This is a genomic window from Vibrio sp. LB10LO1 (genome assembly GCF_010092875.1).
GTDB classification, from domain to species: domain Bacteria; phylum Pseudomonadota; class Gammaproteobacteria; order Enterobacterales; family Vibrionaceae; genus Vibrio; species Vibrio campbellii.
Window position 1 is genome coordinate 1 of record NZ_JAADJW010000005.1, and the last position, 56,849, is coordinate 56,849.

Genomic DNA, 56,849 nt, shown 5'->3' on the forward strand with positions numbered 1-56,849 from the left:
TATGAGTAAGACTCGCTATCCAGTTCGCTCCAAACACGTTAAGTGATAGGAGTTAGCCACTTCGGCGGGTTTTATTTTATTAAGCTACCGAATGAGAGGTGAGTTAAATATTGGGTAGGTCATTGCCCGATAATATTCATTATTGAGTAAATTGACACCTCAATTGAATAGTACTTGCGTACGGTTTGCATTTACTTTCTAAATTATTAATAGAATAAGGAAGTTGTACGTGACGTCAAAAATCGTATCGGTGGTATTAACCGATAGAGGTTGGAATGGGCTAGTTCCACTCACTCAAACCTGCTGTAAATCCATCATACCTTTCATAGGTTCTCATCGTTTAATTGATTTTTCGCTAACCAACCTCATTCAAGCAGGGATAAAACGTAATCTCATATTGAGTCGGTTCCACTGCTCGTCTTTAATGGATCATCTAAAGCATGCATGGGGAGACTACAAATCAAGAATCGAAGTGCTTGAGCCAATTTATTCTCAGGCTAAGCAATTACCGGTTTTACGACAAAATTGGACAGATGTTTTGTTGCAGCATTTGGATGCCTTTAATCGACCCACTGATGAGCACGTTTTATTGGTTGGTGGCGAGCAAATCCATCGTCATTACATCACTTCTTTACTTCAGTATCATCAAATCCAACGAGCCGAACTTACGTTAGTCGTAGCTCAAGTCCCTGTAGAGCAAGCCTCTCAATATCATGTGGTTGAGCTCGATGAGCAGCGCCAAGTCATTAGTATTCAACACCAACCGCAAACTCCTACAGAAATTCCGAATAAACCGGGCTTTGCAATGGTGCTAACGGAAAATTACCTCTTTCAGCGGCCCGTGTTGGTCAAAGGTCTGTTTAATAATGCCAAGAAGCTTGATGGTAAGCATGACTTGACCAAGGACATCGTCTCTTTGCTTGCTCGTAGAGTGAAAACGGCATTGTTTGACCTTGGCGAGATTGACGAAAAACAAGCACCTACGTACTGGCATAACGTTAATAATCTTGATGATTACTGGCGACTGCAGATGATGATGCTGGTGGAACAGAGTGTTGTGGGTAAGAGTGGTACTGATGCACTGTTGAGTCAAAGGGTTGAATCTAAAAGACCAATAGAATATTGCAACATCGAAGAAATCAAAGTTCGCATTAAAGACAGTTACATTGCCTCAGGTTGTCAGATAGAAGGAGCATGCGCGATTCGCTCCGTGATTGGTGAGGAGTGTGAGTTAGGCAGAAACAGCATTGTGCATGAATCCATATTAATGGGGCGCTGTAAAATTGGAGCAAATAGCCGGATTACGCGAACCATCATTGAAGAAGATGTTGAGATCGCCCCAGGCACAGTGATTGGTGAGAAACCAAAAAGAGACAAAGCGCGCTTTGAGATGACTGACGGTGGCTTAATTGTCATTCCAAAGGGCAGCCGCGTTGGTTTTGAGGAAGAAGCCACCCCACTGCATGAAAATTACCCCGAAGGCATTACAGATAACGTCGTGTAATGCAGGTATCTTGAGTTGAAGTGTTATTGACTCACACAATCACAATTTGGTGTCTATTCTAATTATAACTACACATATTTTTCGCAATTATTGGCGCTTGGCCAGGAGAAAAAATGCAGTTCGACCGACTTCAATTTGCCGATGCATTGAAGCATTTCAGGAAAAAATATAAATATTCACAAGACAGTTTAGCGGAGCTGCTTTCTTCTTCGCATCGTGTATTCTCGAGCTTGAATCAAGCAACATTGAGCCAGTGGGAAAGGCAAAAAATCGAGCCAACGCTACTAAGGCGTCTTGGTATCGCACATTTCTTTCAGCAGCCTTACCACTATGATTCTCAGGAGTTAAAGATCGTTAAGAAAGCCCTGCAACATCCGGTCAATTTTCAAAATTTAAGCACGGTATACGACTATGAAATCACTCATACCGGTCACGTGCCTTTTGATAAGTTGGAAGAGGAGGATAGGGCTTTAGTGATCGATTCTCATCTGAGAATGAACGGGGGAGATATCATCGATACTCTTAATGAGCTTGAGCTTCATCAGCCCAAAATCTATTGTTTTTACTATAGAAAAATGTTGGTAGGGCACGTGGTCTATGAGCAGAAAAACAACTCAATTTATTTGGTGAGTGTGGTCTTTCTTACCAAGTCGATTCGAACTCAAATATTGAATCACATTGCTGGGATCAGCAAAGGTCTTATGGTTTATTTTCCGATCCGAGATCATAGCTTGAATCAGTTTATGGAAGATTGCTTCTTAGAAAGGTGTTGCTCTAGTCACAGCATTACTTTCTATACAGGCACCAGTCGTCAGTTTTTTGAGAATCCGATGATCAAAAGTGTTATGCAGGGGTTCCAAGATTTTCGATTGGTTCGATACGAGCAAATGTTGAAAAGTAAAGCTTTTAAGCCTGCCCACTCGATCCTGTAACCTGCGTTGATATCAGTGCTTTGACACTAACCCACAAGGCAGAGACTCAAATGCGTGAGGCTGGTTTTGTATTGTTGGGGCTTGGTGTACACCTTGCCAATCCAGCAGCATGATGGCCAACACATTGCGGTGTTCACCATATTTCAAGTCGTAGTCCCCTTCCACGGAAGGGATCATCCCTTGCTGCGTATTAATAGCACTTTGGATTGCTTGACGAGTTTTTTCGACGACTGGGTCATTATCCAGCCCCGCAAGGAGAAATGAAATCCCGACCTCGGCAATCACATCCTCTTTGGAACGCAAAATGATGGTGTCGATATTGTCGCGGAAGTAGTCATAAATCCACTGATGGTCAGCTTCATTCACCTGTTTTTGGTAATACTGCGAATCACCCAAAATAATGTGAGTCATACCGTAGATCTTATTACTGTATTGCTGCGGTGACAGTTTTTTATCTTGGTTGTCTGGGTAGGTCGTGCGAAATGCATCGGTAAATGCATTGACCACATCTTGTTCGCCGAGCTGACGTAGCCAGTAGACCTGGTTCGCCAATTGCGCCGCCCAAGCTTCTATCATCTCTGGATCAGTGGCGTAGCGTGCGAAATCGTATCGACGTAAGACACCCCTTAGCGTTTTGTCTTGTTTGTGTTTTAAGCCGTACTCGTCAGCTCTTGCCATTGCTCCAATCAGATCGATGCCTAAGTAGAGGTATTCTGGTTGGTGCTTGGTAACGGTGTAGCGACGTTGGCTTCGCTCGTCTTCTTTATCGTGGTAAGTCGCTAAACGTGCTTCTGAGTAGAGAAAAATTTGCTCGGGTGCAGTGACTTCATTGGCAAAATGATTGAGACGGTTCGCGACTTGTGCCATGTCTGTCCATACGGCGGGTAGATACTTGTCATTTAACGTTTGGCGATACATACGAAGGCCGAAATGCCCCTCTCGAAACGCAGGCAAGGTATATAGCTGCGATTCGTACGTATCTTTGATCAACTGTGCGGACTGTGAATAGGTTAAAACCGGTGCCTCTTGAGAGGCTTGCGCCTGAAAAGCCAGTGAACAGGAGAGCAACACGGCTAAGCTGAGAGGTCTGATACGCATAAACACATTCCGATTGAGAGCCAAGATTCAAGCCTAGCATTAATGCATTTTTGATATGTAATGACTCAGTCAATAGTTGGTTACGATATGGCGGAAAGTCAGATTAATACGCTCGCCTTTTGGTTTTGCCGTTTTAGGAACGGCATGCTTCCAGTGATGTTGTAACTCTCCGGCCATAATGAGCAGAGAACCATGGCTAAGCTCATATTCTAATTGGGTTTTACAATGTAAATTCCTTAGAACAAATCGGCGAGTTTCCCCCAAGTTGATAGAAGCGATTACAGGGTTTCTTCCTAGCTCAGGCTCATTGTCTTGATGCCATCCCATAGAGTCTTGGCCATGACGATAGAGATTCGCTAAGACAGAGTTAAATTTCACCTCAGCAATGGCTTCACTGCGTGTTTTCAGTTCAATCAGTTCCGGTGTCCAAGAGTGAGGAGTCATGGTTAGTCCTGAATAAGTGTAAGCGGCGTCACCATGCCACGCTTGTAGTCGAGGCTGTAATACCGATCGTCCAAACATCATGATGCTTTCTTGTTGCCAAGGTAAGGTTGCGCGAAGCTGCGAAAAGCAGCGATCAGCATCCAAGTGACCGAGAAAGTGAGGATCATAGTAGATCTTCCCTTGTGCTACTTCTTGCCAAAATGAGCTTTTGAATAAATCGCCTTGTACTTGCATCTCACTTTGCCTTTTTGATAGATAAGATTTTTAGATATTTATTACCTTTAAGATAGCTATTGGTTATCCTTAAGGTAAATAAGTATTTTAACAATAATTAAAGAAAACTCTTGGAACGCCGAGAGTTAGTGAGGAACAGATGCAGTACTCATCGAAGAAGCAAGGCTACTTTGCATTGTTCTTCCTCACTTTTTTTGCCCTATGCGTTGGAGTCATTGAGTTGTTGCACCACAACCAGCTCAACCTTCACCGAGAGCGACTTCAAGTTGAGGCCAAAGAACAACTTTCTATGCTCCGCTCCAATTTAGAAGCGGACCTGATGGCTGACATATACAAAGCTAGCACGCTTGCGACTCTTATTACATTGCTACCGAACCATGAAAACCGCAAGTTAAACATGGCTGCGAATCGTATCATCAATAAAAGCAATCATATTACGGTAATCGGCATCGCGGAAAATGATGTGGTAAGCCATATCTATCCACGTCGAGGGAACGAGCGTGTTATTGGGCTGGATTACCGAACGGTGCCAGCGCAGTGGGTTCAAATCCAAAAAGCCAAAGACATTCAAGAGATATTCATCGCAGGTCCAGTCGAGCTCGTTCAAGGTGGGCGAGGATTGATTGTTCGTGTGCCTGTATTTCGTGATCCCCCAATAAACAAGGATTACTGGGGTGTGATCAGTGCTGTGATCGACTTTAATGGTTTGCTCCGAGAAACCGGGGTGATGGACTTCTCTTCTCATTACCCGATGACCATTCGTGGTTATGACAGCAGTGGCGAGCTTGGCGATATATTTTTCGGTGAGCCGAAGCCTAGTGGGAAGGTTTATGCCAAAGAGCAAGTGCATTTTCCCTACGGAGGCTGGAGCTTGGCGGTGTATTCCGGTGCGGATTTAGACCAGCAATTACCATGGTACACATTGCAGCTAACGAGATTAGTCGGCTATCCGATTGTTCTTGGATTAAGTATTGCCCTGATTGTGATTTACCGATTGTATATTGTGGCCGATAACCGAGCACTGCATGATGAACTTACCCAATTGCCCAATCGTCGTTACTTTATGCAATCTTACAAGCATCAATTTCAGATCGCGAAACGCTATAAAAAGCGCTACAGCTTTGCGCTTGTGAACATCGATCTTGATCGCTTTAAGCATATTAACGATACCTATGGTCATGATGCAGGCGATAAAGTGCTGATCGCCTGTGCTGAGCGGATCAGAAGCAGTTTACGACGTTCGGATATTGTGGCTCGCATGGGAGGAGATGAATTTCTCGTGATTGTCCACAATCCGAAAACGGAAGACAGCATTCATGCTCTAGTGAAAAAGCTTCGTTTTGCCCTGTGCTCGAATCCAGTCATTTATGAACAAGACTTGATTTATCTTAGAACTAGCATTGGGTATGCGATGTTTGATCCTGAAATGACATCACCTCAACAGATGATGAAAATCGCCGATGAACGCATGTATCAGCAAAAACACTACGGTGGATAATCAGTAAAACCATGAATCTAGAGCCCCGCACACTGCGGGGCTTTTTAATTTTGAATTTCTTTCTTATTAAAACGCCATTTTGCTGACAAAGGGATTAGTAGCAATGCGCATGGTGGCATATTTGCATTGGTTTGCATTTTGCAAATGCGATTTGCAAAATGTGTGCTCAATAAAGCACCAATATGCATCAGGATCGAAGAAAAAAGGCGTTTTTAAAAGTTGGCACGCATCGTGCTTTATACAGATTGACCCTTATTAAGCCGAGGGTCACCTAGCCAACTGACGTTGTTAGTGAATACACATTGTTCACAAGTATATACCGCCAATCACCTTTATTGTGATTGGCGTTTTTTCTTTCTAGAGCTCGATAATTTGCGGCTCGTCACCTGAATCCGCTGATTCACCGCACTTGTTATAACAACTTGGTTGTCTTGGACACACGGCTCCTCGTGAACAAATCAATCTTGCTTGGGTCTGAATTCCCCTTTCTATCCAGTTGATGTTGAGAATCTTGGCTATCGTGGTGAGATCTTTCTTGATGTGCTGAGGTATGACAGTACTTCCCCCTGAAGAGACACACAGCGATTTCAGCTCTTCTGCAATGGCAATCGCATCCCCGCCCTGAGCTGAGATAGCAGGGTTGAGGTCAATACCTGCGCATAGAACGCGGTTGTTGCCCGCTGGGTCGAAGACATTGACTGACTCACAGCAATAGATACGTGGCTCGTTACCGACATTAAGAATCGAAATTTGTGCTGAACTGGTGTCCAGAGGTTGTGATAAGCGACGGAACACTGCCCAGTGCTGACATGGGTCGTTGACCTTGCGCATATTCCCCCAAGGAAGCGGGATACCATTACCACGATATACGGCTTTGAGTTTACCCGGGCCATAGGCATCAAAGTAATGCCAATGCGGATAAGGTGATACGACCGTCATTCGGCGCATCGCAACAGAAGGGGAGACGCCCGCTTTTTTGTGTACATCGATTTCATAACCAGAGCGGTCGAGCAATTGGCGAAACGGTACTTTTGGACACAGCAGGGCTCCAGCAAAGAAGCTTGATTCAAAATCACGCCACGCTTGTAAAATGTCTTGTGAGTTAAGCTCAGAGTTCGATACTTGCGAGCCGCTTTGCTCCCAGTTGTTCTGATGCCCAATCGACAATACATTACTCATGCCGTCGCTGCTGTGCAGTACACGATGGCCAATGTATACGGCTAAGTCGTATTTCAGGCGTGTTGGGTAGTCGCGCATGCGCTTGTTGAGGTAAATCGTCCCTGGCGCCTCCATAAAAGAGGTGATCAGCTGCTTCGCACTTACGCCAAGCTCATCAATCACATCCTGTGGCGCTCGGTCTACCCAACGAATGTCCAACCCCATGCTTTTAGCAATGTCGATCAGATCTTCCACTGACAAGTTCAGGCGCTTTAGTCCGACTTCTTCAGCGGCTCGCTCTAGATCTGGGAAGTGGTTTTGATGGTTCTCTTGGTGGGCCCGTATCAACAGATGAGCAAACTGACGCCCAGTGATACCAGTTTGGGAGAGCATTTCTGGTATCGCGATTTGCAGGATGTCATTGGAGAACAAGAAACTCGGTTCAAGGGCCATACCATTGATGCCACCACGATTACCTTTATTCGGTGTGATCGCTTCCAGCTCTGGCTCATCATCTAAAAACCATGCAGGCTCTTTTTGGAAAACTTCGGCGATCACTTCCAACATATCGATACTTGGAACGCGTTTTCCACGCTCGATCATCGATAGGTAAGAAACCGACGGCGCGTACTCAGGATTGACCCTAACGCAACGTGCAGACAAATCTTCCATCGTTAAATGGTTGTTCTTCCTCAGGTTACGAATTTTCGTCCCGAGAAAATGAGATTGGCGGATAAGACTTTTTGACACAGACATTTTGTAAAATTCACATTGTAAAATTTTTGTTGTGAAATTGTAGTCAATAATTCGCTAGTCTACATAATGAGCAGGCAAGGAAATTAACCATCCACTTCACAGAATTGCCTGAAACTTAAACAAGGGTTTTAAGTTTTTACTCTAGGAAGAGTGTTTAAGTGCGAGGAAACGACGATGAATATGCTGAATTTCGATAAAAAAGACATCCAACAACAAGAACGCCCATTTATCGCTGAAGCCGTATTTGCCGTCGAGGCGGTAAGTGCTGAGCAGCAAAGCGAGAAGCAAGTTAAGGCGAAGCAACTACTGGACCGTATGTTCCCACTGGAGAATGGCTCACACCAAGACGTGTCAAGTTATGTGATTGATTACCGTCATGTAATGGCCTACTTCAAAGACGGTACACACAGCGGTCTGAAAAGCCCAAAACATTTTGTAGCGTACACTGGTGAGAAAGAAGATCCGAAATCGATCCTATTTAAAGATGAGTCAGGCAGCCACGTAGAAGTGATGTTTGGCTGTCATAAAGGCACGGGTTGTGTGGAGTTGATGGACATTGATGACATTCAACTGGAAACACGTACTACCTTCAGCCCTGAGCTAATTGGTAATGCACCGACCGCAATGCGTCATTGGATCAGCCTAATTAAAGGTGATAAGAAAGGAAAACCGATGGCGTGTAGTGAAGACAAAGAGTACACCGCGAAAAACGGCGACGACTACTTCCTTAGCTACTGCTACAGCATTGATTAAATGGTTTAGAAAGCACCATTAATAACGATCCAGCCCAAGAAAGACAAAACCCCAAGTACATGCTTGGGGTTTTGTCTTTTAACAGGGGCGGTATGAGCTGGCGAGCAAGCTCTACAGCGGCATTACTCGGTTTCGGCCCAGTTGTTTTGCTTCATACAACTGTTTATCAGCCTTATTAACCAAGCTTTCCAACGTATCGCCAACTTCATACTCTGCGACACCAAAAGAAGCGGTAATACTTTGCACTTGGCTGCCCGAACGTTTGTCACGGACACGCAGCTTTTCGATCATTCGGCGTAACGTATCGGCATATTGACGACCGATGCGCAAAGATTTATTCGGTATGATCAAAGCAAACTCTTCGCCACCAAAGCGGTAAGCGCTGATGCCATCACGACAGCTTTGTTGCAGACGACGTGCGATGGCTTTGATAACGGTATCGCCAAACAAGTGGCCGTAATTGTCGTTAAATGCTTTGAAGTGATCAATATCCAGCATAACCAAGGTCATTGCTTGATTGCTGTCGATCAGCATTTGGAGGTCACTGTCGAAAGCACGGCGGTTATACAGATTGGAAAGACCATCGAAAAGAGCGTCTTTTTGTACTTCAGCCAATTGGTTTTTTAGACGAGAAATTTCTTCACTAGCCGTCGTTAGTTGGCTATTTAGAAACTGAGTCGAGTGACGAATTTCACGAGATTCCGCGACGAGCTGACGAACCACATTCATCACTTCTTCAATACTCAGGCTATTATCTTCAACCTTTTCGAGCTTGTTAAAGCTTTTGTCCACCATATCAGAGAAGGAGGAGGTATCCGTAATAGTGTCACTCATCGAGCTAGATACTTCACCCAACAGTACTTCTACGTTGGTTTTGAGTTCTTCTAAACTGGTTTCGGCTTTACTCGCGACGTAGCTGTTGTAGAGCTGCTTGTGCATCGCTGGTGGGCAGACGTCATAATTCTCCAGAACCATATCTAACTCTTGGTTAAGCTCTGGGATGGTTTTGTCTACGTAGGTGTACCACAAGGCGTAGTTTGCTGGTGTCGCTGCTACGTGGTTCTTGATCATTAGTGGTACCGCTTTTTTTAGATTCGCGGTTGATTTTTTAAATTCGTCGGTCATTTCTGCAATGTGGCAAGCAAAATGGAATTAGGTTAAGGGTAACGGATATAAAACAATATCGCTTTATTTTTTGTCATTTTTGCTTGGTTTTCTTAAAAAAAATGAGCAAAAAATCAAATACGTCTATGAATATTAGAGTTTGACTAAATAATTTATAGAATTAATTTTAACAAATTGTTTACCAAGGACTTTTGCGGAACAATTTGTAAACATAACAACTTACTGTCTGATCGTGAAGCAGCATTGTGCGTAAGAACTTGTATAAGCAAAAACACACATGGAACGCTTCTTTTGAATAAAACAATCGGAATGTACTGGTTTACCAACGATTTGAGGATGCATGATAATCCGCTGCTCACCCGAGCCAGCGAGGAAGTCGACGCATTAATATGTGTCTATTGTTATCCGAAACTGTCTCAATTTTTAGCTCACTTCGCACAGGAATCGATGTTTGGGTCGGCCAAGCAGCAATTTTTAGATGAGTCATTACACTGCCTCAATCTGTCCTTGAATGCATTCGCTCAGCGCTTACAGGTTGTTGACTTACATCCTTATCAAGCCATCAAACATGCTGTAGAGAAGCTTGGCGTGACACATCTGTATTGTGATGCGTTCCCTGGCTCAGAAGAGCAAGACGTGGTTGATCATATCCGCCAAGAATCAGAGCATTTAACGATTTGTCAGCAGGAAGTGCGCAGCCTATTTACCGTTGAAGACCTGCCGTTTGCCCTTGAAGACTTGCCTGACACTTTTACTAAGTTTCGTAAAAAGGCGGAGAAAGTATCGCTGGCGGAACCATTCGCCACAGTAACGGCCTTACCACCAACCCCCTTAGGACTTGCCTTGCCAACCTTACGACTGATTCGCGACGTTAAGCCTTGCCTGTTTACCGGTGGCGAGCAAGCAGGGCTTGAGCACGCTCGTCGGTATTTTTCCTCGACATTGGCCAGCGAATATAAGCAGACGCGCAATGGCTTGGATGGTATGGATTACTCGACTAAGTTTTCACCTTGGCTAGCTCATGGCTGCCTTTCGCCAAAAACTATTTATGCCATGCTCAAGCGTTATGAACGTTTGAAGGGAGCAAACGAGTCGACCTACTGGATTTACTTCGAGCTTTTATGGCGGGAGTACTTTTATTGGTATGCCCGTCGACACAAACGACAGCTTTTCCGATTCGGTGGCATCCAAAATCAAGCACCTCTCACCAGCTTTTATGCACATCGTTTTCAGCAATGGAAAAAGGGAGAGACCCCGTTTCCCATTGTGAACGCTTGCATGCACCAACTTAACGAAACCGGTTACATGTCCAACCGCGGCAGACAGTTGGTCGCCAGTTGTTTAGTGCATGAACTTGGCCTCGATTGGCGTTATGGCGCGGCGTACTTTGAGTCACAACTGGTTGATTATGATGTGGCATCGAACTGGGGAAATTGGCAATACCTAGCGGGCGTCGGTGCTGATCCGCGTGGTTCACGACAATTTAACCTCGAAAAGCAAACCGAAATGTACGACCCGCACATGGAGTTCATCGATAGGTGGCAAGGTCGTTGTGCTGGCGCGCATTTGGATAGTGTAGACATGGTCGATTGGCCTATCGTAATGGGCAGCAGTGACAAAGCTTCGTCATCGGAGAAACCGTAATGCAATTTGAAACCGTACGATTGATCTTGGGCGATCAACTTAACAGTGAGCACTCTTGGTTTCAGCAACCGGATGAGCAAGTGCTTTACCTGATTGCGGAACTCAAGCAAGAGAATACTTACGTCACGCATCATATTCAGAAAGTGTGTGCGTTCTTTTCTGCAATGGAACAGTTTGTGAAAGAACGTCAGAGTGAGGGCCACCAAGTTTTGCACCTCACATTGGATGACACACAATCCTTCGACGATCTTGAGCAAGTCTTACAACACTACGTGAGCGAAGTTGGTGCAAGTAAGTTTGAATATCAACGCCCCGATGAATACCGTTTACTAGAGCAGTTAGCCAAACTAAAGCTTGATGGGGTCGTGACACGTTGTGTCGATTCGGAACATTTTTTGTTGCCGTTTGAGGAAATAGAATCGCAGTTTCCTCAAGGCAAACACATCATGATGGAGCACTTCTATCGCCGCATGCGCAAGCGCTTCGACATCTTGATGCAAGACGGCAAACCAGTTGGCGGGAAATGGAATTACGATGCCAATAACCGTAACAAGCTCAAGGCCCAAGACATTGAAAAACTGCCACAACCTTTGATGTTCAGTACCGACGTCAGTGGCATTATTAAGCGGCTGGCACGACATGACATCAAAACCATCGGAAATCTCGAAGGGGGCTTGTTGTGGCCGATTAATCGCGCGCAAAGCCTGTCTTTACTCGCGCATTTCTGCCAAGTCTGTCTGCCGCTATTCGGCCGTTTTCAAGACGCCATGACAGGCCAGCATGATGCTAAGTGGAGCTTGTATCACAGCCGAATTTCATTCTCGCTCAACAGCAAATTGCTGCACCCGAGAGAAGTCATTGATGCATCACTCAAGGCATTTCATTCCAACGCGGACATCGACATTTCTCAGGTTGAGGGGTTCATTCGCCAAATCTTAGGTTGGCGAGAGTACATTCGTGGCGTCTATTGGGCGAACATGCCTCATTACCCGAAAAAGAACGAGTTGGGCGCAGAAAGAAAGCTGCCAGACTTCTTTTGGAATGGCGAAACCAAAATGGCATGTATGCGCAATGCGATTGGTCAGTCTCTCGATTACGCCTACGCACACCACATCCAACGTTTGATGGTCACTGGTAATTTTTGCTTGTTAACCGAGATCGTCCCAGATCAAGTGGATGAGTGGTATCTCGGTATCTATGTTGATGCAATTGAGTGGGTAGAAATGCCAAACACTCGTGGCATGGCGTTGTTTGCGGACGGCGGTATTGTTGGTACCAAGCCTTACGCGGCGAGTGGCTATTACATCAACAAGATGAGCGACTACTGCAAAGGCTGCTATTACGACAATAAAGCGCGCAGTGGCGAAGGCTCGTGTCCGTTTAACAGCTTGTATTGGCGTTTTATGAACAAGCACGACAAGCGTCTCGCAACCAATCCAAGAATCGGGATGATTTTCCGCTCTTGGGACAACATGGAAGAACAACAACGCCAAGCGATACTCGATACCGCAGAGCATTACATAGAAAACGTGGAGAACTTGTGATGGAAATACTCATCATCGGTGGTAACGGTGGAATTGGTTTGGCGATGGTGCAAGAAGCCGCAGCTCGGTTCCCTCAAGCTCGCGTGCATGCCACTTATCGTAAGCTGCAACCAGATTGGCAACACCCAAATGTCGTTTGGCATCAAGTGGATGTATCGCAAGAAGGGGAGGTAAAAGCGTTTAGTGAGCAGATTGAACACGTCGATTGGTTGGTGAACTGCGTTGGTATGTTGCACACCCAAGAGAAAGGCCCTGAGAAGAATCTTAATTCGCTCGACGCAGACTTTTTTCAGCAAACCATCATGGTTAATACTTTGCCAAGTTTACTGTTGGCGAAATACTTCACACCCAAGCTAAAACGCAGTACTGCACCTAAGTTTGCGACCATTTCGGCCAAAGTTGGCAGTATTAGCGACAATCAGTTGGGTGGTTGGTACAGCTATCGTGCATCGAAAGCCGCATTAAACATGTTCCTCAAAACTATGTCGATCGAATGGCAAAGAATGGTCAAGCACGGTACGGTGCTATCGCTTCATCCAGGAACCACAGACACCGCTTTGTCGGCACCTTTTCAAACCAATGTGCCAGAGGGAAAATTGTTCACACCAGAGCGAGTCGCAAAGGATCTATTCGGCTTGATAGAAAAAGCAACCCCGCAAGATAGCGGGGCGTTTTGGGCTTATAATGGAACGTTATTGCCTTGGTAAAAGCGTTATTACAAAAGCAAAGCAGCACGATGTGCAGAGAGGGTCGGAGTGCCCTACGTTTTCGTTGATCTATTTCTTCGGCAACGCTCAGAACAATAAACGATTTCCTCCCAATTTCGCGCCCACTTCTTTCTCCAAGAAAATGGGCGCTGACAGACCGGACAGACTTTCATGGGAAGGTTGGATTTAAAACCTTTCATCGCGCTGAATGTTCACTCCTAATTTGGTTAACACAGAGGTCTAGCTACTTATCAAATAGGTAGAGATAATCGCCATAGCCTAAACTCGCCATCTTGTTCACTGGTACAAACTCCATTGCGGCTGAGTTCATGCAGTAACGTAATCCCGTCGGCTTTGGACCATCTTTAAATACATGGCCAATATGCGAATCACCAAACTTACTGCGGATCTCTGTGCGCGGATAAACCAGTTTAAAGTCGGTTTTCTCTACGATGTAGCCGGGGTTAATTGGTCTGGTAAAACTTGGCCACCCTGTGCCGGATTTGTACTTATCGGTTGATGAAAACAAAGGCTCGCCGGTGACGATATCAACGTAAATGCCTGCTTCTTTGTTGTCCCAATACTTGTTGTTAAAAGGGCGCTCCGTACCTTCTTCTTGTGTCACGTAGTATTGAAGCTCAGTCAATTTAGCTTTGATTTCTTTGTCTGAAGGTTTCTCGTATACCTTTACTTTCGTCACCAACTCTTTTTCGTTGATAAGTTCACGCAGTGTTTTTGGGTTGTCTTTACGATCTTCACCAAACACTTCGTCGAGGTATTTATCGCGACCTGATGCGTAGCGGTAGTATTTGTACTTCAGGCTACTCTTCTTGTAGTAATCCTGATGGTACGACTCCGCAGGGTAGAACTTTTCAAACTCGATCAGTTCTGTTTTCAACGGTTTTGGATAGATCATCGCCTTGTCGATTTCCATCATAAACTGCTCAGCAATCTGCTTTTGCTCCGCATTATGATAGAAGATCGCCGGGCGGTATTGGGGACCACGGTCGACGAATGAGCCTTTGTCGTCAGTCGGGTCGATATGGCGGAAGAAGTAGTCCAACACTTGTTCGTAGTTTACGACAGCAGGATCGTACTTCACCTCAATCACTTCAATATGGCCAGATTTGCCAGAAGAGACTTGTCGATAAGTTGGGTTTTCTAAATCACCGCCTGAGTAACCAGAGACAACATCTAACACGCCGGGCAATTGTTCTAAATCGGACTCGGTACACCAGAAGCAGCCACCTGCAAGTGTTGCGATGTCGGTTTTACCAGATGCGTTCATCTTATCCATGGTATCGGCGGTACCTGTTTTACTTAGTAAGATGAACAGTACAGGGAGTGTGAATGAGAATCCCACCAATAGCTTAGATACTTTCTTCATAACTTCCTCAAACGTCATTTTCTCAATGAATCTTACGTAACAGGACAGACTGAAGAGCGAAAAAATTACAGTGAAGATGAAAATTTCTTTGCCCTTTTTTTCAAGGGGGCTACAGTAACGGCATAAAATACACGCTCATCGGAAGACAATTATCGGTGAGGCAGAAGCATTAATGAGGGAAACCATGCAAGCAGAAGTAAAATGGGTCGAAGACTTTAAATTCCTGGGTCAGTCTCAATCTGGTCACTCAGTCGTGATGGATGGTAATGGCGGTGCAACAGCGCCAAGTCCGATGGAAATGGTTCTTATGGCCGCAGGTGGTTGTAGTTCTGTAGACGTTGTTGATGGTCTGAAAACGGCAGGCCAGAAAGTGGCTTCTGTTAACGCGAAGCTAACCACGGAACGTCGTGAAACCGCGCCACGCATCTTTACTCAGGTGAACATTCACTTTGAAGTTTCTGGTGAAGCACTAGACCCAGAAATCGTAGCTAAAGTGGCGGCGGACTCATTGGAAAAATACTGCTCAGTGTGCCTAATGCTAGGTGAAGGTGTTGAGATGACTCACAGCTGGGAAATCGTATAACTCCGACGTGACACAACGACAAAATAGGAAAGAGAAAAGCCCGTGCTTTTCTCTTTTTTTATTCCTCTTTTACGCTAATCTAGCTTGGTCAAAAGTTGTAGGAATGATCCAGTGACCGAATTAGAGAAAATGATGTCGGGCCAAATATTTGATGGTACCGATAAAGAAATCGAAGCAATGCGTTCTAGTGCTACTCATGCGTTGATGGCGTTTAATAACAATACCGATGAATCTCAACGCGATGCGTTTCAAAAGAATCTATTTGGTAAAGTTGGGCGAAGCATCATCCAAGCTCCGCTGCATTGTGAATTTGGTAAGACGATTGAAATCGGCGAAGAGACCTTCATCAATATGAATGTCGTGATGTTGGATGGCGCTAAAATCACCATTGGTAACCACGTTCTTATCGGCCCTAGTGTTCAATTCTATACCGCTTCGCACTCTCTGGATTACCGTAGCCGACTCAAGTGGGAAACCTTTTGTAAGCCAATCACAGTTGAAGATAGCGTCTGGATCGGTGGCAATTCGGTCATCAACCAAGGGGTAACTATTGGTGCTCGCTCAGTCATTGCTGCTAACTCAGTGGTAAACAGAGATGTTCCACCAGATTGTCTATATGGCGGTACGCCTGCCAAATTGATTCGTCGCCTAAACGAGGACGAGTAATCACACATACCCACGGCGCTTATTCTCATAACCAATAAGCGCTTATTTACATATCAATTTCATTAATTTATAAATTTCATGTGCTTATATCGAAAGTTATGACGTTTTAACAAGAATGAATTCACCAGAGCGAGTTCAGGAGCTGATATGTCAAATAAGACGGAAGTTGTTATGTGTCCTTCGTGTGGTGTGGAAACGCATCATGTTGTGGTGTTGGTCAGAAAGAAAAGTGCTTTTGAGGGAGATAAGAATCGCAGTAAGAAGGAATTCATTTCTGGCTTTCTAAAAAGCACAGTGTTTGGTGCTTTCCTTGCGTCTATGGATGAGTTCTCTCGTCATCTAATCTGCGAAAACTGCGGCAACAAGATCATTCAAGATTGATCGTGATAGCCAACTACCAATCAAACAAAAATGAGCTCGAGTATTGAGCTCATTTTTTATCGCTGCCTGTTACTTAAGAATGGAAGATGACTTGCTCGTCTTCCGTCATTACAAGCGTTGCTTTGTTTTGTTCGATAAGTTGCGCGGCATAAGAAGGCGTCACGGCTTGCATCTCGCCTTTTGCCTTAAGAGCCAGAGATTCCCACGCTTGATCACGATATTTACCCGCTTGGGTGTATTGAATCAGTACTTTCATAGCTTCACACTCCGGTGTGGTTGACGTGCTACTTAAGTTAGCGCTCCTATGATGGTTGCGCACCTGTTAAAAATGAAACATTAGATTAACTAAATGTTCATGTGCGTAGTGTAGCAATATGCACGGACTCTAAGTGTCAGATAATAAATGGTTTTTCTTTAATAAGGCGTTTAGATTTGCACTACATCCCCATTCAGAGGCATTTTTGTACAATGCATGAGATTCAATCCCTCGGCTTATACTGTGCAATATAGTGCTTGAGAGATTTGGTTTCTTCTACAAAGAATTCTTCATCATGCATTCGCATCGCTTGGATTCGATCTAGGCGGAATTGGCGATAATCTTGGCGTAGTTCGCACCATGCGACGAGTGTCCAAACCTTGCCCCAAAAGAACTGGCCTAACGGTTGGATTTTACGTTCGGTCACTTGCCCGCTCTCGTCCTCATAATCCAAGCTGATCTTAAAGTTGTTATCGATGGCATGACGCAGCAATTGTCCGCGTTTCGCGCTTTCTGACTGGATGTGATACTCAGGTACAATCAGTGGGCAGTCTTCCACTTGTTGTTTGAGTTTGTCGGGCAATACGGAAAGGATTTTAGCAGAAGCGGATCGCGAGGCATCGGCGAGCTCGGCATCAGACCAAGCGCGTACCATACGCATACCGAGCTCTAGTGCCATCATCTCTTTTTCGCTGAACATTAATGGCGGTAAATGAGAGCCGGCTTGTAGCATATAACCGACTCCAGCTTCTCCTTGAATGGGAACTCCAGAGTTCAGCAACGACTGAATATCACGATAAATAGTGCGCTCGCTGACTTGCATGGTGTCTGCCAGCTCTTTTGCTGTCACCGCATAACGTTTAGCACGTAACAAAGTCAGTAGTTCAAACAGTCGCTCTGATTTGCTCATGGTGTTCCTATCTCGGTCAGTCTTCTAATTCGCTGCACATCTTCACGCTGTGATGTTTCATCTCAACACTTTCGGGCTCAATCAGGTTCATTAGCGGTTTACAATCTTCGCATTGAGTAAACAGTTTGCTTGCATTCGTTGCGTCTGCCTGTGACCGCCAGTAAATGATATCAGTCCACGTATTACTTGCAGCCTCGTGACTCAATGAGCGGTATAAAAAACCTGGCTGTTGTTTCACGAAGTTTTGTTACTGTTCTGCCGCAGCGATAAAGTCTTGTTCTGTTGCGCCATTGGTCAGACGAAATTGTACAGTTTCAATCACAGTTTCCATGTTTTTTCCTTATTTCTGTGGGTTGGTTAAGTTCGAAATAAGGTTAACGTGATGGAGTGTCAGAACCTGTCAGTAGCGATCCCAGTACGGTGTATCAGTGCCGAGTTTTTCGCTGATGAAGTCAATGAACACTCGCACTTTCAATGGCATGTGTTTGCGTTCGGGGAATACGGCATAGATGGCATGCTCTGGTAATGCGAACTCTTCCATCAGTGGTTTTAAGTTGCCAGCAGCAAAGTCTTTCCCTGCAATAAAAGTCGGCAATTGAGCGATACCAGAACCTCTCAAAAGCAACTGGCGAATCGCTTCGCTGTTGTTGACCACAAAGTTGCCTTTGGGTAGCACTTTATACTCGCTACCGCTGTTGATAAACATCCACTCGACGCCGCCTCGGAAATACGAATAACGCAAACAGTTGTGCGTCACCAAATCGCTTGGTTTGGTTGGTACGCCAAATTCTTCTAAATATTCTGGAGAGGCGCACAGTACGCTTTTACACGGAGCAAGGCGCTTAGCGACAAGGTTAGAAGTCGCAAGTTCGCCAATGCGAATCCCCAAATCAAAGCCTTGTTCAACCAAATCCACTATGGCGTCTTCTAGCTGTAAATCGACCTCAATTTTCGGGTAACGTGCGAGAAATTCGCTGATAAGTGGCGCAACGTGCAAAACACCGAAAGACATCGGGGCTGTGATTTTGAGCCTACCTTGCGGTGAGCCTTGCAACTCAGAAACGGCATCGACACCTTGTTGAGCAAGGTTGACTGCTTGTGAAGCGTACTCGAAGTATCGACGTCCAGCTTCGGTTAAGCTGAGCTTTCTTGTGGTGCGATTAAGCAAGCGAATACCGAGGTCATCTTCGAGTTGATTAATGCGTTTGCTGATCGCCGATTTGGTGAGGTTCAACTGCTTGGCAGCAAGGGAAAAGCTGCCGCATTCGACGACAGCGACAAATACTGGCAGTGATGCAATGGCATTCACGGTGTGCTCCTAGGTTATTGGGGTATCTATTATTAGTTATATTGTTGAGCAAAACGCTACAATCATTTTCCAATTATAGAGATTATCTTAAAGAAGAAAACAATTAGACTATGCGGCAGAAAACGACCTGGATATTGGAAAGAAGAAAATGAAATACGATTGGATCTTGTTTGACGCTGACGAAACCTTGTTTCACTTTGATGCCTTCAAAGGTTTACAGCTGATGTTTTCTCGCAAAGGCGTAGATTTTACCGAGCAAGATTTTGCCCATTACCAAACGGTGAACAAGCCACTTTGGGTGGATTACCAAGATGGTAAAGTGACAGCAGATGAGCTCAAGCATAAACGCTTTACGGAGTGGGCAGAAAAGCTCAACACCACAACGGCGGATCTCAACAGTGCGTTCCTAGAAGCGATGGCAGACATCTGCACTTTGTTGCCTGGCGCAAAAGAACTGATGGAAGCGCTACAAGGTAAAGCCAAAATGGGCATCATCACTAATGGTTTTACCGAGCTGCAAGCGATTCGCCTATATCGCACAGGTATGAGCGATTACTTCGAGCACGTGGTGATTTCTGAGCAAGTTGGTATTGCTAAGCCAGATTTAGGCATCTTTGAGTACGCGATGACGCAAATGGGCAACCCATGTAAGACGCGCGTGTTGATGGTGGGCGACAATCTGCACTCTGATATCTTGGGTGGCAACAACTTTGGCATTGAAACGTGTTGGTTGAACACCACAGGTGCGAGTGTGGATGAGCGTATTGCACCAAGCTACACGGTGGAATCGTTAAACGAGCTTAAGAGCATCCTCGTCGCTTAAGCTTAAGTGAACAAACAAACTAAAAAGCGCTGATTTCTCAGCGCTTTTTTGTTTTTATCGATGTTGTTTTGCATTCATCGACCTTGCTTATTAGCTAGCGTTATTTTCAGCCAATTCACGTTGTGCTTGTTGTTCTTTCTCACCAAGTTTGAAGTAAATCTTACCGACGATGACTTCTGAAATCAGGATGGTAAACACCACCGCAAAGAAGGCGACGACACCGTTCCAAGGACCACTAAAGTCAACCTTGTCACCGAACAGAATGTTAATGGCTTCTAGCATGATGAACTTCGAACCGACCAAGATAACGTAAGTCGAGATACCACGGTAAATCTTAGGTGCCGTACCCGGCTTCGATTTAAAGTACTCTGCGATTTTGTGTTCCGCTTTGATAGACAGCTTCAAGAGCAACTGAAGCAGTAACGCTGCGGCGAAAGAAATCGTAAATGAATCAATGGTTACAAAATCCCAATATTCGTCATAGAAGTTCAGTACCGTAAGGTCTACCAATACCGCCAAGGTATAACCAACAAACAGACGTTGTGGAGTGTTGAAACCGTAGACTTTATCCGATGCGCTCATAAGAACCCTCAATCAATAATGAACAAGTTTGCAAAGCCATGCCTTGCGTCGATGGGTTAACTATATGAGTTCCTCGAACTGAAAACTTGCCATTTCGCGCCATCGTAATCATTGCGATGAATGATTGTTTTGATGCGATATATTGAATACCAATAAGCGCGTTGAATTTGAAAACCGTCTACAAACTGACACGCAAACAGCGTTAGAATGGCTTCTAATCCAATAACTAATTTCTAAGAATCAAGCAGTAAGGACTCTCATGGCAGACATCAAGCAGCTCGACAGCAAAGTGGTGTATCAAAACAAGTGGATGACGGTACGTGAAGATAAGATCCAACGTCCTAGCGGAGCCGAAGGCATTTACGGTGTGGTCGACAAGCCAGACTGTGCAGCGATTCTGGCTATCGATAACGGCGTGATTCACTTAGTACAGCAGTTTCGTTACACCGTAGGGCAACGTTGTTGGGAAATCCCGCAAGGCGCGTGGGAATCAAATCCAGATGCGGATCATCTTGAGCTAGCAAAAGGTGAGCTTCAAGAAGAGACGGGTATGCAAGCCAATAAGATGGAGTACGTTGGTGCGCAGTTCATCGCTTATGGGTTCTTAAACCAGACTTGCCATGTCTATTTCGCGAGTGAGTTGTCTGAGGTAGGCAATCAGCTAGATAGTGAAGAAGAAGACTTGATCACACGCTCGTTCTCAGTTGAAGCGTTCGAGAAAATGATGATAGATGGTGAAATCAAAGACTGCGTCACTATCGCTGCTTATGGTTTAGCGAAATTGAAAGGCTTGGTGTAAGCAAAACGAAGCTTCTAAGTTACTCAAGGTGATAAGCTAAAAGGCTCGTGATGAGCCTTTTCGTGTTTAATATTGAGATGACTCAACGCCGCTTTTTATTGCCACAGATGCTAGCGTGATGCTATTCACCGCCACCATCTCCACCGCCGTCTCCTCCAAAGTCTCCGCCATCAGCATCGAAATCATCCGAATCGGTAGCGGGCTGCTGTTTGTGGCTGTCTTGAATCTCCGCGTAAGTCAGTAAAGCACTGACGCTTACAAGATCTGTCGCTTGGTCAAACAAAGCAAGTGAGACTTCTGATTGGAAGTCAGTATGTTCACCTAGCTCTTGGCTTAGACCCATCGGCACATAAGCAGTTTGGTTAATCAACATGCCGTATGCGATTAGGGTAAAGGTATTGTCTGTTTTCCCGTTTTCTTTCAGCGCCCAATCGATCTCTTCCTTCGAGTAATCTGCTTTCTCACCATACTTGAGCGCTAATTTCGGCGTGATATCTTTTGCGACTTCTCGAATTTGGCGGTTTCGTTTCCAATTTCCAAACATAGGAGTTTCCTTTCAATAGGCGATGAATCGTAGTGTTATCGCTTCTCTAGTACTTCAATGAGTTCATATCGATATAGGCTAGCGTCGGCAGGCACATTTTCAGGAGTGAACTGCTGGATGCGCTTTATTTGTAAGGTGTACTCATAGCCGGGTTCAAACTCGAAACCGTCTGTTTGATCATAGAAGTAGTTACCATCTACTACCATGCATTTCATCGGAGCCACACCGACACAGTCTACGAGCTCTGGAGCAATGTTAATTGTCATTATGTTCACGGAGTCATCAGACTGATGTTGAGCACAACCAAATAGCGTTGCAGCCATTAACGGTAAGAACACACAGCGTTTTAGATTCATTTGTAGCTCCTCATAGGTTTACCAAATCATCATAGCAAGACTGACAATAAGTGATGGTAAACCCTCGATAAAAAAGATAAACCCAAGCCGAACGTTTTTGCTTGGGTCTGTCTCTAACTGCTATTGATAGAACCTCTCAAATGTTGAGAGGTTCTAATAGACCGCTTAGAATGGATGATTCGAAAGTTGGTCAGTGGTTTCTAGCATATCCTCAGCCACGTAGCGATGTGTTGCTGTGGTCGGGTGGGTAACATCCCAGAATACAAATTTATCTGACCCAACGGACGCACATTCAGAACGCAGCGAATGTTTGTACAAGTAATCAGCAGCAGACGAGCGATTGAGGTCTTGGCATGCTTCCGTTGCGTTACTGAAGCCATGTTGTTCAGGGTTAGCTGTCAAGCTAGCAAAGAGTGCATGGGTGTCGTGCAACGTAATGTTGAGCCCCTGTGCTGTGTAGTAAGCTGCTTGCGCTTTGATAAATTCGTTCATCTCAAGGATTTTTGCACGGATTGTGTCGATTTCTTCTTGGCTAGAATATTTGAACTGAGGTGCATAGGTCGCGTCAGGTAGCGTCATGAGTAAGAAGTTTCTTGCGCCAGCATCACTCAGTTTTATCAAGGCCTCCGAATAATCTGCTTTTACTTCTGGAACACTGCGGTTGTAGTTCATGAAGTCATTCAAACCAAACTCAAGAGTGAACAGGGTATTGGCAGGGTTGTAGTTTTTCGCCAGCTGCATATAAGCAAGGTAAGAAGAGACTTGCTCTCCAACGCCTGTTAGCGCGATGTATTGATTTTCGCCAGCAGCGCCACCCACCGCCCAGTTGTATAGCGGTAAGTTCTTCGCTTGAGCAATGTATTCTGTCCATACAAACCCGTTAGAGAAATGCCCTAAGAACCAGCTGTTTGGATTCGGGAATCGCCATTGTGATGCGTTAAAGATGTTCCCGGTATCCGACAAGCTGTCACCCAATGCCACGACCTTGTTGATTTGATCTGGCTGCATCACAGGATCATTACTCCAAATCGAGTGGTTGTATGACCAACGGTTATCGGCAGCGAAGTAGGTAATGTCCGCATTTTCGTTCGCAAGATCGAGTGTTTGTTCACAGCGCTGCTTGATCACGCTTTGTGATGTATTGGTATAGAACATGTTTTTAAACGAGAGTGCGTTCCACCAATAGCCTTCGATAGTGAAATAACTGCCATCTGGATTTTCTGCCCACTCCCAGTCCGTTTCTGGGTCATCATGTGAATAACTAGTTCGATACCAGCATCGTACGTAGGTGTATGTTTGCTTTTGTTGTGAGCTTCTCACTTCTGAGGCATTTAGCAGGTAAGAAGGCTCTGATGAGTCGGCTGCGTGAGCAAGATTTAATGGTAGTAATAATGCACTAAGTAACGTAATGGTCTTATTCATGATTCACTCTCTTTAATGATAATCGTCATGATTTAGATGAGAAGTTATCTCATCAACTCTCCTCATTCTGGGTAAATACGCCATTCAGTCAAATATCTAATTATTCATTTTATCAATTTTGGTACCGCAATCGTATTTCAATAGATTTGGTAAATAGTATGATTTTATAAAATATAGAATAATTACTCACTAACATTAATTTAACATGCACTTTGCGTGTAATTAAGTAATTGCTTTATAAGTAAAATAGTTAATTTTTAATGTTAACCATAACTGTTGATTAAATGATCCTTTATTAATAATCATATATTTATAAAATGAATTATTTGGATTTTTTAACAGATGCTCTATAGCTGATTAGCTCATGCATAACTCATGGTTATGATTTTTCATGAGCATAAAGTGAATAAAAATCAGCTCAAAAAGGAATAGAGCAAATGCACTACACAACAAATAAATTAAATGGCTTGTTTTCATTGTCTGCCGTTGCAGTTGCGATGACATTTTCGATGTCAGCGCATGCGGCTCCTCTGACGGGGTTCGACGAATCTAACTTGCCGACTAAATACATCGTCAAATTTAAAGAAGATACGTCCAGTCCTTCAGCATTAGGTGGAAACTCTTTCTGGGGGCCACGCATCGCGCAAGAGTCGGTTTTAGATCAGCTCAAAGCGCGTAAAGTGGAAAAGCTAGGAAACCGCGCAATCTACAGTGTGGAGATGGAAGACTCGGAACTGGGGCAACTGCGTAACCGCAGTGATGTAGAATACGTGGAGATTGACCCACCGCGTTATCTGTTAAGTGAGACTATCCCATGGGGCTATGAGGCGGTTAACGCTCAGCTTTTGGATGACTCGAGTGCAGGTAACCGCACTGTGTGTATCATCGATTCAGGCTACGACCTCGCACACAACGATCTGAGTGGTAACCGAGTGTCGGGTACAAACGATAGCGGTACAGGCTCTTGGAGTGTTCCGGGGAACAACAACGCTCACGGTACACACGTAGCGGGTACGATTGCCGCGATTGCCAACACAGAGGGCATCAAAGGCGTTATGCCAAACCAAAACGTGAATTTGCACATCGTCAAGGTGTTCAATGAAGCGGGTTGGGGCTACTCATCCAGCTTGGTGAAAGCGGTACAAACTTGTGCTGACAACGGCGCGAACGTGGTCAACATGAGCCTTGGTGGTAGCCAATCAAGTGTGACGGAGAAAAACGCGTTGCAAACCATTTACGACCAAGGCGTGCTGCTGATTGCTGCTGCGGGTAATAGCGGGAATACTGCGCACAGCTACCCAGCGTCTTACGATTCGGTAATGTCTGTTGCGGCGGTGGATGATAAGCGTGATCACGCGGCGTTTTCCCAAGCGACAGACCAAGTTGAAATCGCAGGTCCGGGTGTAGCAATTCTGTCTACGGTGACAGTTGGCGAAGGTAAGCTTTCAGACATTCGCTTGAACGGTGCTAGCCAGTTCGATCGTGGCATCGTTCCTCACAACCGCTTGATCCAATCGGGCGGCAGTTACGGTTCTGATCCTGTTGTCGGTTCTATTACGGCGACACTAGCAAGCTGTGACGTATCCGGTAGCAGCTTCAGCTGTGGCGATATGTCGGGCAAGATCTGTTTGACCGAGCGTGTGGGCAACCAATCATCTGGTAATTACCCAGAAATCGATGCAGTTCAAGCGTGTTACAACGCAGGTGCGAGTGCAGCGATTGTGTACAGTAACTCCGAGCTACCGGGCTTGCAGAATCCTTTCCTAGTCGATCAAAACAACGCGGCGCGTATTGTGTCGGTGACAGTTGATCGTGCCTTCGGTCAGGAGCTGTTGGGTTACGTTGGTCAAGATATCACGGTATCGACCACTAAGGGTGAAGACTACGAGTATTACAACGGTACTTCGATGGCGACGCCACACGTAACCGGTGTTGCAGGTTTGGTATGGAGTTACCATCCAACCTGTACTGCAGCTCAAGTACGTAACGCGCTGATCAAGACAGCAACGGACATTGACGTAACAGGTCGTGATAACCGCACTGGTCATGGTCTTGTGAATGCTGAGGCTGCGAAACAATACCTAGACGCTGGCTGTAATGGTCAGGATGGCGGCGGCTCTGGCAACGACAACGTTCTAGAAAACGGTGTAGCGAAAACACAGCTTTCTGGCGGCAGCAAATCAAGCACAGTATTTGTGTTTGACGTCCCTGCGGATGCAACGCAAGCGACATTCAACATGAGTGGTGGCTCTGGTGATGCTGACCTTTACGTGCGCTTTAATGGCACACCAAGCACCAGCACTTACGACTGTCGTTCATGGGCGGGCGGTAATGGCGAAAGCTGTAGCTTGAACGTATCTGGCGCAGGGCAATATGAAGTATTGGTTTACGGCTACAGCGCGTACTCTGGTGTTTCTCTTGTCGCGACACATAACGGTTCGGGTGATTCATCTGGTGGCGGCTCTACACCTTCTAGCTACACCAACTCGGATGCGGTAGCGATTCCTGATAACAAAGCGTCTGGCGTTGTAAGCTCATTAGATGTGGCTCGCTCTGGCGATGCAGGTTCAGTGACTATCGACTTGGATATCACTCACACCTACATTGGTGATCTTTATGTCACATTAACGTCGCCAGATGGTGGTCAAGTGGTACTGCACGACAACGCGGGCGGCAGTGCGAACGACATTAAAACCAGTTTCCAAGCGGATTTCTCGGGTTTTGAATCACAAGGCACATGGGAACTTAAAGCGGTGGACAATGCCAGAAGAGACACAGGCACCATCAACAGTTGGACTCTGACCTTTCAATAAGGAGTGACTATGAAGAAGTTGACCTTACTTTCTTTGTCTGCGGTAGGCGCTACCGCACTATTGGCAATCGGACTGAGCTCAAGCAGCTTGGCAAACAATCAAGGATTTCCTCTCGTGGATGAACGCCAAGATCAAGCCGAGCAGCAACCGGCACGTTACTTTGTTAAGTATCATGAAGGGAAAGAGAGCGAAGTGAGAGCGCTTCTTCGTCAGCACAACATTGAAGTAGTCGACGCTCTGGTGAAACAACACGTGTTGGTTGTGGTGGGCGAACAGGCGGAAGTCGATAAGCTCGCGGATCACGATGCGGTCGAATACACCGAACAAGAGCCGACAAGAAAGCTGTTATCTAACGGAACTACGCTTCAATAAGCCAAACCTCCTTAAGATAGCGTCAAAAAGAAAAACGCCCCTCACGTGAGGGGCGTTTGCTTTCATTTATTGGTGGAAGATGAAGATTACGGACGTTCACCTGCCGCTAGTCGACGTTCGATATCTGCAACCACTTCAGGGAAGTCAGCAATGGTGTCGATGAGATAATGCGGCGCGCTCTTTAGCAATTTTGCACGCGCTTTTTCACGAGCAGCATTAAGCGTTGCTTCGTCCGCAGCTTGGTATTCTTCAAACGTTAGACCTGCTTCGTTACCAGAAAGCAGCAAACCAACGGTCCACATACCGGCGTTGTGACCTTCATCGATGCCCGGTGCAGCGTCATCCACTTTGATACACGCGTTAACGTCCGTTACATTCAGCTCAATCACGTTTTTCAGTGCCATAAATGGTGCAGGGCGACCACCTTGAGGCAGGTCATCCGTTGCTACTACGTAATCCGGTTTGTATCCGTAATCCGCCGCCACTGGAATCAGCACGTCCATCACTTGGCGGGGGTAACCAGAACAAGAACCGATCTTTATGCCTTTGTCTTTCAGATCGTTTACAACTTCAATCGCATTAAGGATTGGCTCTGCGTGGTCTGCCACTTTTGCTTTTTGCAGCGGCATAAATGCTGCGTAGATAGCGTCGATGTCTTCGCTGGTCATTGAGCGACCAAACTTCTCATTCCAACGCTTATCAACCGCAGGGATGCGTCCCACTGCTTGGATGTGATCCCACTTACCAAGCCCCATTGGTTCGCGCGCTTCTTCAAGGTCGATATCAAAATCAAAGCCTTGCTTGAACGCTTCCACAAAGATGCTGGTTGGCGCAAAAGAGCCGAAATCGACGATAGTGCCAGCCCAGTCAAAGATCACTGCTTGAATTGGTGAGTTGCTCATGTTCAATCCTTTTTCTTGCTTGCCAGAGCGCTTGCCTACACGTCGGAACTGCGCTCAGGATAAATTGGTTTTTGTTGAGGTCTATTGACCCTAAATGTAGTTAAAGTCTTTACACACTTTGGCGATGGCTTCTTCGAAGATCGCCAACGCTTCAGTCAGTTGTTCGCGAGTGATGATCAGCGGTGGGCTGAGTTGAATCACATTGCCTTGCGATACCTTGAAGCTCACGCCATTGTTGAGGCATTGGTACAACACAGCTTCCGCTTCGTCATACGCGCGTGCTTTGCTTTCGTGGTCAGTGACCAACTCGATGCCCCATAACATGCCGATGCCACGTACATCGCCAATCACAGGGTACTTGGCTTTCATCTCTAGCAGCTTTTCACGCATAAACCGGCTGTCGGCTTTGGCTTTATCTAGCAAGCCGTCTTGCTCAATGGCTTCCATGGTTGCCAGTGCTGCAGCACAACCGATAGGGCTTTTCTCATGAGTGTAGTGACCCATGGAGATTTGCTCGGCGGTGTTGTATTTGTCTTTGGTTACCATGGCTGCGATAGGCACTAAGCCTCCGCCCAAACCTTTACCGATGCACAGAATATCTGGCTCGATGTCGTAGGCTTGGTAGGTAAACCATTCACCGCTGCGACCCATGCCGTTAGGGATGTCGTCAATGATCAGCATGACATTGTGTTTGTCACAGATTTCTCGAATGCGTTTCCAGTAGGCTTTGCTCGGCACTTGTACGTCGGTATTACGAACCGCTTCTGCGATAAATGCGCCCACGCCGCCTTCTTTCTCAATCACGTATTCAAGGTAGTCGGCGTAATGCACGTCGCTGCCGTCCGCAATTGGGAAAGCGCCACGGTAAGATATGGCTGGTGGAATGCGCTCAACACCTGCCATTAATGGTCCCATGCCTTGGCGGAAACACGCTTCGCCGCCCACTGAGATGGCATCCAACGATGCGCCGTGGAAGGAGTCCCACAACGACACCACCTTGTAGTTGCCTGTGATGTGGCGTGCTAGTTTAAGCGCCATGCCAACCGCAGATGTGCCACCCGGAGCAAACAACACGCGGTTCAATTCACCGCCACAGATTTGGGTGAGCTTTTCAGCACATTCAATCGCGGTCTCGTTGGTAAAACGACGTGGTGAAAACGGCAGTTTGGCAATTTGCTCTTGCACACGTTTAATCACATGCGGATGACCATAGCCCAGCTGGTGGACGTTATTGCCATGAAAGTCCATGTACTTTTTGCCGGTAGCATCTTGGATATAGATGCCTTCTGCTGCTTCCAAGGTATCTAAGCAAGGTGTCGACATAGCTTGATGAAGAAAGACCTCCGAATCACGCTTCAATAATGTTTGCGTGCGTTCGTCATCCATCGATGCATTCCAAGCTTGGCGCGCTGGCGTCGTGTTGACATCGCCCTCACTACGAAAATGAGTCGGTTTGATATTCTGAGTCATAACGCTCTCTCAATCAGAAGGCTGCTTTACGCAACTTGCCAGTACATTGCTTTTTCAATCGCACTGATTAAGCGCTCGATATCTGCTGGGTAAACTTCGCCAATGTTGCCGATACGGAAGCAATCTGCGTTCGACACCTTACCCGGATAAATCACGAAGCCTTGCTCTTTCAAACGTGTGTAGAACGCTTTGAATTGGTAATCACTGTGCGTTGGAGAGTAGAAAGAAGTGATGATTGGCGAGTGAAGGTCATCACTCAGTAGCGGCTCGAAACCCAGAGAACGCATACCTGCAACCAGTGTTTTCTGGTTAGTTTGGTAACGGTGATGACGAGCCTCAATGCCGCCTTCTTGTTCCAGCTCTAGTAATGCTTGGTAGAAAGCGCGAACCGTGTGCGTTGGAGACGTAAAACGCCATTTGCCGTGGTTCACTTCCATGCAATGCCATTGGCCGTAAAGATCAAGGCTCAAAGAACGTGCCTGAGCTTGGCACTTTTCGAGCTCAGTTTGTTTCGCAATCACAAAGCCAAAACCCGGCACGCCTTGAATACATTTGTTTGCAGAGCTGATCATAAAATCGATGCCTAGCTCTGCGATATCGATAGGAATGCCACCAAAGCTCGACATGGCATCGAGAATCACGACTTTACCGTGTGCTTTTGCCGCAGAAGCAAATGCCTCAATTGGGTTAAGCATGCCAGTGGTTGTCTCACAGTGAACAATTGCCACGTGTGTGATAGCAGGATCCGATGCCAATGCAGTTTCCACCTCGTTCAAGTGTGGCTGTGATGTTTCGCCAGGGGAAACTACATGGCATGGAATATTTAGGTAATCAGCGATCTGAGCGATACGTGCACCGTAAGCACCGTTGTCGACAACCAACAATTTTCCATCTTTGCCAATGGCGCTGCCAATCGTCGCTTCTACTGACGCGGTGCCGCTACCTTGCATTAGTACGCTGGTGTAGCCGTCTTGCTCCGTCGCCAGTTTTACAAGCTTAGTGCGGATCACTTCTACAATGTCTTTGTTGTATTCATCATCCCAAGTACACCAGTCTTTAAGCATGGCTTCACGTACCGTTTCAGAAGTAGATAGAGGACCTGGAGTCAGTAGTAGGTATTCGTTTTTCATCTCGATTTCCATCAGAATAGGCTAATTGGTCTACACCAAATTTCAAGCTCACTCTATCGAGGAAGAAAAGGGCAGTAAATAGGCGAATCTCCAATTTCATAAAACTTTAATATCCAGAAAATGGTGGATCAATTGAACGATTATTCAGCGCAAATTTTCGTAAAACTGCCATTTAATGGTCATGATTTCGTCACAAAGGCTCAGTAGGGTGGTATCGTCAACTGGTACAGACCAAATAAAAACTTAGCCAAATTAACTGGAGAAAATGATGAAAAACCGTTTGATGAAAGGATCGCTGGCTGCACTTGTCTCTCTGCTAGCTACGAATGCAATGGCAGCACAGGAAGTCACGGTTTACACCGCTTTCGAAACTGACATTCTTGCTAAATACAAGTCTGCGTTTGAGAAAGATAACCCAGATATCAAGATTAAGTGGGTTCGCGATTCCACCGGTATCATGACGGCGAAATTGCTGGCCGAAAAGAACAACCCTCAAGCGGAAGTGGTTTGGGGTCTTGCTGGCTCGTCAATGGCACTGCTTAAAGATGAAGGTCTTCTTAAGCCTTACACACCAAAAGGTTTGGAAGAGCTGCATGCGAACCTAAACGACCCTCAATCAAACCAAGCTTGGTTCGGTAACGATGCGTTCTTTAACGCGGTTTGTTTCAACGAAGCGGTAGCGAAACAACTTAACCTGCCTAAACCAGCATCTTGGGAGGACCTAACAAAGCCGGTTTACAAAGGTCACATTGCAATGCCGAACCCAGCGTCTTCAGGCACTGGCTACATGCAGGTTTCTGCTTGGCTACAAAACATGGGTGAAGATCAGGCATGGAACTACATGCGTGACCTAGACAAGAACATTGCACACTACACGCACTCGGGCTCTAAGCCATGTGTTCAAGCGGGTATGGGTGAAGTGGCTATCGGTATTTCGATGGCAAGTCGCGGCGCGAAGCTGAAAACACAAGGTGCACCACTCGCGGTTATCACACCTAAAGGCATCGGCTGGGAATCAGAAGCCGTTGGTCTAGTAAAAGAGTCTGATGCAGCGAAGCGCGTTGTAGACTGGTCAATCTCTAAAGCGGCAAACGAGCTTTACGTAGAAATGTACCCAGTGGTTGCACATAAAGAAGTTAAAGCGACTGTGTCTAACTTCCCGAACGTTCAAGAGAACATGGCGAAGATGGACTTCGCGCAAATGGGTAGCAAGCGTGCAGAGATTCTAGCGGCATGGTCTGAGAAGTTCGATGCGAAATCAGAACCAAAGTCTTAATTGAATTTGCTTTGAGTTGAATACTGAAATCCACCTCGGTTGAGGTGGATTTTTTGTTTTTGTAAGAGGCGAAAGTCAAAAGCCTTAAAGCAGCAACCCCACCTAACCTCCCCTTGGCTTTAACTTCGGGGGACTACAATATTCATGCTAGTAAAGGGGAGGGACTGGTTCTGCATTCGCGGATAGTTTAATTCACAATGCAACATCCAACGCGCTTCAAGTAGATTCTGAATACTCGCCTAGGCTCCTTCAGAATGACGTTGGGAAAGCACTGAGCTTACCGCTACAAAGAACAGCTCTCCCCCTTGATAACCGCATTCAAATGCTTGGCAAACCATGCCGAGAAAAGGGGGAGTTGGAGGGGGTTGGAAGCACCTAACTCAACATTAAACCATCAACCCCACCTAGCCTCCCCTTGGCTTTACCTGCGGGGGACTACAGCAATCATGCTGGTAAAGGGGAGGGACTGGTTCTGCATTCGCGGATAGTTTAATCCACAATGCAACATCTAACGCGCTTCAAGTAGATTCTGAATAATCGCTTAGGCTCCTTCAGAATGACGTCGGGAAAGCACTGAGCTCACCGCAGCAAAGAAAAGCTCTCCCCCTTGAGAACCAAATTTAAATGCTTGGCAAATCATGGGAGAGGAGGGGGAGTTGGAGGAGGTTGTAAGCACCTAACTCAACGTTAAACCATCAACCCCACCTAACCTCCCCTTGGCTTTAACTGCGGGGGACTACAACCGTTATGCTGGTAAAGGGGAGGGACTGGTTCAGCATTCGCGGATAATTTAATTCACAATGCAACATCCAACGCGCTTCGAGTAGATTCTGAATACTCGCCTAGGCTCCTCCAGAATGACATCGGGAAAGCACCGAACTCACTGCAGCAAAGAAAACCCTTCCCCTTGATAACCAAATTCAAATGCTTGGCAAAGCATGTCGAGAGAAGAGGGAGTTGGAGGGGGTTGGAAGCACCTAACTCAACGTTAAAGCAGCAACCCCACCTAGCCTCCCCTTGGCTTCAACTTTAGGGGATTACAATAGTCATGCTGGTAAAGGGGAGGGACTGGTTCTGCGTTCGCGAATAGTTTAATTCACAATGCAACTTCCAACGTGCTGAAAATAGATTCTGAATACTCGCCTAGGCTCCTTCAGAATGACGTCGGGAAGGCTTACCGTAGCAAAGAACAGCTCTCCCCCTTGATAACCGCATTCAAATGCTTGGCAAACCATGCCGAGAAAAGGGGGAGTTGGAGGGGGTTGCAAGCGTAGAAACAAACCTCATCCCCCTTCATCTATTTGTCATCTTCTGGCTATAAATTTGTCATTGGAACGTAACACTCCAAAACTAAAGTTGGTATATACCATTTGGAGCGTGTGTTATGTCAACTAACCAACATTACCTAAATATCGAAAATGTAGTGAAGCAATTCGGACAGTTCACTGCATTAAAGAAAATCTCGCTAGCGATTGAAAAGGGCGAGTTCGTTTGTTTTCTTGGTCCTTCTGGCTGCGGTAAAACCACTCTGCTACGTGCCATTGCAGGTTTAGACTTGCCAACGTCTGGTGCGATTTTTCAAAACGGTCAAGAGACCACATTTCTACCACCAGAGAAGCGCGATTTCGGCATCGTATTTCAATCTTACGCGCTGTTTCCGAACCTAACTGTGCAAGAGAACATTGCGGTGGGTTTGAAGAACCAAGGCATGTCGACCAAAGAAGCGTTAGAGAAGGTGGATTATTGGTTAGAAACCATTGGTCTTCCAACCTCTGGCGAGAAATTCCCGAACCAACTTTCTGGTGGTCAGCAGCAGCGTGTAGCACTCGCTCGCGCATTGGCGTTGTCTCCGGGTCTACTGTTATTGGATGAGCCGCTGTCAGCGCTGGATGCAAAAGTACGTGTTCATTTACGTGACGAGATTTGTAAGCTGCAACGCAAGCTTGGCATCACCACCATCATGGTTACGCACGATCAGGATGAAGCGTTGTCGATGGCGGATCGTATCGTGGTAATGAATCATGGCGTGATTGAGCAAGTCGGTACGCCTCAAGAGATCTACCAACAACCAACCACGCGCTTTGTCGCTGAGTTTGTCGGCAGCATGAACTTTATTGAAACCTCAGTTGCAACGGACTCCCAAGTACGCATTGCGGAAACCCTGATGCCAGCGCCAAGCTTGACCAATCGTAAGATCCAACGTGGTGACCGCTTCGACCTTGCAGTGCGTCCTGAAAGCATCAAGTTCGTTGAAAACTACACCAACTCTTTACCAGTGCGAGTTACGGCTACCGAGTTTTTGGGGGCGTTTTTCCGCATTGATTGCGTATTGCAAAACGACAGCTCAACGAAAACCATCGTCGTGGATGTGCCCGTGGAAACGGTTCAAAAACTCAATATCAAGGCGGGCGATGTACGTTACATCCAGTTTGCTGAAGAAGGGCTGCATGGTTACGCCGTGCCCTCGGTTGATAAAGCGCTAGCAGCGTAGGTGTAAACATGGATGCGAAGACAATGACGATGAATAGCCTGACCACACAAGACAAAGCAAAATCCTTACTCGGACGTGTTAGCCGCGACAACCTTGTGTTGTTTGGTTTGCTCGCTGGCTTGTCGACCATGATGGTGCTTTTCATCTTAATGCCGCTTTGGGCAATGTTGACCAAGAGTGTGCAAAATGCCAATGGCGAATTTGTCGGTCTGGCAAACTTTGCGACGTACTTTTCTTCTTCAAGCTTGTGGGTGTCGGTAGGCAACACCCTCACTTTGGGCGTGATAGTGACCTCGGTAGTCGGCGTGCTTGCGTTTGGTTATGCCTACGCGCTGACTCGTTCATGCATGCCGTTTAAAGGTTTGTTTCAAATCCTAGGAACTGCACCAATCCTTGCGCCTTCGTTGTTGCCGGCGATCAGTTTGATCTTCCTTTTCGGTAATCAAGGCATTGCCAAAGAGATGTTGTTAGGAAACTCGATTTACGGCGTGATTGGTATCTCGATGGGTTTGATTTTCTGGACCTTCCCTCATGCATTGATGATCTTAACCACTTCGCTGCGCACTTCAGATGCCCGTTTGTATGAAGCAGCCCGCGCACTGAAAACTTCACCCATCAAAACCTTCTTTATGGTGACGTTACCTGCGGCGAAATACGGTTTGATCAGTACGCTTATCGTCGTCTTTACGTTAGTTATTACGGACTTTGGTGTGCCGAAAGTGATTGGTGGCAGCTATAACGTTCTGGCGACTGACATCTTCAAGCAAGTTGTGGGACAACAAAACTTTGCCATGGGTGCGGTGACCAGCATTATGTTGTTATTCCCTGCGGTAATGGCATTTGGTGCAGACCGTTGGGTACAGAAAAAACAAAAGAGCTTATTCGACACACGTTCAGTGCCTTATCAGCCAGAACCCAACAAAGTGCGCGACAGCATTTGTTTGGTTTACTGCAGCATCATTTCTATCGCAGTGTTGGCAGTGCTAGGCATGGCGGTGTATGGCTCGTTAGTTACATTCTGGCCTTGGAACAAAGCGCTGACGCTAAACAATTACAACTTTGCTGAAATGAGCACTTATGGTTGGAGCCCATTCTTCAACTCGCTAACGCTGGCAGGTTGGACGGCAGTGATTGGTACAGCCATCATCTTTGTCGGTGCTTACTGCATTGAGAAAGGGCGTGCGTTTGGTCCAATTCGTCAGGTGATGCAAATGCTTAGCGTAGTGCCAATGGCGGTACCGGGTATGGTGCTTGGCTTGGGTTACATCTTTTACTTCAACGATGCGAACAATCCTCTGAATGTGCTTTATGGCACCATGGCATTCTTGGTAATTAACACGGTAGTGCATTACTACACCGTGGGTCACATGACAGCCCTGACAGCGCTAAAGCAGTTGCCATCGGAGATTGAAGCCACGGCGGCATCGGTGAAGCTTCCTCAATACAAGTTGTTCTTTAAAGTGACATTACCTGTGTGCTTACCTGCGATTTTGGACATTGCGACTTACTTGTTTGTTAATGCATTGACCACCACTTCTGCGGTAGTATTCCTTTACTCAACCGATACGATTCCGGCTTCGGTCTCGATTCTAAATATGGACGATGCCGGTCAAACTGGCGCTGCTGCGGCGATGGCGGTGATGATCATGATTGCTGCCGCAATTGCGAAGATTGTTCAGATGACTTTGGGTAAATTGTTAGAGAATCGCACACAAGCTTGGCGAAAAAGATAAGGACACTTCGTGCAATACGTAAAAATTAAAGATTCGATTGTTGAACAGATTGAAGCGGGCATGCTTTCGCCGCGTCAAAAACTGCCAGCAGAGCGTAAGTTGGCGGAGTCGTTCGATACTACACGCGTCACTCTGCGTGAAGCTTTATCATTGCTAGAAGCGGAAGGTCGAATCTATCGCGAAGATCGCCGAGGTTGGTTTATCTCTCCTGAGCCATTGCGTTACGACCCAACCCAAACGCTAAACTTCCCGAACATGGCGAAAGCGCAAAATCGTGTGCCAAAAACGGAGTTGGTTGCAGCAAAAGGGACGTTGGCAAACAAACAAGCGGCGCGCTTGCTGGACTTGCAGCCTTTCTCGGACGTGTATCGAGTCGACCGTGTGCGATACCTTGAAGATAGACCTGTGGTATTCGTAACAAACTACATTCGTCCAGAGCTGTTTCCGAACCTGCTGGATTACGATTTATCAAATTCACTGACGGACATTTACCGCGATCATTATGGCGTTACATATCAAAAGATTCGCTACCGCATTTCAACCAGCACTTTGTTGGGTGAAATGGCTCAAGCACTGCGCGCGACAGCCGGCACGCCAGCGATGGTGGTGGAGCGCATTAACTACAACCAGCACGGTGAGTTGATTGATTGCGATATCGAGTATTGGCGACACGATGCCATCAGCATTGAATCTCTGGCGGAACTCAATCGTTAAGTGGATTTTCTCATTATCTAAGGCTCCATCTCGGGGCTTTTATTTTATTCAGACAGGAATATTGAAATGGATTTGTTGGCGATTGGTCTCGTCGTTTTTTCTGCTGTTCTCCATGCGGGCTGGAATATCCTTGGTAAAAGCAACTCAGGCTCTGGACTCGCGTTTACTATGGCGGCCAGCTTCTCTGCCTGTGCCATTCTTACCCCTTATTTGATTTGGTATTTGGCGACCATTGGCTGGACATCATTACCGAGTGAATTTTGGGGATTGCTGTTCATTAGCGGCATTTCACAAATGGTTTATTTGGTCGGTTTGATTGTCGCTTATAAGCACGCTGATGTGGGGGTGGTTTATCCGATTGCTCGGGCACTGCCTGTGATGATGGTTGGCGCAATCAGTGTGGCATTGGGACATGAGTTATCCAGTCAGCAGTGGCTTGGATTCTTGCTGATTACCCTTGGTTGTATGCTGGTACCACTGACGAATTTTCGTCAGATGACATTGGGTTCTTATCTGAATGTTGGTGTGTTCTGGGCATTGATTGCCGCAATAGGCACAACGGGTTACTCGGTGGTCGACAAAGAAGCGCTGAGTTTACTCACAGGACAAGCATCAGAGATCTTGAATGATCAGTACAGTGCGATCTTTTACTTGGGTGTGCAGTTTTGGGCGATAGGTATTCCAACCCTTGTGTGGTGCTTGGTTACGGGCAAGCCAGATGAGATTAAGACCGCGTGGCAGATCCGCAAAACCGCCAGCATGGCAGGGGTAATGATGGCATCCACCTACGGCTTGGTGCTGTTTGCGATGACCATGACAGACAACGTGAGTTTGGTGGTGGCACTAAGGCAAATCAGCATCGTGTTTGGATTGTTTATGGGGATTTGGTTTCTGTCTGAGAAATGGTATCTCACCCGAGGGCTTGGGGTTACTTCTATCGTGGCGGGGATCATTCTTGCGCTGACGAACTGACCCATATTGGTGAAAGAAAAGGGCAACGACTCAGGGAACCGCTGCCTTTTTCTTTTTAGTTTTTGGGGGAAGGGGTAGGTATAGCTGACGTCAGAAACGCAATTGTGCGCCGAACATCACGCCACCAGAATCAAAATCGCTGTTTTTCGAGTACACATACTCAGCATTCAATCCAAAATGCTTGTAGCTCCAACCTAAGCCAGCGGCAGCTTCACCGCCTAGGCTCGATTTCTCAATATCACGGCTTTGATCGTTAACTGAATAGGTGTACGCCAGCGTGTAGTAAGTCATGCCTGCTTTTCCGTATACCTCGAATCCAGCACCAAGCGGGTAACTGGCGTAACCACTCAAACGAGGGCCAGAGAAGCTGGTGTTGGTGACTTCCGAAATTGGGCTAACGAGTATCGAGCCGATACCATCAAACGCCCCTTTATAGCCTGCTTCGATACCAAAGTTATGCGTTGGCATGTAGCGATAATAAATCTCACCTAAGAACATGTCTCCAGACTCTTCGCTGGTAGGCGCGTCGTAGTTGACCATACCGTAACCTAGGTTGGTGCCAATGACATGTGTACTGGTTGCTGCGTAGGTTGACAACGAAAAGGTCGACAACACCAAAGCAGTCACGAATGAATAACGCATGGGACGTTTCTCCTGAGTCTTCTAGCGTGTTAGCTTTTTAATACTTCTTCGAATGTTGCTTTAGTGTTGTCTAGCCATTCATAACGACGACGATACATAGAACGTTTAGAACGAGACATACCTTCGATGTCGCGACGCGGTGCATTAACGTCGATAGAGTAGAAGTGACGGTCGTATTCGGTGCCGCCTAATTCAATCCATAATGCGTCGTAGTCGGTTTTGATTCGTCCTTTGCTGTAGCGTCTAGCTGCATAGGTATGAGACTGTGTCTTGACCGCAAGGATGGTTTCAGCTCCCCAGATCTGTGCAAGGATACTCAGTAGGCTGACCATTAGGCTTTTTGGACGTTGACCATAAAGTTTGCGAGTCAGCTTTTTGATCTTCTCATTGCTGGTCTCATTACTGCGTGGTCCTTGTAGGCCGCCAATCTTAATGCAGCGAGTGCCGTTCTCATGTCCGAGGATAAAAGAGATGGTGTAGAAGTTACCGTCCTCTTGGCTGTGCAGTACCAAGCTCATATCGCCTTCTTTCTGATAGCGAGCTTCATACACTAATCTCACCGTATATAAGATCTCATCAATCCCAAAGGTCATGAGAGTGAGCCCTTTAGGATCGGTATAGATCTGCTTCATTAAGGCTGGAGAGACGAGTTTTGACGCGGTTTTATAGTGGTCAACAACAAGCTCTGAGCGATCGATCGCTGGGTTATTTTTAATGATGTACGGGCGAAAAGGTTTTTCCAAAAAGCGATGTGTGCGTGTACACAGCATCTCTAATGTTGACGCTTCAATGTTGTCAGCCAAGTAGTTGAATGCTTTCTTGTAGAACAATGCGCGCGCAATAAACTTAATGCGGTAACTCCAGATCGGGTGATAGATCTCCGCGAACTGGTCTGAGTAAATGGTCTTACTTTGATGCAAGATGGATTTGTTCATGGTCCAGTCTCATTTCCAAAAGTGTTGGCTCTGTCAAAGTGGCTATGAGCGCTGGTTATGGAGCGCGAAAGAAGGGCAATCAAAATGGTTACTCGTTTTGCTCAGGCGATGACAGGTATAAGTTTTGAACAGTGTTCTTTTAGGTGGGATTCTATGAGAAAAATCAGAAGAGGTATTGTAAGGCTTAGTATGAGAGTGTCAGGATGACACTGCGTAAGAGAGTAAAGGCAAGCAAATCGTCGGAGTGAAGGTGCTTATTCTCACAATCAGCATCTTTATAGCATTTAGGTATATTAAAACAGGTGAGTAAAAACGAAAACCCGCATCACTGGGGTTGAGAAAATCTTAATTTCTGGTTTTTATTTGTTTTTCTCATCTTAAATTATTAGCAAAAATCGAGCCTGAAAACACGTTTATAATTAAATTTAAAATAATTAAAAAATTCTGAAATTAATATGATTGGCGTTAGGTCTCTATAGGTACTCTACATTCATCGAGCATTTGGAACTCGATATTTAAAAGGTAAGTAAGGAGCACACTATGAAACGTTTAATTACTCTAGCAAGTCTTATCGCACTCACTGCTACACCACTCGCTGCTATTGCTGGTGGTTACCAATGGACCAATAACACCAAAACTATCCAAGGTGAGGTTGTTGATAGTAAGCAAGCGGCTTACGACATGGGGTTTGAAATGATTAAGGACTATCAAAGTAAGTCCTCGGCGCAGCTCAGAGACGAATTCAAAAGCTCATTTGATATCGTAGACCGCCAGTCTTTCTCTATTACCAATGCGAAAGTAACGGTTGATGAGTTTCTACAAGACAATGGTCAAATCGCATATCAACCGATATTAAATGTGAAATACGAATACCGTATGCGTGAACCTGGCAACCGCTAATTTATTTATTCGCTAGCATTTATAACTCTATTGCCTGTTTAATCCTTGTTGTATATTCGTTCTGTTATTTTTTGGGGAGCATTTGCTCCCCTTTTTTTATTAAATTATATTTTCCTGGTGAATGTGTTTGTGAATATAATATTTAATAAATATTTTCTAACGCTCAGCGTAAGTTTTTCTTGCTCGTTGGATATTCGCTAGGTTTGTAAAGTGGTGATAAAGCACAGTTGTGTACGTCACTTTTACAAAGGATATTGAATGACTCACCCTTCATATTGGTTTAAGCAAGCGCTTGAAGTTGAGCAGCCAGAAACCGCAATACCACTTCAACAAAACCTCCAAGCGGACGTCGCTATTGTCGGCGGTGGTTACACAGGCCTTTGGACCGCGATCATGATTAAGCAGCAATCGCCGGAAAAACAGGTAGTTGTGATTGAAAAAGGCTTGTGTGGCAGTGGTGCATCCGGCGCAAATGGCGGTTGTATGCTGACTTGGTCGACAAAATTTCCGACCTTGAAACGCTTATTCGGTGAAGAACACGCCGCTTGGTTGGTAAAAGAGTCGGAGCAAGCAGTGCTAGAGATCGACGGTTTTTGTAAGCAGCACAAGATCGATGCGCAATTATCGTTGAAAGGGGTTTATTACACCGCAACCAACCAAGCTCAGATGGGAGGAATGCAGCCTGTTGTGGATGAGCTAAAGCGTTTGGATGTGAACAGTTGGCGTCGTTGCCAATTTGAGGAGTTGCGTGCTAGTACGGGATCGCCGCGCAATGTGGAGGGCTTTCATTCTCCAGTCGCAGCCAGTGTTCAACCCGCCTTATTAGCGAGAGGATTAAGACGTGTTGCAATCGAATTGGGGGTTGAGGTCTATGAGAATACGCCAATGACCCGTTTAGATTATGGGCAACCGGCCACTGTTTCTACGCCTAAAGGGAGTATTCAGGCTAAGCAAGTCGTGCTGGCATTAAATGCTTGGATGGTTGAGCAATTTAAGCAATTCAAAAATAGTATTGTCGTTGTCTCTTCCGATATGGTGATCACTAAACCGCTTGGCGACGCGCTATCTCAATCTGGTTGGCAGGCCGGCTCTAGCGTTTTAGATTCTCGCATTTTTGTGCACTATTACCGAGATACGCCAGATGGCCGTTTGATGTTAGGGAAAGGTGGTAATCAGTTCTCTTTCAACAACCGCGTTGATGCGATGTTCAACAAGCCAACGAGCTATCAAGATCTACTGCGTAAGTCGCTCGATAAGTTGTTTCCGCGCTTGAAAGGGGCTGAGTTCGCTTATTCATGGACAGGCGGGTCGGATCGTTCCGCTACCGGTTTTCCATTCTTCGGTGAGCTAGATAACCAAAGCAATATCTTTTATGGCTTTGGTTATTCGGGTAACGGGGTTGCGCAGACGCGAATGGGCGGAAAGATATTATCTTCATTGGTATTAGGGCTAGAAAACGAATGGACGAAAAGCGGTTTAGCCAAAGGGCCTCTAGGGCACTTCCCACCAGAGCCATTTCGTTGGACGGGCGCAATGATGGTGCGCAACGCGGTTCGTCGCAAAGAGGAAGCAGAAGATAACGATAAAACACCATTTATCTGGGACAAGTGGCTAGCCAAACTCGCGGGGCCAGCAGGCAAAGCGGATAAGCTCGACTAAACTGAATATTTTGATCGCAAACAGATGGGGAAGAGGTGAAAGTGTTAGAGGCACCTCTTGCCTTTGTGTTAGCCTCAGTCTTTCAAGCTCAGATGCAAAAGGTGAGTAATAAAATGAAAGTATTCAGCAATTTTGACAGCGGCAGCATTCACGTAGTGAAAGCGGACGACAAAAACGACATTCAACTCAAAATTCCTAACGACAACATGTCGGAATTCTACCAGTGGTTCCACTTCCGTCTAGAGACAGAAGCCGAGCAATCACACACCATCAAACTTCTTGATCTTGCGAAATCAGCTTACCCGGAAGGTTGGCAAGGTTACGACGTGGTTGCGTCTTACGATCGTGAAGAGTGGTTCCGAGTTCCGGCAGAGTTTGATGGCGATACGCTGACTTTCACTGTTATCCCTGAGCGCAGCTCAATTTACTTCGCGTACTTTGCACCTTACACGTACGACCGTCACCTAGACCTGTTACACATGGCACAAAGCGCGCACCACTGCCAACTAGAGACGCTTGGTCATACGCTAGATGGCAATGACATGAGCTTGCTTACTTTCGGTGAGCCAGAAGAAGGCAAAAAGAAAATCTGGATGATTGCACGTCAGCACCCAGGTGAGACGATGGCAGAATGGTTCATGGAAGGCATGATCCAACGTCTGCTTGATGAGAACGACACGGTTGCGCGTGCATTGCTTGAAAAAGCAGTACTTTACGTAGTACCAAATATGAACCCAGACGGTGGTGTGCGTGGTCACCTACGTACTAACGCGGTTGGCGTAAACCTAAACCGTGAGTGGCAAACGCCATCAATGGAAAAGAGCCCAGAAGTCTTCTTGGTTCGTGAGCGCATGCTAGAAACTTGCGTGGATATGTTCCTAGATATTCATGGTGATGAAGCTATTCCTTACAACTTTGTGGCGGGCTCTGAAGGTATTCCTTCTTATGATGAAGGTATGGCAGAGTTGGAAAACGCGTTTAAACAAGCACTTCTGACGATTACACCAGAGTTCCAAGACGAGATCGGCTACGACAAAGATGAGCCGGGTAAAGCGAATCTAACCGTTGGCTCTAATTGGGTGGCGGAGCAGTTCAAGTGTTTGTCTTACACAATCGAGATGCCATTCAAAGATAATAACAACCATCCAGACCCACTTTACGGTTGGTCACCAGAACGTAGTGTGTTGTTTGGACAAGATGTTTTGGCTGCAACATTGGCGATTTCGGACAAGATTTAAGCCATTTAGTTCACAGCTCGCACTGCGCGAGCTGTGTTCTTTGTAGGTTTTTTCCTTGCCTTATGTGTGGATTGTGTCAATTTTTTCATCACCTAAAACAAAAATCCTTCAGTTTCTGGTGCTTACGTGGCCATTGATTAGAAAAACTAATCGTTACGACAATAAATCTAATTTATGATAAAGAGAGTTGTTCTGTTAAAGTCGCTTTTGAGATTTACGTCACAAAAGTTATCTAATCTCAACCATTTACAAATCATATGTATCCGGTCTGTATGTAGGCACTGCAACTAAAAGTTTCTTTTAGCTGCTATGTATGTATGCAAATTAAGTTGGATAATCCTTGCTTTGGAATTTAGTGCTTTAAGAGATTGACTCAATTTGTTCATGCGCTGGTAAAGCAGTGTGCTCAAAATTTGGAAATCTTCGGATGAGCATCTTAATCAATGGTTTAATGGATAATCTCAAGTTAAGACATCGTTAAGGTGAATTAGTTCAGATTGTTGACGTAATTTGTAATCACTTGAAACAGTGTAGGTACTGACTGTCGTGATGACCGCTTTAAGGTGGTAAGAGAGTAGTCGGGTCACCTTCGCATTAAAGGTAAAAATAATGAAAAAAATCGCTCTTGCAGTGGCTACCGTTCTAGCTGGTGGCGTAATGTCGAATGTTGCTCTTGCTGACACTTACATCGGCGGTAAGCTAGGTTACAACGCTCTTAACGACGCATGTCACCTAGACGCGCCATGTGATGACGATAGCTTTGCTGCTGGCATGCACATCGGTTACAACTTCAACGAATACGTAGCTGCTGAATACGGCGTAGATTACCTAGGTAACTTCACTGCTAACTTCAACAAAGCTGGCCTAAACACAGTTGATGGTGACCTATGGGCACTAACTCTTGCTCCTAAGTTCAACCTACCACTAAATGATTCTTGGAACCTATTCGCTAAAGTAGGTGCTGCATACATGATGGCTGGTGACGAGAAAGATTTCGTACCAACTGGCTCTCTAGGTGCTGAATACCAAATCAACTACAACTGGAGCCTACGCGCTGAGTACCAACGTTACCAAGACATGTCTGATGACATCATCGACGACATGGATGCTGACTTCTTCGGTATCGGCTTCAACTACAAGTTCGGTTCTGAGCCAGTAGTTCAAGAAGAAGTAGTTGAAACTCGTCCAGCGACTCGCATCGTTGACCACGAGTACCCAGCTCAATCTACAACAGTACAATTCGGCCTAGAAAGCGCTGAACTACAAGACGCTTCTGCGTTCAACGGTACTGTTGAGCTAATGAACACTTACCCACAAGCTCAAGTTGAAATCAACGGCTACAGTGACACAACTGGTTCTGAAGCTTACAACCAACAGCTAACAGAGAAGCGTGCACAAGCAGTTGCTGAGCACTTCCAAGCTGAAGGTATCGCTGCAGACCGTATGACTGTTAAAGGTATGGGTGAAGCTAACCCAGTAGCTAGCAACGAAACTCGCGAAGGTCGTGAAGAGAACCGTCGTGTAGAAGTTGTTGTTCCAGCTTTCCAATACCAAACTGAAGAAGCTGCTCAATAATTCATTATTGAATCAGTGACTTTGAAAGCCAGCGTCTGACGCTGGCTTTTTTGTTTCCCTTCATTAATTTGTCACAGCTCCGTCATAGTATCTTCTACTAGTTTGTCTGGAGCCTGATATGCAAAACCTACCGCCATTAAATTCTCTGAAAGCGTTTGAAGCGACCGCTCGATTGCAAAGCTTCACCAAGGCGGCAGAGGAGCTCAATGTCACCCGTGCGGCGGTGAGTCAGCAAGTTAAATCCCTCGAAGCGTATTTGGATGCCACCTTATTTGAACGCAATGGCGCCCAGCTCAATCTGACTCAAGCAGCTCATGAATATTTACCTGTGGTAAGTCATGTTTTCCAAAGCTTGTCTGCGGCAACTCAGCACCTGTTCTCTAGGCAACAACAAGCACAACTGACGTTACATGTGGCACACAGCTTCTGTTCTCAATGGCTCATGCCGCGGTTGGCTGACTTTCACCGTCAACATCCTAAAATCAGCTTCAAAGTCTCTACTACGGCTAACGCGATGCCAAGTAACAGCGATATTGCGGATGTGGAGATCATCAATGGTTATGGAGAGTGGCAAAGTCAAAAAGCGATTCAACTGACGCGAGAAAACTGGATCGTTGTAGCAAGCCCAGGTTTTTTGCATCTCAATCCTGTCCGTGATTTGGCCGATTTGATTCGCTTACCAAAGCTCGCGACGGGTGGCTATCAGGAAACTTGGCAATGTTGGCTGGAACAGCAAGGATATCAAGGCACAAGCATAAAACTAACGGGGGAATTCGAGCACTCCTTGCTCGCCATTGAAGCGGCTGTGAATCAGCTTGGCGTGTTGTTGGTGCGTGATTTGCTCGTTGAAGACCACTTGCAGCAAGGCACATTAGTGAAAGTTGGTGAGTGGTCGATGCCAAGTCGAGGAGCTCATCACATGATCATTCGAGATGAAGAAAAGCCTCATGTGAAAGCTTTTGTTGATTGGATTATGCAAAGTTTATAAGCGTAATTTTAGGGCCCAATCACAAGACGAATAATGACTGCGATTAAGCTAACAATCTGAAACATTATCAGCCTTCATGAGTAGAATTCGAGTGCTAAGATGATCGAGTACGTTTCATGTCGTCATCACTCACAGAGCTCGCGCTCTGGCTATCAAGGAGAAGTAATGGAAGCGTTAGAAGGGGGCAGGGAGAATGCCATTTATCGCAAGGGGGATCGAGTCAGTCGGCCTGCCAGTCATTGGACAATGACAGTTCATCAATTACTCCAACATCTACATAGTCATGGCTTTACTGCATGCCCAAAGGCGATTGCAATTGAGGGTGGCAAAGAGCTACTGACGTTCGTGGAAGGAGAAACCTACAATTACCCGCTCGAAGGTGAAATTGCCTCACTGACCGCATTGAAATCTGCAGCAAAGTTGCTTCGTCGTTTTCATGATGCATCAGAAAGTTTCCTCAAGAAAAATACACAAGATGTGCATCATTGGATGCTACCCGCCCGCTCGCCGCAAGAGGTGATCTGTCATGGTGATTTCATGCCTTATAACGTGGCGTTAGAAGACGATGTTGTAGTGGGGGTATTTGATTTTGATACGGCGCACCCAGCCCCACGTATCTGGGATATTGCTTTTTCGGTTTACGGCTGGGCACCGTTCAAAACCGATGAAAATGACAAAATGGGTACACTGGAAGAGCAAATTCGTCGAGCGAAGATCTTTTGCGATGCCTATGGTTGCAGCCGATTAGAGCGTGAAGAATTAGTGGAAATGATGACATTACGTTTGACGGCTTTAGTTGATCACATGCGTGCAATGGCCGCCCACGGTGACGCCCAGTTCCAAGCTAATTTGGAAGAAGGTCATCACCGAGCGTATTTGCAGGATATTGAATACATCAACAAACACCAACAAGCCATCACACTTGGTGTGCTCGGTGAAATCAAGTTCTAACCGAGTTTAGAATGTTGCTTAATGATGGATTGAATCACGCTGAACAACCATTGGTTTTGCGGATCGTGCTGTTGTGAGCGACGGCAGCTCATCACAAAGCTAACCCCAAGTTCCAGCCCGTTTGGTAGTTCGATACTTCGACAACATTCGGGCTCATTCCCGCTCATGGTGATACCGAAGTGATCGGTTTTCATGATGATGTTGTGGATCATTGCTGGGTGTTCGATCTCGACTTTGGGCTTCACGTCAAAACCGATGTTCTTCAAACGATCCAATAATGGGTATTTGTGATCGTTCCAGCCGGGAGTTTTGAATAATATGAAGGTGTAATCTTCTAAGGATTGGAAATCTTGCGCAGGGTGATCTTTTCGAACAAAGAACACTGCTTTACCCTTGCCCAGCTCTTTTTGAGCAATGGACTGAGGGAGATCTTCATCGAAGTAGTGGATCGCGATTGCGTTTTCCCCATCGATTATACGGTTTCGTGCATCCGCTCCCCATCTTAAAAACGAGTAGTTCGCATTGGGAGCTTGCTCTAGCAGTTGCAAGTAAAGCTTATCCCCGTATCGATCCCAGAATAGTGTATTCGCGTAAATAGCAACGTCTCCGGTGAAGAGAGATGGAGAAAATTCTTGCGGTTTGATCGCGTCAACACTGGTTAATATCTGCTCGAAGTGCGGCATGTTGGCTTCAACAAAGGAGGTCGGCTCAAAACCATTTTTGGTTTGAATGAAGAGAGGATCGTCCAGTTGCGCTTTCATTTTGGTGAGATTTTTGCTGATGGCGCCAGATGTTTTTCCTAGGGATTCTGCCACCAAGCGCACGTTACGTAGCTCATACATACGCTTTAATACCAAGACGTTTTGCATATCCAGATTGATTGTCATTCTTCTACTCCAGCCAACGTTGCTACGGCATCATAACTCCGCCTCTCGTAATAAAAGACAGGGGATGGTCAATTCTAAGTTTATGGTAGAAAAGCGTTTTTTGACCTAGGGTTTCCATTTGGTAAATTCGGGTTTTCCTCGTGCTACTTAGCATGCGTTGCTAGAGTTTCTACATCGAAACGATGTACCACAGAAATCGAGGTGACGTATGAAAAAACTAATCGCACTAGGCTTAATGGTTTGTTCTGTAAATGTAGCATTCGCTGGTGATGGGTCATACACAGGTACAATTGATATGACAATGAGCCAAGCAAACCAAGTTGATGTGGAACGCGCGGATTCTAATCTAACGCTTAAAGGTCGAAATGATGCTACTTACGGTGGTGTTATGATTCAAACCGACGCTTCTAATCAACCGATTCAATTACGTGGCCGCCGCGACTGAGCGACAGCACACGAAATCATCCCCGCTCTCAATGCCGCGTTTATCGCGGCATTGTTGTTTCTATCGAATAGAGTTTTCCTTGATAGTTTTTGTTTATCGATAGCTCAAAATTAATTGCCGAAATCTTAATTACCACTTTTAGATATCTAGGTGATATTGATTCTCATTTGCTTGAGGGTATGATTCTTCTCATCGACAAGAGAGGAATACCACCATGAGTAATGCATCGATAAATCATGCATCCATACAGTTAGAGAACGCGGCTGTATCGAATGTTTCGGCGTTCAACAAGATTAAACGCAAATTAATGATGCTTGGTCCTGCATTTGTTGCGGCGATTGGCTACATCGATCCAGGCAACTTTGCGACGAATATTGAATCGGGATCTTCATTTGGCTACCAGCTACTTTGGGTAGTGTTATGGGCGAACCTAATGGCGATGTTGATTCAGTATTTATCCGCCAAGCTAGGTATTGTCACAGGCAAAAATCTCGCAGAGCATCTACGTGATCACCTACCAAATAAATGGGCGGTGGGCTTCTACTGGATCCAAGCTGAAATCATCGCGATAGCGACAGACCTTGCCGAGTTTATCGGTGCCGCAGTCGGCTTTCAGTTGGTGTTTGGAATTAGCTTATTGGAAGGTGCGATGATCACTGCGGTAGCAACCGTGATGATTTTGATGCTTAACCAGAAAGGTCAAAAACCGCTAGAGGTGGTGATTGGTTCACTTTTGATGCTGGTCGCGGTTATCTACATTGCTGAACTGTTTTTTGCGCACCCTGCGGGCGGTGAAATGGTGAAAGGTCTACTAACGCCAACCTTTACTGATTCGCAGCAAATCTACCTTGCTGCGGGTATTCTAGGCGCAACCGTGATGCCTCACGTGATTTATCTTCATTCTGCTTTGTTCAAAAACAGCTATGGCGAAAGCACCAAAACTCGCCTTCGTACCACTCGCTTTGATGTGCTGATTGCTATGGTGATTGCAGGCTTTGTGAATATCGCGATTGTGGCGATGGCTGCAGCCGTGTTCCATTACTCAGGCAACCAACATGTGGCGGAAATTGAAACTGCGCATATGACGCTAACGCCATTGGTAGGTAAAGCTGCTTCTGTGTTGTTTGGTGTTTCGTTGATTGCTTCAGGCTTGTCTTCTACCGTCGTTGGTACAATGGCAGGTCAGGTGGTGATGCAGGGCTTTGTACGCTTCTCTATCCCAATGTGGGTAAGACGCTTTATTACTATGGCACCTTCGTTTGTGGTGATTGGTTTGGGCATGAACACCACAGATATCTTGGTGATGAGCCAAGTGGTGTTGAGCTTCGGTATTGCGCTGGCGATTATCCCATTGCTTATCTTTACCAACAGTGAACGCTTGATGGGGGAGTTCAAAAACAACAAATGGGTGTCTTATGCAGGTGTGGTGATTGTTTCTTTGGTATTGGCATTAAACGCGTACTTAATGGTAACGCTTACAGCGTAGCAATGGCGCTTTGATAAGAAACTCTGTCGATAAAAAAACGGAAGCTACTGAGCTTCCGTTTTTATGTTTAGGTGAAATGGGTAATTAGTTTTGCTCAACCACTTCCAATTCAGTTTCACTTTGTTTTGCCGCTTCAAGCATCTTACGAATGATGAATGATGCGCCCAAGGCAATCGCAACCATCACAACCGCTAGGATAGTCAGCAGTTGGAAGTATTCGCCGTAAACGTGTTGTACGATCTCTTGGGTGATCTCTTGACCTTTTTCTAGTGCGATAGAAGTCGAGAACGCGGCACCAACGATACCACTTAGCGCGATAGCTACTGAGAACAAGCTTACAGAGAAGTTCTCAATGTGCTTAGGTGCAACCGATAGGATGAATGCTACGACCATTGAACCTACGATAACTTCTGCGATCGCTTGGAAGAAGTGAATCGCTAGGAAGATCTCAGGCATGATAATGACGTCTTCGCCAACGGTCGTTACCGCGAAGGTTAGGATGCCGAATGCGATAGCGGTTAGCACGAATGCCAATGCAATCTTAGTTGCTGTTGATAGGTGAATGTCGCGTTTTTCTAGCATGCCAAAGAAGCCAGCAACGATAGGGCCACCAACCATACACCATAGCGGGTTCATCGCCATTGCAGCTTCAGGCTCTAGTGGAATGAAGCCAAACAGAGAACCTTTTAGTGTGTTGATCGCTACCATGTTCATTGAAGTCATCATCTGACCGTAGTAAACGAAGAAACAAGTGGTTAGGAAGGTAACGATAAGGATGGTACCCATCTTCAATGATTCCGCTTTGCTTGCTTTCAACATCAAAGAAACAAAGTAAAGAATTGCTGCACCGCCAATGGCGTAAACGATGTTTTGACCGATATCCATGTTAGAGAACATGAAGAATACCAATGCGATCATCGCCACAGAAATAATCGCAAAGAAGATCCAGTTCTTCATGCTAACCGTTTTTTTGTCTAGCTCAGAAGCAACACCAACCAAGCCTTTACGGAACACAAGTAGCATAATCAATGCTGCGCCAGCCATAACTGCTGAAATAGTGAAACCACCATTAAAGCCGATGATCAGCACAATCATTGGGAACAGGTATTGACCTAAGAAGGCACCTACGTTGTTCACCGAGTAGTTGATCGGGTAGCCTTTCTCAAAGTCTTCTTGAGACTTGAAGGTACGTTTGTACAGGCTAGGGTAAGAAGGAGACATCAAACCACGACCATAACTTGCTAGTGCGATACCACACATAGAAAGCGGTACGTTGGTTGCCGAAGCCCCAAGAACAAGCAGTACGTAACCAGATGCGAATGCTAGGAAGGCAATCGATAGAGAACGGTAAGCACCTAAAAATTTATCAGCGATGAAACCGCCAGCAATCGCAAATAGGGGGCCAATCGCCGAAAAGGCACCCACGATCATCATGGTATCAGCTTCGTTGTAATTCAGATCCTCTAAGAAAAAACGCGTTAGACTGACCAACACGCCATAAAATGATAAGCCAAACATCATTTGGCAGAACATCATAGATTTATTTAGTTTATTCCACATAATTAAATACTCACTATTGCGAGAAAGGTAGTTATTATTTCTGTTAAATGTTACTTAAACGGTATGTTACATATTGAAACAATTGTCGCATAAAACGAATTTAATGCACCAAAATTTCTAATGCGAAACGTTTGCCTTACTAATGTGTTGTTCTAGATCAACTAGAAATTACGTGAATAAATGACCAAAAAGTAACAATTTATAAGATGATTGTTCTAAGGCGGTTTTTAAGGTTTTGAAATGTCGCTGAAATAATATGCAATAGAGAGTGGGGCAGGATATGATGTAATTTGGGCGAAAGAAAGAAGACGTTGGCGGAACTTTGTCCGCCAACAATGCGAATTATTAATTAGCAATGGCTTATGTAAAGTATGCTATTCGCATGGTGGTGCCATATGAATCACTGCCAGACCACCAAGTGATGTTTCACGGTATTTTTTATTCATGTCTTTACCAGTCTGGTACATGGTTTCGATAACTTTATCTAATGAAATAAGGCATTTGCTGGTGCGCTTCAGTGCCATGCGTGATGCGTTGATGGCCTTCATCGCTCCCATCGCATTTCGTTCGATACACGGAACTTGAACCAAACCGCCAATTGGGTCGCAGGTCATGCCTAGTGAGTGCTCCATGGCGATCTCTGCGGCAATACAGATTTGTTCATTACTGCCACCGCGCAGTGCGGTTAAGCCTGCCGCTGCCATCGAAGACGAAACACCGACTTCACCCTGGCAACCTACCTCAGCACCGGAAATAGAAGCGTTGGTTTTGTATAAAATACCAATCGCCCCCGCGACTGCTAAGAAGTCCTTCAACTGTTTGTTGTCCAGCTCTTTGATGAAGCGGTGGTAGTACATCAGTACCGCAGGGATAACGCCGGCCGCGCCGTTTGTTGGGGATGTAACCACTTGACCACCGGCGGCATTCTCTTCACTCACGGCGAAAGCAAATAGGTTAATCCAATCCATGATCTCCATTGGATCGTTTTCTACGGCCGCATTCGCTTCGAGCTTTTTAAGTAGGTTTGGTGCACGGCGTGTCACATTCAACCCGCCTTCAAGAATACCTTCGGTATCGAAGCCACGCTGCATACACAGCGACATCACTTTCCAGATCTGTTCGGCTTTTTGGTCGATCTCTTCCTGCTCACGAAACGCGCGTTCGTTTTGCAGGATCATTCCGCCCAAGCTCAAGCCGTTTTGTTCGGCTTTCTCTAGCATTTCATCGGCTGATTTGAACGGATAACACATTTGCACTTCCGCTTCGCTGCTGCCGTTTTCCAGTTCGGCAGCGGTTGCAATAAAGCCACCGCCAATGGAGTAGTAAGTCTCAAATGCGACTTGATCGCCAGCAGCATCAAAAGCCGTAATGGTCATGCCATTTTCATGTAATGGGAGGTTGTCGCTGTGGAAGACGATATCGTGATCATAACTAAACACGATCTCATGCACGCCAGCGACAGAGAGCGTGCCATGTTCAATGGTATGTTGCAGTGCACTCTTGGCACTGGTCATCTTGATGGTATCGGGTTTGTTGCCCATCAAGCCAAGTACGGTAGCACGGTCAGTGTGGTGACCTTTGCCTGTCAGCGATAAAGAACCATAAAGGTCAACTTGCACCTTGTGCACTTTCGCCATAGAGTCGCTAAGTAGTTGAGTGAAATGGTAACCTGCGAGCATTGGGCCATTGGTGTGGGAACTGGATGGACCGACACCGACTTTAAAAATATCGAAAATCGACAGCATAATTGACTTCCTTTCTCTACGGACCTTTATTCAGGTCTCTAGAATGACATTGTTAATTAGATGTTAATGCCTGAGAGGGTATTGGCAAAGCAAAATTTTGTATACAAATTGTTCTCTAAAGTATGAGTAATTGAGATCTCGGTAATGAAGTTAAACAAAGTAGTGATCATTCTGGGTAAACGCTTGGTACACGATAAGCTAAGCGCTGAGGGCTGCTCCCGTGTTGAAGCATTGTCTAATGTTTTAAACGAGCTGTGCTTTGATACTACGGCATTGGTGTTCTGTGGCGGGATAACTCAAAGTCAGACAGTATCTGAAGCGGATGCAATGTACGGTTACTTTCGTCATCTGATGGAGGTAAAAGGCGTCGACTTTCCAGAGCAGCAAGTGATCATCGAGAACCGTTCACTTAATACGGTGCAGAACATGCAGAATGCCGCCGCAGAACTATTACAGAGTGGCCTTTGTCAAACAGGCCAAACCATTGAAGTCACGCTGCTTTCCAATGACTACCACTTGGAACGGATTATTGAGATTCAAACGCTGATGGACGAACAAGGCCTATTGAGAGTGTTGAAATCGCGCTGCGAGGAAATGGGGGTTCACCTCAATATTCCCCTCAAAGTGTCTAAACACATTAGTGTGCCTTACCCTAATACAGGCGTGTTAGCTGAGGCGTTTCTGCTGTTTGATGAGCTTACGACCTACCGAGTGTATCTAGAAGGCGTAAAGCGTGACGTATTTAAGCGTGATTTGGCTGAGGTACGAGCAAAGCCATTAGCAATCGCTCGTCAAGCTCTAGAGAGGCTGCAAGTGTTGCAGTTAGGACAAGATGTTCAAAGGCAAATTGCAGATATGAAAAAGGCCATCGAAATGACAGCCTTTGATGATTCGGTTTGTGCCGCAGAGCAAGCGCTAGCGGTATTCCATCCGATTCTTACGTCGCTGAACCTGCGACTTGATCCTGAGGCAAATACCTAGGCCAACGAGCGTAACTTATTGACGTTTTAGCTCGCGGCGTGTGCGTACTGCACTGAGCGCGATTAAGCTGTAACAAAGTAGCTCAATACCTTCTTCTGAGATGTTTTTCACATCGCGTACGTAGTGCTCACCCATTACGTGCTGCCAGAAGCTGCCCATTCCGTATAGACGAGAGAACACCAACAATAAGATCACCGAGCCGATAAGCAGCTTCATGTATGGCGATTGTAAGATGATTGCCATTTCATTTACGGTACCTTTACCGCCTTGGTAAGCTTTCGCACAAGCCAGCGCTGTTATCGTAAGAGCAGGGAATACCCAAGAGCCGTGGTGAATCATGTCGAACCAGTAATCCATCTCACGGATCATCAATACAGCGAAGAAGCCTGAGATCAGAATGGCAGCATGGGATACATGGCTTTCTTGTCTAGAGACGCGGAAGAAAGACCAAGACGCAACGGCCAGCATGATCAATTGCAATGTTTCAGTGACGGACGTTTCACCCAAGGTTGAGCCTAGTAAAACGTAATCCACGCGGATACTTAAGTTCACTAGAATACTAATTGCAACGATGGTCAACGCACTCAACATCGATTTGTAGATGATGCGTTTTGACTCTTCAGTCACTTTTGAGTTTTCAGCAACAAGGTTGGATTGTGCCGATTCGGCTTGTTTGACAGTATCTGTTTTCATCCTGACCACCCGCTCCAATAAAAATGTGGAAAAAACGTGAAATTTCGTGATGTGCGCGAGGAATTTTATTGACCGGTTGGAAAGTAATGTCAGGGGAACGTCAGGAATAAAACGCCGTTCGATATCGTGTCGCTATGCGGTAAGGCCGATGGATAAAGGGGTAAGTATCAGAAAGTAGGGAAATTTACGGTAAACAAAAAGGAGCTTAAAGCTCCTTTATTGATAATAATGTAATCTTAGATTGCGCAAATGTTAACGGTGTTTACGATTCGCCATCTTCTTTATGATTGTTGCGGTAGTATTCCCATTGCTCAAAACGCTCGTTTTCAGACAATTGGCAGTACGTTACACGCTCGCCATTTTCTGTAACAGTATCTAGCTCGCCGCCTTGTTGCACGCAGTATACCGCTGCTGGGTTTGCTGCTGCCGTGTATTCATTTGAGCGAGTTGCACCTTCATAAGTTGAACAACCTGCCAACACCATCGCTGCTGCCACTGCCGTTACTAAAGTTGTCTTTTTCATTCTTGATCTCCGCATGGGATTAACGAGTAGTGTGTTGATTATAGGAGAGTTTCAGAAAAATATTGTCTTATGTTTGTTAAAAGCACGAAGCTTGTAAGGGAATTATGTGCAATCTTAGAATTCGCTCACTGTTCAGTGAAAGTTGTTTCAATAGACCTCAAATTGAAACTTGGGAATGCGCATGAATTTCGGTAGTATGCGCGCAAAACATTCACAGCGGAATCTGCGATGAGACATTTGAAAACCACTACGCACCCAGACATCGAGCATCTCGATGACAAAATCATCTTCCAACGCAATGCGGCGCGCGCCATTGTATTAGACGGTGAAGATGTCCTGCTTCTTTACACAGAGCGTTATCACGATTACACGCTGCCTGGCGGTGGCATCGATGACGGTGAGGATGTGATTGCAGGTTTGGTACGTGAGCTGGAAGAAGAAACCGGTGCGAAGAACATTCACAGCATCAAGCCTTTCGGTATCTTCGAAGAATTTCGTCCATGGTACAAAGACGATGCGGATGTGATGCACATGACGTCATACTGCTACACGTGCAAGATTGACCGTGAATTGGGTGAAACGTCTTATGAAGATTACGAAGTGAAAAATGGCATGCGCCCAGTTTGGATGAATGTACACGACGCGATCGCGCATAATGAAAAGACGATAGCAGAAAGCCCGAAGAAAGGCATGAGCATCGAACGTGAAACCTTCTTGCTCCAGTTGATCTCGAAAGAGCTTCTATAGTTCACACTTATTCGGCGACAGGTCTCTTCACTCTTCTCAAATTTCCGGTCTTCGTTTACGAAACGGCTTTCTAACGTTTCAATTTGTAAACATCAGCCAATAAAAAAGTCCGAGCTCCCCCCCCGGAACCCGGACTTATTCCAGACGCGCAAGCGAAGCGTCATCTCGATATTCTGTTTTTTTGTATCAATCTGTGAAAACAATAGCTGTTTTATATTTGTTGTGTAAATAATTAATAGGTCTAACTATTGGTTTTCACTTTGTTTGCACGCGTAATGTGATGGATATCTAGGCAATATACAAGTGCAAGTTGGTAAATTATCAGCAAACCACTGCTCTTTCTTATCTTTGAGATACATTACCGTAACTTTTATGCACGCGTTTGCATCGAGATCACGAGTTTGTAAATTGGCGGAATAGGATCTTGTGTTTTTACGTGCTTCTGACATTGGTAGCTTTTAGTGAGAATGTTCACAATTCCACGAGTGGCGGTAATCGACTAAGGTCTATAAGCGGTTCGGTGTAGGTCGAGGAATGATTCGCAAACAAAAGTAGCGGCTGGAAAGAATCGGTGCGCAGTTTCTGAATACTGACCAAACGTTCCAGCGCGTAAAAGCGATTGACGTATTGCTGAGTCTCTTTCGGCAATGTGAGTGCTTTGAAATCTCGACTGCCAGCCTTCTTTATCGCTCTAGCGACACGGCCTTCGCCTGCGTTATAAGCTGCAAGGGTTAGCGCGATATCTTGATCAAATTTGTTATACAAAAACGCCAAATACGCCAATGCGGCTTTCGTGCTGGCTTTGGTATCAAAACGCTCATCCTGACTATTCGTTACTTGCAAACCAAAGCGTGTTGCCGTGGCAGGGATTAACTGCCAGAGGCCCGCAGCATTGGCGTGCGAGACGGCTTTGGGGTTGTAGGAGGATTCCAGCATCGGCACCAGCACAAAGTTTGCGGGCAGAGATTTTTGCTTAAGCTGCTTAAAAATATGATCGAGTAGCGGGCTAACGGAATCGAGACGTTGGTTAATTTGTGTTTGGTAAGGAGCAAGTACTTGGAATTGTTGCTCGATGGTTTTGTTGTGCGGCTTGGCCAAAGTCAATGGAGACAAGAAGGTCCAGCAAAAAACAAAAAAGCCTACAGTCATCGACCGGGATGGCGGAAGACTCTGTAGGCAAAGCGAGAATCGTTGTTTAGAACGAACGCTCTTCATAAGTGTGTTGCACAGGTTGTTTGAGTTGACTGACTAACTCTTGGAACGCTGCAGAGCTTTGGCCATTGCTCTGATTGTCCTGTTGGCATTGTTTCACCAAGGATCCCAACAGCGTCCATTGTTTTCTCGCTTGCGTACCAATCTTGGCGGGCAAGGCATTGAAAATACGATTCACACCGCTCTCATTACAAGGCAATCCGAGTTTGCGCATTAACTGGCTTCTTTCACTTGCAGAACGGCCAAGCTGATTCAAAATCGGCATTTGTTTTTGAATATTCTCGTTTAGCGCCTCACCATCGAACTTCAAATACAGTGCTTTTTGCTGCTGAATCAGCCCCGATAGTTGCTGGTAGAGTTTGACGTCTTCAGCGATAGAGCGAACAAACTTCTG

Annotated in this window: 54 protein-coding genes and 1 pseudogene (1 of these 55 running past the window's edge); 29 read left to right on the forward strand and 26 right to left on the reverse strand. The window is 45.8% G+C overall.

From position 1 onward, the window contains the following. Positions 1–229 precede the first annotated feature (229 nt). Together GXP65_RS04855 and GXP65_RS04860 are read left to right on the forward strand one after the other, a co-directional pair. Positions 230–1,504 carry a sugar phosphate nucleotidyltransferase gene (locus GXP65_RS04855; protein WP_162092182.1) on the forward strand — a complete coding sequence of 425 codons (1,275 nt, stop codon included), beginning with the start codon at positions 230–232 and terminating at the stop codon, positions 1,502–1,504. 113 nt (positions 1,505–1,617) lie between these two features. Beyond that, positions 1,618–2,436 carry a helix-turn-helix transcriptional regulator gene (locus GXP65_RS04860; RefSeq protein ID WP_038890612.1) on the forward strand — a complete coding sequence of 273 codons (819 nt, stop codon included), beginning with the start codon at positions 1,618–1,620 and terminating at the stop codon, positions 2,434–2,436. 12 nt (positions 2,437–2,448) lie between these two features. On the opposite strand, the gene GXP65_RS04865 is transcribed toward GXP65_RS04860, so the two are convergent. Together GXP65_RS04865 and GXP65_RS04870 are read right to left on the reverse strand one after the other, a co-directional pair. Next, positions 2,449–3,534: a DUF3541 domain-containing protein gene (locus tag GXP65_RS04865; RefSeq protein ID WP_162092183.1), complete on the reverse strand. Its 1,086-nt coding sequence runs from the start codon at positions 3,532–3,534 to the stop codon at positions 2,449–2,451. 69 nt (positions 3,535–3,603) lie between these two features. Further along, positions 3,604–4,212 carry an alpha-ketoglutarate-dependent dioxygenase AlkB gene (locus GXP65_RS04870; RefSeq protein WP_162092184.1) on the reverse strand — a complete coding sequence of 203 codons (609 nt, stop codon included), beginning with the start codon at positions 4,210–4,212 and terminating at the stop codon, positions 3,604–3,606. 139 nt (positions 4,213–4,351) lie between these two features. Between GXP65_RS04870 and GXP65_RS04875 the strand changes: the two genes are divergently transcribed. Beyond that, the gene (locus GXP65_RS04875) at positions 4,352–5,710 is read left to right on the forward strand and encodes a diguanylate cyclase (RefSeq protein ID WP_162092185.1); all 1,359 of its coding nucleotides are present in this window, start codon (positions 4,352–4,354) and stop codon (positions 5,708–5,710) included. 357 nt (positions 5,711–6,067) lie between these two features. Here GXP65_RS04875 and GXP65_RS04880 read toward each other — a convergent pair whose 3' ends face one another. Then, a complete protein-coding gene (locus GXP65_RS04880; protein WP_162092186.1) occupies positions 6,068–7,624 on the reverse strand; it encodes a DUF3612 domain-containing protein in 1,557 nt (518 codons plus the stop codon). Positions 7,625–7,798: 174 nt separating this feature from the next. Here GXP65_RS04880 and GXP65_RS04885 point away from each other — a divergent pair, with 174 nt between their 5' ends. Next, positions 7,799–8,377 carry a malate synthase gene (locus GXP65_RS04885; protein WP_005432536.1) on the forward strand — a complete coding sequence of 193 codons (579 nt, stop codon included), beginning with the start codon at positions 7,799–7,801 and terminating at the stop codon, positions 8,375–8,377. 111 nt (positions 8,378–8,488) lie between these two features. On the opposite strand, the gene GXP65_RS04890 is transcribed toward GXP65_RS04885, so the two are convergent. Beyond that, complete coding sequence (locus GXP65_RS04890; protein ID WP_012130090.1) at positions 8,489–9,502, reverse strand: GGDEF domain-containing protein; 1,014 nt, start codon at positions 9,500–9,502, stop codon at positions 8,489–8,491. A 291-nt stretch (positions 9,503–9,793) separates the two neighbouring features. Between GXP65_RS04890 and GXP65_RS04895 the strand changes: the two genes are divergently transcribed. From GXP65_RS04895 to GXP65_RS04905, 3 genes are read left to right on the forward strand one after another with little or no spacing between them, the layout of a single operon-like run. Next, positions 9,794–11,146 carry a DASH family cryptochrome gene (locus GXP65_RS04895; protein WP_162092187.1) on the forward strand — a complete coding sequence of 451 codons (1,353 nt, stop codon included), beginning with the start codon at positions 9,794–9,796 and terminating at the stop codon, positions 11,144–11,146. Then, on the forward strand, positions 11,146–12,690 hold the full coding sequence (locus tag GXP65_RS04900; RefSeq protein ID WP_162092188.1) for a cryptochrome/photolyase family protein: 1,545 nt from the start codon (positions 11,146–11,148) through the stop codon (positions 12,688–12,690). The genes GXP65_RS04895 and GXP65_RS04900 overlap by 1 nt, the downstream gene beginning before the upstream one ends. Next, positions 12,690–13,397 (forward strand): SDR family oxidoreductase, encoded by a 708-nt coding sequence (locus GXP65_RS04905; protein ID WP_162092286.1) that lies wholly within the window; start codon positions 12,690–12,692, stop codon positions 13,395–13,397. The genes GXP65_RS04900 and GXP65_RS04905 overlap by 1 nt, the downstream gene beginning before the upstream one ends. Before the next feature lie 53 nt (positions 13,398–13,450). Here GXP65_RS04905 and GXP65_RS04910 read toward each other — a convergent pair whose 3' ends face one another. Both GXP65_RS04910 and msrB read right to left on the reverse strand, forming a co-directional pair. Further along, the gene (locus GXP65_RS04910; protein WP_010450720.1) at positions 13,451–13,597 is read right to left on the reverse strand and encodes a DUF2256 domain-containing protein; all 147 of its coding nucleotides are present in this window, start codon (positions 13,595–13,597) and stop codon (positions 13,451–13,453) included. Between the two features lie 44 nt (positions 13,598–13,641). After that, positions 13,642–14,784: a peptide-methionine (R)-S-oxide reductase MsrB gene (gene msrB / locus GXP65_RS04915; protein ID WP_027726693.1), complete on the reverse strand. Its 1,143-nt coding sequence runs from the start codon at positions 14,782–14,784 to the stop codon at positions 13,642–13,644. A 184-nt stretch (positions 14,785–14,968) separates the two neighbouring features. On the opposite strand from msrB, the gene GXP65_RS04920 reads away from it, so the two are divergent. The 3 genes from GXP65_RS04920 to GXP65_RS04930 all read left to right on the forward strand — a co-directional run bounded on the left by GXP65_RS04920 (position 14,969) and on the right by GXP65_RS04930 (position 16,414). Next, the gene (locus tag GXP65_RS04920) at positions 14,969–15,367 is read left to right on the forward strand and encodes an OsmC family protein (RefSeq protein WP_005530136.1); all 399 of its coding nucleotides are present in this window, start codon (positions 14,969–14,971) and stop codon (positions 15,365–15,367) included. Positions 15,368–15,478: 111 nt separating this feature from the next. Beyond that, positions 15,479–16,033 (forward strand): sugar O-acetyltransferase, encoded by a 555-nt coding sequence (locus GXP65_RS04925; protein ID WP_162092189.1) that lies wholly within the window; start codon positions 15,479–15,481, stop codon positions 16,031–16,033. Between the two features lie 147 nt (positions 16,034–16,180). Continuing rightward, positions 16,181–16,414 (forward strand): hypothetical protein, encoded by a 234-nt coding sequence (locus GXP65_RS04930; RefSeq protein WP_039842780.1) that lies wholly within the window; start codon positions 16,181–16,183, stop codon positions 16,412–16,414. A 73-nt stretch (positions 16,415–16,487) separates the two neighbouring features. Here GXP65_RS04930 and GXP65_RS04935 read toward each other — a convergent pair whose 3' ends face one another. The 4 genes and pseudogenes from GXP65_RS04935 to GXP65_RS04945 all read right to left on the reverse strand — a co-directional run bounded on the left by GXP65_RS04935 (position 16,488) and on the right by GXP65_RS04945 (position 18,889). Then, positions 16,488–16,670, reverse strand: coding sequence for a hypothetical protein (locus tag GXP65_RS04935; RefSeq protein WP_005432518.1), 183 nt, complete (start codon positions 16,668–16,670; stop codon positions 16,488–16,490). A gap of 223 nt (positions 16,671–16,893) precedes the next feature. Continuing rightward, positions 16,894–17,580 carry a YafY family protein gene (locus tag GXP65_RS04940; protein WP_162092190.1) on the reverse strand — a complete coding sequence of 229 codons (687 nt, stop codon included), beginning with the start codon at positions 17,578–17,580 and terminating at the stop codon, positions 16,894–16,896. A 16-nt stretch (positions 17,581–17,596) separates the two neighbouring features. Then, a pseudogene (locus GXP65_RS25470) lies at positions 17,597–17,911 on the reverse strand (antibiotic biosynthesis monooxygenase). Positions 17,912–17,980: 69 nt separating this feature from the next. Continuing rightward, on the reverse strand, positions 17,981–18,889 hold the full coding sequence (locus tag GXP65_RS04945; RefSeq protein WP_162092191.1) for a LysR family transcriptional regulator: 909 nt from the start codon (positions 18,887–18,889) through the stop codon (positions 17,981–17,983). Positions 18,890–19,037: 148 nt separating this feature from the next. Here GXP65_RS04945 and yjjG point away from each other — a divergent pair, with 148 nt between their 5' ends. Then, positions 19,038–19,712, forward strand: coding sequence for a pyrimidine 5'-nucleotidase (gene yjjG / locus GXP65_RS04950; RefSeq protein WP_162092192.1), 675 nt, complete (start codon positions 19,038–19,040; stop codon positions 19,710–19,712). A gap of 90 nt (positions 19,713–19,802) precedes the next feature. Here the strand turns inward: yjjG and GXP65_RS04955 are convergent, their stop codons facing one another. Then, entirely contained in the window at positions 19,803–20,294 is a 492-nt protein-coding gene (locus GXP65_RS04955) for a hypothetical protein (RefSeq protein WP_005432506.1), read from the reverse strand. A gap of 259 nt (positions 20,295–20,553) precedes the next feature. Between GXP65_RS04955 and GXP65_RS04960 the strand changes: the two genes are divergently transcribed. Beyond that, positions 20,554–21,093 carry an NUDIX hydrolase gene (locus tag GXP65_RS04960; RefSeq protein WP_162092193.1) on the forward strand — a complete coding sequence of 180 codons (540 nt, stop codon included), beginning with the start codon at positions 20,554–20,556 and terminating at the stop codon, positions 21,091–21,093. A 121-nt stretch (positions 21,094–21,214) separates the two neighbouring features. On the opposite strand, the gene GXP65_RS04965 is transcribed toward GXP65_RS04960, so the two are convergent. The 3 genes from GXP65_RS04965 to GXP65_RS04975 form a co-directional block, all read right to left on the reverse strand. Then, on the reverse strand, positions 21,215–21,637 hold the full coding sequence (locus GXP65_RS04965; protein ID WP_162092194.1) for a DUF6559 family protein: 423 nt from the start codon (positions 21,635–21,637) through the stop codon (positions 21,215–21,217). 35 nt (positions 21,638–21,672) lie between these two features. Next, positions 21,673–21,993: a DUF4377 domain-containing protein gene (locus GXP65_RS04970; RefSeq protein WP_162092195.1), complete on the reverse strand. Its 321-nt coding sequence runs from the start codon at positions 21,991–21,993 to the stop codon at positions 21,673–21,675. Positions 21,994–22,158: 165 nt separating this feature from the next. Continuing rightward, a complete protein-coding gene (locus GXP65_RS04975) occupies positions 22,159–23,415 on the reverse strand; it encodes an SGNH/GDSL hydrolase family protein (RefSeq protein ID WP_162092196.1) in 1,257 nt (418 codons plus the stop codon). 437 nt (positions 23,416–23,852) lie between these two features. Here GXP65_RS04975 and GXP65_RS04980 point away from each other — a divergent pair, with 437 nt between their 5' ends. Both GXP65_RS04980 and GXP65_RS04985 read left to right on the forward strand, forming a co-directional pair. Further along, positions 23,853–26,228, forward strand: a complete 2,376-nt coding sequence (locus GXP65_RS04980; protein WP_162092197.1) for a S8 family serine peptidase — start codon at positions 23,853–23,855, stop codon at positions 26,226–26,228. A 9-nt stretch (positions 26,229–26,237) separates the two neighbouring features. Beyond that, positions 26,238–26,600, forward strand: coding sequence for an ATPase (locus GXP65_RS04985; protein ID WP_009705061.1), 363 nt, complete (start codon positions 26,238–26,240; stop codon positions 26,598–26,600). Between the two features lie 86 nt (positions 26,601–26,686). Here GXP65_RS04985 and phnX read toward each other — a convergent pair whose 3' ends face one another. The 3 genes from phnX to phnW form a co-directional block, all read right to left on the reverse strand. Then, on the reverse strand, positions 26,687–27,502 hold the full coding sequence (gene phnX / locus GXP65_RS04990; RefSeq protein WP_162092198.1) for a phosphonoacetaldehyde hydrolase: 816 nt from the start codon (positions 27,500–27,502) through the stop codon (positions 26,687–26,689). Between the two features lie 90 nt (positions 27,503–27,592). After that, the gene (locus GXP65_RS04995) at positions 27,593–28,972 is read right to left on the reverse strand and encodes an aspartate aminotransferase family protein (RefSeq protein ID WP_162092199.1); all 1,380 of its coding nucleotides are present in this window, start codon (positions 28,970–28,972) and stop codon (positions 27,593–27,595) included. A gap of 26 nt (positions 28,973–28,998) precedes the next feature. Then, positions 28,999–30,102 (reverse strand): 2-aminoethylphosphonate--pyruvate transaminase, encoded by a 1,104-nt coding sequence (phnW, locus tag GXP65_RS05000; RefSeq protein WP_162092200.1) that lies wholly within the window; start codon positions 30,100–30,102, stop codon positions 28,999–29,001. Between the two features lie 265 nt (positions 30,103–30,367). Here phnW and GXP65_RS05005 point away from each other — a divergent pair, with 265 nt between their 5' ends. The 5 genes from GXP65_RS05005 to GXP65_RS05025 all read left to right on the forward strand — a co-directional run bounded on the left by GXP65_RS05005 (position 30,368) and on the right by GXP65_RS05025 (position 37,288). Further along, positions 30,368–31,378, forward strand: a complete 1,011-nt coding sequence (locus tag GXP65_RS05005) for a putative 2-aminoethylphosphonate ABC transporter substrate-binding protein (protein WP_162092201.1) — start codon at positions 30,368–30,370, stop codon at positions 31,376–31,378. 1,384 nt (positions 31,379–32,762) lie between these two features. Continuing rightward, positions 32,763–33,869, forward strand: coding sequence for a putative 2-aminoethylphosphonate ABC transporter ATP-binding protein (locus tag GXP65_RS05010; RefSeq protein ID WP_162092202.1), 1,107 nt, complete (start codon positions 32,763–32,765; stop codon positions 33,867–33,869). An 8-nt stretch (positions 33,870–33,877) separates the two neighbouring features. Then, a complete protein-coding gene (locus GXP65_RS05015) occupies positions 33,878–35,602 on the forward strand; it encodes a putative 2-aminoethylphosphonate ABC transporter permease subunit (protein ID WP_162092203.1) in 1,725 nt (574 codons plus the stop codon). Positions 35,603–35,611: 9 nt separating this feature from the next. Continuing rightward, positions 35,612–36,316 carry a phosphonate utilization transcriptional regulator PhnR gene (gene phnR, locus GXP65_RS05020; protein WP_005442366.1) on the forward strand — a complete coding sequence of 235 codons (705 nt, stop codon included), beginning with the start codon at positions 35,612–35,614 and terminating at the stop codon, positions 36,314–36,316. 66 nt (positions 36,317–36,382) lie between these two features. Further along, entirely contained in the window at positions 36,383–37,288 is a 906-nt protein-coding gene (locus GXP65_RS05025) for an EamA family transporter (RefSeq protein WP_162092204.1), read from the forward strand. A 90-nt stretch (positions 37,289–37,378) separates the two neighbouring features. On the opposite strand, the gene GXP65_RS05030 is transcribed toward GXP65_RS05025, so the two are convergent. Further along, complete coding sequence (locus GXP65_RS05030) at positions 37,379–37,930, reverse strand: outer membrane beta-barrel protein (RefSeq protein WP_005432481.1); 552 nt, start codon at positions 37,928–37,930, stop codon at positions 37,379–37,381. Positions 37,931–37,959: 29 nt separating this feature from the next. Next, positions 37,960–38,865 (reverse strand): VirK/YbjX family protein, encoded by a 906-nt coding sequence (locus GXP65_RS05035; protein ID WP_162092205.1) that lies wholly within the window; start codon positions 38,863–38,865, stop codon positions 37,960–37,962. Positions 38,866–39,405: 540 nt separating this feature from the next. On the opposite strand from GXP65_RS05035, the gene GXP65_RS05040 reads away from it, so the two are divergent. The 6 genes from GXP65_RS05040 (at position 39,406) to GXP65_RS05065 (ending at position 46,176) form a co-directional block, all read left to right on the forward strand. After that, positions 39,406–39,765 carry a DUF3316 domain-containing protein gene (locus GXP65_RS05040; RefSeq protein WP_005432476.1) on the forward strand — a complete coding sequence of 120 codons (360 nt, stop codon included), beginning with the start codon at positions 39,406–39,408 and terminating at the stop codon, positions 39,763–39,765. 258 nt (positions 39,766–40,023) lie between these two features. Continuing rightward, positions 40,024–41,424 carry an FAD-dependent oxidoreductase gene (locus GXP65_RS05045; RefSeq protein WP_162092206.1) on the forward strand — a complete coding sequence of 467 codons (1,401 nt, stop codon included), beginning with the start codon at positions 40,024–40,026 and terminating at the stop codon, positions 41,422–41,424. Positions 41,425–41,537: 113 nt separating this feature from the next. Beyond that, positions 41,538–42,662 carry a M14-type cytosolic carboxypeptidase gene (locus GXP65_RS05050; RefSeq protein ID WP_162092207.1) on the forward strand — a complete coding sequence of 375 codons (1,125 nt, stop codon included), beginning with the start codon at positions 41,538–41,540 and terminating at the stop codon, positions 42,660–42,662. A 609-nt stretch (positions 42,663–43,271) separates the two neighbouring features. Further along, a complete protein-coding gene (locus GXP65_RS05055) occupies positions 43,272–44,237 on the forward strand; it encodes an OmpA family protein (RefSeq protein WP_005432472.1) in 966 nt (321 codons plus the stop codon). A 118-nt stretch (positions 44,238–44,355) separates the two neighbouring features. Then, positions 44,356–45,225, forward strand: coding sequence for a LysR substrate-binding domain-containing protein (locus GXP65_RS05060; RefSeq protein ID WP_011999192.1), 870 nt, complete (start codon positions 44,356–44,358; stop codon positions 45,223–45,225). Positions 45,226–45,390: 165 nt separating this feature from the next. Continuing rightward, a complete protein-coding gene (locus GXP65_RS05065) occupies positions 45,391–46,176 on the forward strand; it encodes a phosphotransferase (protein ID WP_122020881.1) in 786 nt (261 codons plus the stop codon). On the opposite strand, the gene GXP65_RS05070 is transcribed toward GXP65_RS05065, so the two are convergent. Next, complete coding sequence (locus tag GXP65_RS05070) at positions 46,173–47,063, reverse strand: LysR family transcriptional regulator (protein ID WP_162092208.1); 891 nt, start codon at positions 47,061–47,063, stop codon at positions 46,173–46,175. The genes GXP65_RS05065 and GXP65_RS05070 overlap by 4 nt on opposite strands. A gap of 208 nt (positions 47,064–47,271) precedes the next feature. Here GXP65_RS05070 and GXP65_RS05075 point away from each other — a divergent pair, with 208 nt between their 5' ends. Both GXP65_RS05075 and GXP65_RS05080 read left to right on the forward strand, forming a co-directional pair. Further along, positions 47,272–47,508 carry a hypothetical protein gene (locus tag GXP65_RS05075; protein WP_005432461.1) on the forward strand — a complete coding sequence of 79 codons (237 nt, stop codon included), beginning with the start codon at positions 47,272–47,274 and terminating at the stop codon, positions 47,506–47,508. 214 nt (positions 47,509–47,722) lie between these two features. Further along, entirely contained in the window at positions 47,723–48,994 is a 1,272-nt protein-coding gene (locus GXP65_RS05080) for an Nramp family divalent metal transporter (protein WP_162092209.1), read from the forward strand. A gap of 84 nt (positions 48,995–49,078) precedes the next feature. On the opposite strand, the gene GXP65_RS05085 is transcribed toward GXP65_RS05080, so the two are convergent. After that, positions 49,079–50,554: an MFS transporter gene (locus tag GXP65_RS05085; protein WP_162092210.1), complete on the reverse strand. Its 1,476-nt coding sequence runs from the start codon at positions 50,552–50,554 to the stop codon at positions 49,079–49,081. A 374-nt stretch (positions 50,555–50,928) separates the two neighbouring features. Further along, positions 50,929–52,299: an L-serine ammonia-lyase gene (locus GXP65_RS05090; RefSeq protein WP_162092211.1), complete on the reverse strand. Its 1,371-nt coding sequence runs from the start codon at positions 52,297–52,299 to the stop codon at positions 50,929–50,931. Between the two features lie 144 nt (positions 52,300–52,443). On the opposite strand from GXP65_RS05090, the gene GXP65_RS05095 reads away from it, so the two are divergent. Further along, positions 52,444–53,280 carry a YdcF family protein gene (locus GXP65_RS05095; protein ID WP_162092212.1) on the forward strand — a complete coding sequence of 279 codons (837 nt, stop codon included), beginning with the start codon at positions 52,444–52,446 and terminating at the stop codon, positions 53,278–53,280. Positions 53,281–53,295: 15 nt separating this feature from the next. On the opposite strand, the gene GXP65_RS05100 is transcribed toward GXP65_RS05095, so the two are convergent. Further along, positions 53,296–53,973, reverse strand: coding sequence for a hypothetical protein (locus GXP65_RS05100; RefSeq protein WP_162092213.1), 678 nt, complete (start codon positions 53,971–53,973; stop codon positions 53,296–53,298). Between the two features lie 262 nt (positions 53,974–54,235). Beyond that, complete coding sequence (locus GXP65_RS05105; RefSeq protein ID WP_005535975.1) at positions 54,236–54,496, reverse strand: DUF333 domain-containing protein; 261 nt, start codon at positions 54,494–54,496, stop codon at positions 54,236–54,238. 228 nt (positions 54,497–54,724) lie between these two features. Here GXP65_RS05105 and GXP65_RS05110 point away from each other — a divergent pair, with 228 nt between their 5' ends. Further along, complete coding sequence (locus GXP65_RS05110; RefSeq protein ID WP_162092214.1) at positions 54,725–55,243, forward strand: NUDIX hydrolase; 519 nt, start codon at positions 54,725–54,727, stop codon at positions 55,241–55,243. A gap of 471 nt (positions 55,244–55,714) precedes the next feature. Here GXP65_RS05110 and GXP65_RS05115 read toward each other — a convergent pair whose 3' ends face one another. Continuing rightward, on the reverse strand, positions 55,715–56,392 hold the full coding sequence (locus GXP65_RS05115; protein WP_079401930.1) for a lytic transglycosylase domain-containing protein: 678 nt from the start codon (positions 56,390–56,392) through the stop codon (positions 55,715–55,717). 46 nt (positions 56,393–56,438) lie between these two features. Beyond that, on the reverse strand, positions 56,439–56,849 hold the 3' portion of the coding sequence (locus GXP65_RS05120; protein ID WP_045416991.1) for a flagellar protein FlgN. 27 nt of this gene lie beyond the right edge of the window; 411 of the gene's 438 nt are visible here — the last part of the coding sequence; its start codon lies off the right edge, out of view; it ends in the stop codon at positions 56,439–56,441.

Bases quoted from the DNA above. Each gene is read 5' to 3' on its own strand.
- GXP65_RS04860 (WP_038890612.1), top strand. From the start codon at position 1,618: ATGCAGTTCGACCGACTTCAATTTGCCGATGCATTGAAGCATTTCAGG.
- GXP65_RS04865 (WP_162092183.1), bottom strand. From the start codon at position 3,534: ATGCGTATCAGACCTCTCAGCTTAGCCGTGTTGCTCTCCTGTTCACTG.
- GXP65_RS04870 (WP_162092184.1), bottom strand. From the start codon at position 4,212: ATGCAAGTACAAGGCGATTTATTCAAAAGCTCATTTTGGCAAGAAGTA.
- GXP65_RS04875 (WP_162092185.1), top strand. From the start codon at position 4,352: ATGCAGTACTCATCGAAGAAGCAAGGCTACTTTGCATTGTTCTTCCTC.
- GXP65_RS04880 (WP_162092186.1), bottom strand. From the start codon at position 7,624: ATGTCTGTGTCAAAAAGTCTTATCCGCCAATCTCATTTTCTCGGGACG.
- GXP65_RS04885 (WP_005432536.1), top strand. From the start codon at position 7,799: ATGAATATGCTGAATTTCGATAAAAAAGACATCCAACAACAAGAACGC.
- GXP65_RS04890 (WP_012130090.1), bottom strand. From the start codon at position 9,502: ATGACCGACGAATTTAAAAAATCAACCGCGAATCTAAAAAAAGCGGTA.
- GXP65_RS04900 (WP_162092188.1), top strand. From the start codon at position 11,146: ATGCAATTTGAAACCGTACGATTGATCTTGGGCGATCAACTTAACAGT.
- GXP65_RS04905 (WP_162092286.1), top strand. From the start codon at position 12,690: ATGGAAATACTCATCATCGGTGGTAACGGTGGAATTGGTTTGGCGATG.
- GXP65_RS04910 (WP_010450720.1), bottom strand. From the start codon at position 13,597: ATGAAAGGTTTTAAATCCAACCTTCCCATGAAAGTCTGTCCGGTCTGT.
- msrB (WP_027726693.1), bottom strand. From the start codon at position 14,784: ATGAAGAAAGTATCTAAGCTATTGGTGGGATTCTCATTCACACTCCCT.
- GXP65_RS04920 (WP_005530136.1), top strand. From the start codon at position 14,969: ATGCAAGCAGAAGTAAAATGGGTCGAAGACTTTAAATTCCTGGGTCAG.
- GXP65_RS04930 (WP_039842780.1), top strand. From the start codon at position 16,181: ATGTCAAATAAGACGGAAGTTGTTATGTGTCCTTCGTGTGGTGTGGAA.
- GXP65_RS04935 (WP_005432518.1), bottom strand. From the start codon at position 16,670: ATGAAAGTACTGATTCAATACACCCAAGCGGGTAAATATCGTGATCAA.
- GXP65_RS04940 (WP_162092190.1), bottom strand. From the start codon at position 17,580: ATGAGCAAATCAGAGCGACTGTTTGAACTACTGACTTTGTTACGTGCT.
- yjjG (WP_162092192.1), top strand. From the start codon at position 19,038: ATGAAATACGATTGGATCTTGTTTGACGCTGACGAAACCTTGTTTCAC.
- GXP65_RS04955 (WP_005432506.1), bottom strand. From the start codon at position 20,294: ATGAGCGCATCGGATAAAGTCTACGGTTTCAACACTCCACAACGTCTG.
- GXP65_RS04960 (WP_162092193.1), top strand. From the start codon at position 20,554: ATGGCAGACATCAAGCAGCTCGACAGCAAAGTGGTGTATCAAAACAAG.
- GXP65_RS04965 (WP_162092194.1), bottom strand. From the start codon at position 21,637: ATGTTTGGAAATTGGAAACGAAACCGCCAAATTCGAGAAGTCGCAAAA.
- GXP65_RS04970 (WP_162092195.1), bottom strand. From the start codon at position 21,993: ATGAATCTAAAACGCTGTGTGTTCTTACCGTTAATGGCTGCAACGCTA.
- GXP65_RS04975 (WP_162092196.1), bottom strand. From the start codon at position 23,415: ATGAATAAGACCATTACGTTACTTAGTGCATTATTACTACCATTAAAT.
- GXP65_RS04980 (WP_162092197.1), top strand. From the start codon at position 23,853: ATGCACTACACAACAAATAAATTAAATGGCTTGTTTTCATTGTCTGCC.
- GXP65_RS04985 (WP_009705061.1), top strand. From the start codon at position 26,238: ATGAAGAAGTTGACCTTACTTTCTTTGTCTGCGGTAGGCGCTACCGCA.
- phnX (WP_162092198.1), bottom strand. From the start codon at position 27,502: ATGAGCAACTCACCAATTCAAGCAGTGATCTTTGACTGGGCTGGCACT.
- GXP65_RS04995 (WP_162092199.1), bottom strand. From the start codon at position 28,972: ATGACTCAGAATATCAAACCGACTCATTTTCGTAGTGAGGGCGATGTC.
- phnW (WP_162092200.1), bottom strand. From the start codon at position 30,102: ATGAAAAACGAATACCTACTACTGACTCCAGGTCCTCTATCTACTTCT.
- GXP65_RS05005 (WP_162092201.1), top strand. From the start codon at position 30,368: ATGATGAAAAACCGTTTGATGAAAGGATCGCTGGCTGCACTTGTCTCT.
- GXP65_RS05010 (WP_162092202.1), top strand. From the start codon at position 32,763: ATGTCAACTAACCAACATTACCTAAATATCGAAAATGTAGTGAAGCAA.
- GXP65_RS05015 (WP_162092203.1), top strand. From the start codon at position 33,878: ATGGATGCGAAGACAATGACGATGAATAGCCTGACCACACAAGACAAA.
- GXP65_RS05025 (WP_162092204.1), top strand. From the start codon at position 36,383: ATGGATTTGTTGGCGATTGGTCTCGTCGTTTTTTCTGCTGTTCTCCAT.
- GXP65_RS05030 (WP_005432481.1), bottom strand. From the start codon at position 37,930: ATGCGTTATTCATTCGTGACTGCTTTGGTGTTGTCGACCTTTTCGTTG.
- GXP65_RS05035 (WP_162092205.1), bottom strand. From the start codon at position 38,865: ATGAACAAATCCATCTTGCATCAAAGTAAGACCATTTACTCAGACCAG.
- GXP65_RS05040 (WP_005432476.1), top strand. From the start codon at position 39,406: ATGAAACGTTTAATTACTCTAGCAAGTCTTATCGCACTCACTGCTACA.
- GXP65_RS05045 (WP_162092206.1), top strand. From the start codon at position 40,024: ATGACTCACCCTTCATATTGGTTTAAGCAAGCGCTTGAAGTTGAGCAG.
- GXP65_RS05050 (WP_162092207.1), top strand. From the start codon at position 41,538: ATGAAAGTATTCAGCAATTTTGACAGCGGCAGCATTCACGTAGTGAAA.
- GXP65_RS05055 (WP_005432472.1), top strand. From the start codon at position 43,272: ATGAAAAAAATCGCTCTTGCAGTGGCTACCGTTCTAGCTGGTGGCGTA.
- GXP65_RS05060 (WP_011999192.1), top strand. From the start codon at position 44,356: ATGCAAAACCTACCGCCATTAAATTCTCTGAAAGCGTTTGAAGCGACC.
- GXP65_RS05065 (WP_122020881.1), top strand. From the start codon at position 45,391: ATGGAAGCGTTAGAAGGGGGCAGGGAGAATGCCATTTATCGCAAGGGG.
- GXP65_RS05070 (WP_162092208.1), bottom strand. From the start codon at position 47,063: ATGACAATCAATCTGGATATGCAAAACGTCTTGGTATTAAAGCGTATG.
- GXP65_RS05075 (WP_005432461.1), top strand. From the start codon at position 47,272: ATGAAAAAACTAATCGCACTAGGCTTAATGGTTTGTTCTGTAAATGTA.
- GXP65_RS05080 (WP_162092209.1), top strand. From the start codon at position 47,723: ATGAGTAATGCATCGATAAATCATGCATCCATACAGTTAGAGAACGCG.
- GXP65_RS05085 (WP_162092210.1), bottom strand. From the start codon at position 50,554: ATGTGGAATAAACTAAATAAATCTATGATGTTCTGCCAAATGATGTTT.
- GXP65_RS05090 (WP_162092211.1), bottom strand. From the start codon at position 52,299: ATGCTGTCGATTTTCGATATTTTTAAAGTCGGTGTCGGTCCATCCAGT.
- GXP65_RS05095 (WP_162092212.1), top strand. From the start codon at position 52,444: ATGAAGTTAAACAAAGTAGTGATCATTCTGGGTAAACGCTTGGTACAC.
- GXP65_RS05100 (WP_162092213.1), bottom strand. From the start codon at position 53,973: ATGAAAACAGATACTGTCAAACAAGCCGAATCGGCACAATCCAACCTT.
- GXP65_RS05105 (WP_005535975.1), bottom strand. From the start codon at position 54,496: ATGAAAAAGACAACTTTAGTAACGGCAGTGGCAGCAGCGATGGTGTTG.
- GXP65_RS05110 (WP_162092214.1), top strand. From the start codon at position 54,725: ATGAGACATTTGAAAACCACTACGCACCCAGACATCGAGCATCTCGAT.
- GXP65_RS05115 (WP_079401930.1), bottom strand. From the start codon at position 56,392: ATGACTGTAGGCTTTTTTGTTTTTTGCTGGACCTTCTTGTCTCCATTG.